The organism is Pseudomonas sp. GD03858 (assembly GCF_029840925.1).
Taxonomy (GTDB): Bacteria; Pseudomonadota; Gammaproteobacteria; order Pseudomonadales; family Pseudomonadaceae; genus Aquipseudomonas.
Window position 1 is genome coordinate 1 of the sequence record NZ_JAOCDM010000032.1, and the last position, 47065, is coordinate 47065.

A 47065-nucleotide genomic window follows, 5' to 3' on the forward strand; every position below is an offset into this window, starting at 1 on the left:
AGATGAGCTGCGCAATAGCCTTGTGATCTTCAACCTTTCAGGCATTTGAGCTCACTGAAATCCGCCCGCACCTTGATCAGCCGTTGTTGCAGGAACTGCCGTTGCGCCGCAGTGCTCTGCTTCATCAGGTCGACCATCAGGCTGCGTGCCTGTCGTTCGGTATTCTGGAACGCCTGACGGTACGCTGGCGTCCACAGGCTCTCCTTGCGTTGCAGCAGCTGCGCCAGGCGCGGCTCGAAGGCAGGGGTGTCGCGCTGGTTCATCGCCAGCACCAGTTGCTGCTGCCAGTGGGCGCGATTGGCGATCCACTGGCGATTCTGGTCGCCCAGGGCCTGCGACCAGCTCATCACGCGCAGGCGCTGCTCGGCGTTGAGCTCGCCCAGCCAGGGTTCGAGGCGCTTGCGCATGCGCGCGGCGCGGTTGTCGACCTGCTTGGCCAAGGGCGTGTCGACGTACTCCTTTTGACGTTTGTCGATATCCGCGCGAAAAGCCTGGCGCATCTCGTCGACCTGCCGGTCGCTCATGCCGCGTAGCAGCTCGGCGGCGGATGGGGTGATCGCCTCGGTGACCCGGCCAATGGCCAGGCGCGCCTCGGCGGTACGCTGTTGCAGGGCTTCGTCGGTTACCGCGTCATTGGCGACCATCAGCCGCACACGATCGAGCCAGTCGAGGTAGCCGGGCAGTTGGGTCCTGCAATGCCAGGCCAGGTGTGTCTTGAGCCGTTCGTCGAGCAGTTGCTTCTGCTCGCGGTTCATGTCCAGATAATCGTCCAGCGACCAGGGGACCAGGCGGTCGAGGTTGCGGTAGGCCAGGTCGATGCGGCTGCAGGCCGTCAGGGCCAGGGCTAAGCCGATGACGAGTAGCAGGGCGTGGGTCAGGCGTAGGGGCATGAGCGAATCCTTGCACGGGCTGGCCAGGCGGTGGACGCAAGGTGGGCCCGAGGGTTCCTGCGCATGCGCGCTCGGGCGGTCGGGCGGGTCAGGTGTTAGAATAGCCGCCTTGTCTTGAGGATCTTCGGAAATGGCTCTGCTTGGGCGTTACAACAGTTTGCAAATCGTTAAACACGTGGAATTCGGCCTGTACCTGGATGGCGGCGCCGACGGCGAGATCCTCCTGCCACGGCGTTACTTCCCCAAGGATGCCGAGCTCGAGCTGGACGACTGGCTCAACGTGTTCATCTACCTCGACAGCGAAGACCAGCTGATCGCCACCACCGAAAAACCGAAGATGCAGGTCGGCGAGTTCGCCAGCCTCAAGGTCAAGGACATCAACGGCGCGGGCATCTTCCTCGACTGGGGCCTGTCCAAGGACCTGTTGATGCCGTACTCGGAAGAGTCCCGCCCGCTGAAGATCGGCGACTACTGCGTGGTCCACGCCTACCTGGACAAACGCACCCGGCGCATCACCGCCACCGCCAAGCTCGATCGCTACCTGGACCGCACGCCGGTCGACTACCAGGTCGGTCAGCCCGTCGAGCTGCTGGTGGCCGGTGAGACGCCGATGGGCTTCAAGGCAATCATCAACAACCGCCACTGGGGCCTGATCCACAAGAACGAGGTGTTCAAGTTCCTGCGCTCGGGCATGCACGAGAAGGGTTTCATCAAGGAAGTGCGGGCCGACGGCAAGATCGCCCTGAGCCTGCAGCCGGTGGGACAGGCTCTGGCCGACGGCCTGCACGAGCAGATCATGCAGCGCCTGGAAGCCGCCGGTGGCGTGCTGCCGGTGTGCGACAAGAGCGATCCGGCGCTGATCAGCCAGATGTTCAATGTCAGCAAGGGCAATTTCAAGAAAGCCATCGGCGCACTGTTCAAGCAGGGCCGGATCGTCATCCATGACGATCGCATCGAGCGGGCCTGATCAGGCCTGCACGAAGCTGCGGAAATCCAGCTGCTCGCCGCCCGGGCGGGTGTCGCGCAGCAGCGAATCGCGATCGGCGCTCAGCGCCAGGCTGATGGTCGAGCGGCGCTTGCCGGCGTTGCGCACTTCCATCTGCTCCTGGTGCGCGCGCAGGAAGTTGGTCGGCACCTTCAGGTGCTGCAGTTCGTCGGTTTCCGGGGTGTGCAGCAACAGGTTGACCCAGTCGGGCTGGCCTTTGCGCAGCAGCGCCACCGGTACCTCGAACCACCACAGGTTGCGCTTCTTGTCGAGGATGGCGAAGAGGGTGTTGTCGCGGTCGAGCACCGGCCGGGTCAGCGCTTCGTTGCGCCGAGCAATGGCGGTGGGCTTGTCGAGTTTCATGCAGGTTCCTGCGGGTTGACGCTAGATTGGCCCGATATTGTGCGGGCGGGCCAATCGCGGGGCAAGCCCGCTCCCACGCAGGTGATCGTTATCACGGCGTTCGCTGCATGCCAGCGCAGCCCAAAGGGCAGGGCAAGCACCTGCCAGGCGCGCGCGAAGCCGTTGAGCTGGCGGCAGGCAAACCGATTGAAACTCCTGCCGATGGCCGTGGGTCGACTGGTTGTCGACACGATTTCCCGTGTCTTTCTCGCTAGGAGACATCCCATGAGCGGCACCAAGGATAAAGCGAAAGGCCTGGCCAACGAGGCCGTGGGCAACATCAAGCAGGGCGTCGGCAAGGTGACCGGCAACGACAAGCTGCGCGCCGAGGGCAAGGCCCAGGAGCTCAAGGGCGAGGCGCAGCAGGCGGTGGGCAAGGTCAAGGATGCCGTGAAGAAACCTTGACCTCAGTGGCATTTTCGCGGGGCCAGCCCGTTCCCAACCCAACCGGTGGGAGCGGGCTGGCCCCGCGATTGCATTGTGCGCCAGCGAACAGCACGTCCACCCTCTGGTCTATTAGACTTGTTGCATTGTCACCCCGATCAAGCGGCGAAAGGAGACGCTATGATTTTCCCCGACCTGCGCGGCCTGCCCCTGCACCGCGTGCTGGTGCGTACCGTCAAAGAGTTTCTCGACGACGAGATGTCCACCTATGCCTCCGCGCTGGCCTACCAGATGCTGTTCTCGTTGTTCCCCTTCCTGCTGTTCCTGATCGCCCTGATCGGTTTCCTGCACTTGCCCGACTTCTTTTCCTGGCTGCGCCTGCAGTCGGAGCTGGTATTGCCGCCCCAGGCGCTGGAACAGGTCAACCCGGTGATCGACCAGTTGCAGCAGTCCAAGGGTGGCTTGCTGTCGGTGGGTATCGTGATCGCCCTGTGGACGGCCTCGGCGGGCGTGCGCCTGATGATGAGCGCGATGAACGCGGCCTACGACGTAGCGGAAGGGCGTCCGGTGTGGAAGCGCTTTCCGCTGTCGATCATCTACACCGTCGGCATCGCCGGCATGTTGCTGGCGGCGGCGGCGCTGATGGTGCTCGGGCCGCAGGTCATGGAGTGGATCGCCGCCCAGGTGGGACTGCAGGAGGCGGTGGTCGTGGTCTGGACGGTACTGCGCTGGCCGGCGATCATCATCCTGATGATGGTGGCGGTGGCGCTGATCTACTACGTGATGCCCGATGTGAAGCAGAAATTCCGTTTCATCACCCCAGGCTCGGTGCTGGCGGTGGTGGTGTGGATCATCGCGTCGCTGGGCTTTGCCTACTACGTGAAGACCTTTGCCGACTACAACGCCATGTATGGCAGTATCGGGGCGATCATCGTGCTGTTGCTGTACTTCTACATCTCCGCTGCCGTGCTGCTGCTGGGGGCCGAGATGAACGCGGTGATCGAGCATATGTCCGCCGAGGGCAAGAACCCCGGCGAGAAGGAATTCGCCCAGGACAATCCGCAACAGACTGTCACCGTGCTAGGCCATGAGCACCCGGTGACTCCCGAACCCCAGACCCGCGAGCCGAATACCTGATGATCCGCGACATTCTCAAGATGGGCGACGAACGCCTGCTGCGCATCGCCCCGCCAGTGCCGGAGCACATGCTCGGCAGCCCCGAGCTCGAGCAACTGATCGACGACATGTTCGAGACCATGGCCCATGTCGGTGGTGTCGGCCTGGCCGCGCCGCAGATCGGCATCGACCTGCAGCTGGTGATCTTCGGCTTCGAGCGCAGTGAGCGCTACCCGGACGCCGAGCCGGTACCGCGGACCATCTTGCTCAACCCAGTGATCACGCCGCTGGCAAGCGAAGTCGAGGATGGCTGGGAGGGCTGCCTGTCGGTCCCGGGCCTGCGTGGCGTGGTGCCGCGCTACAAGCACATCAGCTACTCGGGCATCGACCCGCAGGGCAACCCGATCAACCGCTTTGCCGACGGCTTCCACGCCAGGGTGGTGCAGCATGAATGCGACCACCTGATCGGCCGGTTGTACCCCTCGCGCATCCAGGACTTCAGCAAGTTCGGCTACACCGAGGTGCTGTTCCCCGGGCTCGATGTGGCCGACGACTGATCCCGCACCAGTGCCACCAGGGGCTTGCTGCGCTGGTAACGGGCCAGGCGCGCGGCCAGGGCTTCGGGCAGCGTGGTGGCTGGGGTGAAGGCCAGGCGCTGGTAGAAGGGCGTCAGATCCGGATGGCAGAACAGCCAGGTTGCGCCGCTGCTTTCGGCAAGCGCGGCGTCCACCAACTGAGAGGCGATCTGCTGGCCACGCCATTGTGGGGCGACGAACAGGCCGGTCAGCCAGTAGCCGCCCGCTATGGGTGACAGGTTCAGCCCGCCAATGATTTCACCGCTGCGCGTCACCCACTGCTCGCCGTCGCCAGCGGCGCGCATGCGCGAACCATGCTGGCGATAGAACAGGTCCAGCAGGCGGCGCTGGATCAGGGGCAGGCGGGAGCAGGTCAGGGGCGGCATGTGTGGTTCATAGGGCAGTGCAAGTCGCTGTCGCGGGCCAGGCAGAAAAAATGACGGTGCTTTGTCGCAGATTGTTGCAAATCCGGCAAGGGTGAATATCCGACTCCGGGGTTCAACTATTCTGACTGCGGAGTAGACTTTCACTCATCCCCCCGGCAGTACGATAAAGCGGGATCGGTACTTCGTGTCATCTTCGCAGTCGATGACAACTTCTCCGCGCCATTGACGGCATCAGAAGTCACGCGATCAGCTTGATAGCCTTCAAGGTCGTTATCCATGAAAGCCTTACTGATTCTTGCATTGGTCGGTATGTCCTCGCTCGCCTTCGCGGACCAGGTCAAGACCGCAGATACCCAACCCGTGGTCGAGCAGTACGACTATTCCACCAACCTCGACATCAAGCGCGTGATCAGCCTGTCGACGATCCCCAACGTCTGTGAAGTGGTGCCCGCCACCATGACCTACGAGGACCATCAAGGACAGGTGCACACCCTTCAATACCGCGCCCTGGGTGAGGGCTGCCGGTTGAATTGAGCCTTGCAATAGAGCCGTGCGCAATCCCTGTGGGAGCGGTCTTGTGTCGCGAAAGGGCTGCGTAGCAGCCCCAGGTTCAGTGTTGGCTTAGAGATCGCCGGGGCCGCGTTGCGGCCCTTTCGCGACACAAGGCCGCTCCCACAGGGGCATGTGTATATCTTGAGCCCCCTGCAAGACTGTTGCCCCCACAAGCTCCAGCCCCTGCTTCAATTGCGCCCGGCTGTGCGCCGCCGACAGGCTGACCCGCACCGCCCGCACGCGCTCCGTGCCCACCGCGAACACGCTGGCTGGCACGATCTCCACCCCTTGCGCCCGACACCGGGCCACCACTGCCTCGGCTTCTCCAGGCGTGGCCAGCCAAGCATGGGGCGACGGCACGCCGGCGATCGGCAGTGCATCCCCCAGCAGTGCCCGCGCCAGACGCCAGCGCTCGCCGAGTTCCTCCCGCTGCCAGGCCAGGCGCCGGGCAGCGGTCCCATCGGAAATCCATTGGCAAGCGATATGCAAGTTCAGCGGCGACACCGACCAGTGGGTGGCCTGGGCATAAGGATCGATCTGCTCCAGCAACCCTGGCCGGGCCACGATCCAGCCCAGGCGCAGGCCGGCGGCCACGGTCTTGGACAAGCTGCTGATCAGCACGCCGCGGCCTTCGAGCAAAGGATAGAGTGGCGGGCTATCGGTCAACGCGCCATACACGTCATCTTCGATCACCAGCAACTCATGACGCCTGGCGACCTCGGCCAGCGCCTGGCGCCGAGTCTCGCCCATGCACGCCCCGGTCGGGTTGTGCAGGGTCGGGGTGCTCACCAGTACCCGCGCGCCACTGGCTCGCACGACGCGGTCCAGCTCGTCCGGGCGTAGTCCCTGTTCATCCAGGGCTACGCCCTGCACCGGCAGGCGCAGCTGGCGGCAGGCCGCCTTGATGCCAGGGGCGGTCAGTGCTTCGACCATCACCGGCTCGCCCGGCTGGCACAACGACTGCAACACCAGGGTCAGGGCCTGCTGGGCGCCAGCGCAGAGCTGCACTTCCTCGGGTCTCAGGTCCAGGCCGCGGTTGCCTAGCCAGCGCGCGCCCTGGATCCGCCCCAGCAGCAGTCGCTCCGGTCCCAGGTAATGGTCGAGCAGGGCGGTTTCTCGCTGTTCGAGCAGTCTTTGCAGGCTGTGCTCGAGATCGAGATTGCGCGGGTCGGCCACCGGCACGTTGGTCGACAAGTCGATCACCTGGTGCTGGCGGTTGGGTTGCTTGAGGCGAAACAGCGTCGCTTCCTTGCTGCTGGCCAGCACATAGGTGCCGCGGCCCACCTCCCCGGATACCAGGTGCCGCGCCGCGGCTTCGCGATAGGCTTGTTGCGTGGTGCTCGGATTCAGGCCCAACGCCCAGGCCAGGCGGCGCTGAGGCGGCAGGCGTTCACCGGCTTTGAGTTCACCTCGTTCGATGGCGCCGGCGATGGCCTCGACCAGCGCCAGGTAACGCGGCTGGTCGTTGTCTGGCAGGGATGGAGTCCACACGAAATTGCTACCCATGCAATATATATTTGGACCCATACAATGAGCGGCGTTTAGGATCGCATCAAGCCCTACCGATGAAGGAAGATCGCCATGTTCGACTTGCCCGCCCTACGTGAAGCCGCCGACTTTGTTCACCAGCACGTTCCGCCGACTCCGCAGCACGCCTGGCCGTTGCTGGCCGAGCGGCTGGGTTGCCAGTTGTGGGTCAAGCATGAGAACCATGCCCCCACCGGTGCCTTCAAGGTGCGTGGCGGGCTGGTCTATGTGCGTTCCCTGTTGGCCGGTGGCGACGTGCCCCGTGGGTTGGTCACCGCCACCCGAGGCAATCATGGCCAGAGCATGGCCCTGGCGGCGCGTCAGGCGCGGCTGCCGCTGGTGATCGTGGTGCCGCAAGGCAATTCGCGGGAGAAGAACGCGGCCATGCGCGCCCTGGGCGCGGAACTGGTGGAGCACGGCGTGGATTTCGACGTTGCCCGTGAGGAGGCGGCGCGCCTGGCCGATGAGCGCGGCTACGCGATGGTCCCGTCGTTCCACCCGGAACTGGTGCGCGGCGTGGCCACCTATGCGCTGGAACTGTTCGAGGCGGTGGCGGATCTGGATTGCGTGTACGTGCCGATCGGCATGGGCTCGGGCATTTGCGGGCTGATCCAAGCGCGCAACCTGCTGGGGCTGTCCACCGAGATCGTCGGCGTGGTGTCCTCTGCCGCGGACGCTTACGCCCGCAGCTTCGAGCTGGGCCGCATCGTCACCACCGCCAGCGCCGACACCTTCGCCGACGGCATGGCCTGTCGCGTGCCACACCCCGACGCCTTCGCTTTGGTCCGCGAGCATGCCGCACGTATCGTGCGAGTGAGCGACGACGAGATCGCCGAGGCCATGCGGCTCTATCACGAGACTACCCACAACACCGCCGAAGGGGCCGGCGCGGCCGCCCTGGCCGCATTGATGCAGGAGCGTGGGCGTCAGGCCGGCAAGCGTGTGGCGGTGGTGCTCAGTGGCGCCAACGTGGATCGCGGGCGCTATGCACAGGTGTTGATGGGGAATGAAAAATCCTGAATGAATGTTGGTGACGAGGATGCTATCTTTATTTGATAGCATTTTCCGATGAACACTCGATATCGCAAGATTCTGGACTGTATCTTCAGAACACCGACCACGCCTGCGCTGCCGTTCGCCGAGATCGAGGCCCTTGTGCTGCACCTTGGCGGCCAGGTGCTCGAGCGCCAGGGCTCCAGGGTCAAGATCCTGCTGGGCGAGCAATGCTGGCGGTGTCATCGTCCCCATCCTGGCAAGGAGGCCAGGCGATATCAGATAGAAGAAGCCCGCGAGTTCCTGTTGCGGGCGGGAGTCCGACCATGAGCTGCATGCGCTTCAAAGGCTACGCCGCCCGCATCGAGTACGACGAGCGCGACGATATCTTCGTCGGTCGTGTGCTGGGCATGCGTGACATCATCAGTTTCCACGCCAGTTCCGTCCCGGAACTGCACGAAGCGTTTCGCGAGGCGCTGGAGGACTATCTGGCCGATTGCGCCGAACAAGGCATCACCCCCGAGAAGCCGGCCTCAGGCAAGGTCATGCTGAGGATTCGTCCCGAAGTCCATGCCGCCGCGAGCATCGCCGCACGGGCGGCCGGAAAGAGCCTCAACCAGTGGGCCGACGAGGTATTCGAGCAGGCGGCGATGGCCTAGTGTGGTGTTTCACAAATAACGACCATAACTCGCGGCGCTTTTTGCAAAACACCACACTAGCGGGCGCAATTTTTTCCAATACGCACGTGGCCTGGCCACGGTTGAATGGCGTTTCCTTCCTCCTGTTCCGAGTGCTGCATGGCATTTTCCAATGGTTTTCTGCTTAGCCTTTCCCTATGCCTGGACATCGGCATGGCCAATATCGCGATGATCACCCTGGCCATGCAGCGCGGCTTTCTGCAGGGCTTCTGGCTGGGCCTGGGGACCTGTGTCGGCGACCTGGTCTATGCCATTGCCGCCTTGGCCGGGATGGCCGTGCTGCTGCAGTTCGAAGCCGTGCGCTGGACCCTTTGGCTAGGCGGTTCGGCGCTGCTGGTGTGGTTTGCCGTGAAGATGCTGCTGGCGGCCTGGCGTGGCGGGCATCTGGAGTCGCGGGGGCAGGTGGTGGTGGAGTCGGGCTGGCGCGAATTTCTGCGTGGGATCTTCCTGGCCATGTCCTCGCCCAGTGCGATCCTCTGGTTCGCTGCCGTGGGCGGGGTGCTGATTTCTCGTTCCGGAACTGGCGGCCCGCTTGAGGCCGGGCTGTTCCTGGCGGGGTTCTTCGCGGCCGGGTTGTTCTGGTGCGTGTCGCTGTGCGCTGCGGCCAGCCATGGCGGGCGGTTGCTCGGTGACCGGCTGCTGACCTGGTCCTATGTGCTGTCGGCGGCGATCTTCTGCTACTTCGCCGTCTACGTGATCGTTTCCGGCTATCGTGAGTTCATTCTCGCCAGCCCACCCCTGTAGCTCGCCGCATAGTGTTGCGGGGTGAAACCATGGGCGCGACGGAAGGCGGTGATGAAGTGGCTCTGGTCATAGAAGCCCAGGTCCAGCGCCACGTCCTGTGGATGCAGCCCCCGGCGCAGCCGATGGCGGGCCTCGATCAGGCGCAGTTGCATGTGGTACTGCAAGGGGCCCAGGCCCGTGGCCTTTTTGAAACAGCGGGCATAGTGGTACTTGCTCAGCCCGGCCAGTTCGGCCAGTTGCTCGAGATCGAGGCGCCCATTCAGGTTGGCCCGCATCGCAGCCTGGCTGCGGGCGATGGCGGCTGACTGCTCGCCCGGCGTTGCGCAGGGTTGCTCCAGCAGTTGCGCGAGCAGCAGCAACAAACCTTGTTCTCGCTCGTCGTCGCGGGCCTCGGCCAACTCGGTCAGCGCTGAGTAGAGCCCCTGGTGTGGCAGGACGCCCTGTTGAAAGGTCGGGGGCTGGTCAGTGGAGCGCAGGTTTTCGGCGCCGATCACCTGGCGCAGGGTGTCGGTCGGCAGGTGCAGGCTGATGTACTCCACGCCATCCGGGCCGAAGTTCGAACCCTGCACGGCCAATGGGTTGTACAGGGTGGCCTGACGGACCGGCACATCCATTTCCCGGCCATCCAGCCAGATCCGTTCGTGGCCGCACAGGTTGGCGCCCAGCACGTACTCGTCGTGGGTGTGCCGGGCAAAGCTGGCTGCGCCCTCGGCGCGGACCCAGGAAAGCTCCAGGTCGCTGCTGGTGTGCAGGGGGGCACAGGTCATCGGCATCGGTCGGCTCCCTCGGTCTGATCGGCGCTACGCTAGCGGAGGTCCAGGGCTGGGGTCAAAATTTTCCGTGGCTTGTCGATTTGCCGTTTTCCCGTTCGACCAGTGTTGAAAGCGTCACCACCAACGTTGATGAATCTACGGAGGAAACACCGATGAACACTGCAGCCGAGCGTGAACTGGAGCAACTGATCGAACGGTGGATGCAAGCCGTGCGCGAGCGTGACGTCGACCGCATCGTCGCCCCCTACGCCGACGACATTGTCGCCTTCGACGCTATCCAGGCCTTGCAGTTCAAGGGCAAGGCCGCCTACCGCGCACATTGGGAAATGTGCATGGGCATGTGCACCGGACCGATGGTGTTCGAGCTGGCGCAACTGACTGTGTACGCCGATGGCGACCTGGGCCTGGCCCACTGGCTCAACCGCTGTGGTCCGTCCGATGACGAGAGCCAGTGCGGGTTCATGCGGGCCACGGTCGGCTACCGGCGCAGCGGCGGCCAATGGCAGGTCATCCATGAACACTGGTCGGCACCGTTCGACATGGAAACGCAAAAAGCGTTGTTCGATCTCAAACCCTGAACGCCCATTGCCACTTCGCCCCGGAGACGATCATGAAATACCTGTGCCTGGTCTATTGTGATGAAGCACTGTTGCACAGCCTGCCCGATAGTCCGGAGGACGCCGAATGCATGGCCTACGCCGAATCCATCCAGACGTCCGGGCGCATGCTGGCCGCCGAGGCGCTCAAGCCGGTGCAGACCGCCACCACGGTGCGCGTGCGCGGTGGGCAGATGAGCCTCACCGATGGTCCGTTCGCCGAGACCAAGGAGCAACTGGCCGGCTTCTACCTGGTCGATGCCCGTGACCTGAACGAAGCGCTGAATATCGCCAGGGGCATTCCGGCGGCACGCGTGGGCAGCGTCGAGGTGCGGCCGGTGCGAGACCTGCAACCCTGACCCAGACGGAGAACAACAAGAATGACGCTGGTACAACCTGTGGTGGCGCAGCATGAACTGTCCATCAGCCGCCTGATCGATGCGCCACCGGCCAAGGTGTTCCGAGCCTGGACCGACCCCGAGTGGCTGAAGCAGTGGTGGGGACCGCACGGCATGACGACGCCTGAATGCGAGATGCAACTGTGGCCTGGTGGCCTGTTCCGCACGCTGATGCGAGCCCCCGACGGCAGCGAGTACCCTCATCAGGGGGTATTCCTGGAGATCCATGCGCCTGATCGCTTGGTGTTCACCGACGCCTTCCGCCCTGGCTGGGCGCCTTCGGACAAGGCGTTCATGACCGCGGTGGTGACCTTCGAACAGGAACAGGGCCGGACGCGCTACACCGCCCGCGCCTGGCACTGGAATGCCGCCGACCGCCGGGCCCACGAAGAAATGGGCTTTCACCAGGGCTGGGGAGAAAGCCTGGACCGCCTGGTGGAGGTGGTGACTCAGCGGATGCCGGACTGATGCTGGGCGATGCGCGCGCGCGCCAGGAAGTCGAGGCGGTCTATCGTCGCGACTCCCGGCGCATCCTGGCGACCCTGATTCGCCTGCTGGGGGACTTCGACCTGGCCGAGGAGGCCCTGCACGATGCCTTCTTCATCGCCGTCGAGCGCTGGCAGCGCGACGGCATTCCGGACAATCCGCGGGCCTGGCTGGTCTCCGCGGGCCGCTTCAAGGCCATCGACGCCTTGCGGCGCCGGGCCCGGTTCGATCGCTCCCAGGCGGACCTGATCATGCTGCTCGAAGGCCAGGCACACGACCCCGGCGATGAACAGCTGCTGGCCGATGATCGCCTGCGCCTGATCTTCACCTGTTGTCATCCGGCGCTGGCCTTCGACGCCCAGGTGCCGTTGACGTTGCGGGAAGTCTGCGACCTGACCACCGAGCAGATCGCCCGGGCGTTTTTGCAGAGCCCAGCGACCATCGCCCAGCGCATCGTGCGGGCCAAGGCCAAGATCCGCGACGCGCAGATTCCCTACCAGGTGCCGGAACTGGCCGAGTTGCCTGAGCGCCTGGAGAGCGTGCTGCGGGTGATCTACCTGGTATTCAACGAGGGGTATTCGGCGTCCTCGGGCGAGGACGTGATCACGCGAGAACTGACCGACGAAGCTATCCGCCTGGGCCGATTGCTGGCGCAGCTGCTGCCGGATGCCGAAGTGCTCGGGCTGCTGGCGCTGATGCTGTTGCAGGCTTCGCGCCAGCAGGCCCGCAGCGATGCCCACGGCGACCTGATCCTGCTCGACGAGCAGGATCGCAGCCTGTGGGATCGGGCGCAGATCGATGAGGGCTGCCAGCTGGTTCGGCGGGCGCTGCGCAGTCGGCAGTTCGGTCCCTACAGCGTGCAGGCGGCGATTGCCGCGCTGCATGCGCAGGCGCCCAGTGCCGAGGCCACCGACTGGGACGAGATCGTTGGCCTTTACGATGTGTTGCAGCACCACTGGCCGTCACCGGTGGTGGAGCTGAACCGGGCGGTGGCGCTGGCCAGACGTGACGGCGCCGCGGTGGGCTTGCAGGCGGTGGAGGCGATTCTCCAGCGCGGGGAGTTGGGCGAGTATCACCTGGCTTACGCGGCGCGGGCCGAACTGCATTGCCAGCTGGGCAATACCGCGCAGGCCCGCGAGGCCTGGCAACAGGCGCTGGCGCTGACCCGGCAAGGACCGGAGCGCCGGCACATCGAGCGGCGCCTGCGCGAGCTTGGCCGGCGATCATGAGCCGTGCCTGGCGGAGCGGGTAAACCCGCTCCCACAGGGGGCGATCAGCTAGCCACGAAGTTAGGCGGGCTCACCAGTTCGACGGTCTGTTGCTTGCGTGGCGCGAGGATCTCGGCGACACCTTCGACCACCAGCTCATCGTTCTGGTTGTAGACGTTGGTGGCGATGCGCACCTTGAACTTGGGCAGTTTCTCGAGGATTTCCAGGCGCACGGTCAGCTGGTCGCCGATCTTCACCGGCTTCTGGAAGCTCATTTGCTGGCCCAGGTAGATGGTGCCAGGGCCGGGCAGGGTGCAGGCCACCGCGGCGCTGATCAGCGCGCCACTGAACATGCCATGGGCGATGCGTTCGCGAAACATGCTCTTGGCGGCGAACTCGGCGTCCAGGTGCACCGGGTTGTGGTCGCCGGACATCGCGGCGAACAGCTGGATGTCGCGCTCTTGCACGGACTTCTTGTACTCGGCTTTCTGGCCGACTTCGAGGGCTTCGTAAGGCGTGTTGGTGACCTGGGTCATCAGGGCTTCCTAGTTGGGGACGAGGGCCTGTCACTCGCTGCGGGCGGGCCGGCCAAGGGCCAGCGCCTGCTCCAGCCAGGCGATGATGTCGGCGCTGACCTCGTCGCGATGGGTTTCGTTGAGCACTTCATGGCGCGCGCCGGGGTAGACGTGCAACTGTACATGACGGTTGCCGGTCGCGCGCAACGCATTGGCCAGATCGGTGAGACGCTTGCCGGCGCTCACCGGATCACATTCGCCGCCGGTAACCAGTATCGGCAGGTTCGGATCGATCTGCGCCAGGTGCCGCGCCTGGCTGATCTGCGCCAGGCCATGCAGCAGGTCGAGCCACAGCTGGTTGCTGCAGCGAAAGCCGCACAGCGGATCGGCGACATACTTGTCCACTTCGGCGTCATCCCGGCTGAGCCAGTCGAACGCGGTGCGATTGGGCCTGAACGCCTTGTTGAACGAGCCGAACGACAACCAGTCGATCAGCGCGCTCTTGCCCAGTGGCCCCTGGCGCCAGGTCTCGAACCGGGCGATCAGGCGTGCCGCGCGGTACAGCGTCGGCGACTGGAAGTTCGAGCCGCTGAGCACGGCGCCCTGCAAGCTGGCGCTGTGGTGCAGCAGGTAGGCCTGGGCGATGTAGCTGCCCATGCTGTGGCCGAACAGGAACAGTGGCGTGCCGGGGAATTGCTGGCCGATGTGCTGGGCGAGCAGGCCCAGGTCGTTGACCACGGCATTCCAGCCATTCTTCCGGGCGAACAGGCCCAGGCAGCCGAGCTCGGCGGTGCGGCCGTGACCGCGCAGGTCGGGCGCGAACAGGGCGTAGCCCGCCTCGTTGAGCGCATGCCCCAGGCGCTGGTAGCGCCCGGCATGCTCGGCCATGCCATGGGCCAGCAGCACCACGGCCTTGACCGGCGTGGCCGGCAGCCACTGGTGTACGTACAGGCTGCAATGCTCGCTGGCGGGTAGCCAGAAGGCGTCATAGGGCATGGCGGGTCCTTGCGCGCTGGGGTTGGTCAACAGTGTATGCGCAAAGCGCTGGATTGCAGGAAGGCCAGAAAAGAGATTCACAATGTTAATGGCGGTGCTTGGCGTATTTGCCACCTTCGACATTGCTGCTAACGTCGGCGCAACGCCTTTTTGCCATCAGGCGATCAGGTCAGGGATGCTCCCGGCAGAGGAACAACAATAAATGCAAGCCGATTTCTGGAATGACAAGCGCCCGGCGGGCGTGCCTTCCACCATTGACATGAATGCATACACATCCGTCGTCGACGTCTTCGAGCGCTCCTGCAAGCGCTTCGCCGACCGTCCGGCGTTCAGCAACCTGGGCGTAACCCTCAGCTATGCGGAACTGGAGCGCCATTCGGCAGCCTTCGCCGCCTGGTTGCAGCAGCATACCGACCTGCAGCCGGGAGATCGCATCGCGGTGCAGATGCCCAACGTTCTGCAGTATCCCATTGCCGTGTTCGGCGCGATGCGCGCCGGGCTGATCGTGGTCAACACCAACCCGCTGTACACCGAGCGCGAGATGCGCCACCAGTTCAAGGACTCCGGCGCGCGGGCCCTGGTCTACCTGAACATGTTCGGCAAGCGGGTGCAGGAGGTGCTGCCCGACACCGGCATCGAGTACCTGATCGAGGCGAAGATGGGCGACCTGTTGCCCAGTGCCAAGGGCTGGCTGGTCAACACCGTGGTCGACAAGCTGAAGAAGATGGTTCCGGCCTATCAGTTGCCCCAGGCCGTTTCATTCAAGCAGGTCCTGCGCCAGGGCCGCGAGCTGGGCCACAAGCCGGTTGTGCAGGCGCTGGGGGATGTCGCGGTGCTGCAGTACACCGGCGGCACCACGGGCCTGGCCAAGGGCGCCATGCTCACCCATGGCAACCTGGTCGCCAACATGCTCCAGGTGCTGGCCTGTTTCGCCCAGCACGGCCCCGATGGTCAGCCGCTGATCAAGGAAGGGCAGGAGGTGATGATCGCGCCGCTGCCGCTGTACCACATCTATGCCTTCACCGCGAACTGCATGTGCATGATGGTCACCGGCAACCACAACGTGCTCATCACCAATCCGCGCGATATCCCAGGCTTCATCAAGGAGCTGGGCAAGTGGCGCTTCTCGGCCCTGCTCGGGCTCAACACCCTGTTCGTCGCGCTGATGGACAACCCGGGCTTCAACTCCCTCGACTTCTCGGCGCTGAAGGTCACCAATTCCGGTGGCACCGCGCTGGTCAAGGCCACGGCCGAACGCTGGGAGGCGCTGACCGGTTGCCGTATCGTCGAGGGCTATGGCCTGACCGAAACCTCGCCGGTGGCCAGCACCAACCCCTATGGCCAGCTGGCGCGCCTGGGAACTGTCGGTATCCCGGTGCCCGGCACCGCGTTCAAGGTGGTCGATGATGAAGGTCTCGAGCAGCCTCTGGGCGAGCGCGGCGAGCTGTGCATCAAGGGGCCGCAGGTGATGAAGGGCTACTGGCAGCAGCCGGAAGCCACCGCGCAGGCGCTGGATGTCGATGGCTGGTTCAAGACCGGCGACATCGCGATCATCGATGCCGATGGCTACACCCGCATCGTCGACCGCAAGAAGGACATGATCATCGTCTCAGGCTTCAACGTGTATCCCAACGAGATCGAGGACGTGGTGATGAGCCATCCGCAGGTGGCCAGTTGCGCGGCGATCGGCGTGCCCGACGATCGCTCCGGCGAAGCGGTGAAGCTGTTCGTCGTGCCGCGGGCGGGCGGGGTAAGCGTCGATGAGCTCAAGGCCTTCTGCAAGGCCAACTTCACGGGCTACAAGGTGCCCAAGCACATCGTGTTGCGTGAGTCGTTGCCGATGACTCCGGTGGGCAAGATCCTGCGTCGCGAATTGCGTGACATCGCCTGAAACGATAAAGCGGCAGGGTCGAGCGGGTGAAACCTCTCTAACCTGCCGCTTTCGGCCTGAATTGCGACATTTTGTATAATTACTCTAAAAATGACTTGCATTGTTCATTGAGTCATTTTTGTGACCTGTCGGCCCATTTCGGCCTCTAGGCGACCCCTGGCAAAGCTGTTACTCTCGGCGCGCTTTTGGAGGATCCGGTTTGCAATGAACCGGCCTCTCATATCAATAATAAGCGCATCGACGCGTACCGAATTCGCTGTTGCTGAAGGAGCGGGCTTCCATGATCGAACATTTTTGGAAGGATAAGTACCCAGCCGGAATTACGGCGGACATCAATCCTGACGAATTCCCCAATATCCAGGCGGTACTCAAGCAATCCTGCCAACGCTTTGCCGACAAACCTGCCTTTAGCAACCTGGGCAAGACCATCACCTACGGCGAGCTCTATACCCTGTCCGGCGCTTTCGCCGCCTGGCTGCAGCAGCACACCGACCTGAAACCCGGTGACCGCATCGCCGTCCAGTTGCCCAACGTCCTGCAATACCCTGTCGCCGTGTTCGGCGCCATGCGTGCCGGATTGATCGTGGTCAACACCAACCCGCTGTACACCGCGCGCGAGATGGAGCACCAGTTCAACGACTCCGGCGCCAAGGCGCTGGTCTGCCTGGCCAACATGGCGCACCTGGCCGAGAAAGTCGTGCCCAAGACCCAGGTCAAGCACGTCATTGTCACCGAAGTGGCCGACCTGTTGCCACCGCTCAAGCGCCTGCTGATCAACAGCGTCATCAAGTACGTGAAGAAAATGGTGCCGGCCTACAGCCTGCCGGGCGCCGTGCGCTTCAATGATGCCCTGGCACTGGGCAAGGGCGGCGCGGTTACCGAGGCCAACCCGCAAGCCGGCGATGTCGCCGTGCTGCAGTATACCGGCGGCACCACCGGCGTGGCCAAGGGCGCCATGCTGACGCATCGCAATCTCGTCGCCAACATGCTGCAGTGCCGGGCGCTGATGGGCTCGAACCTGCACGAAGGCTGCGAAATCCTCATCACCCCGCTGCCGCTGTACCACATCTACGCCTTCACCTTCCATTGCATGGCCATGATGCTGATCGGCAACCATAACGTGCTGATCAGCAACCCGCGCGACCTGCCGGCCATGGTCAAGGAACTCGGCAAGTGGAAGTTCAGCGGCTTCGTCGGCCTGAACACCCTGTTCGTTGCCCTGTGCAACAACGAGGCGTTCCGCAGCCTGGACTTCTCGGCGCTGAAAATTACCTTGTCCGGCGGCATGGCCCTGCAACTGAGCGTGGCCGAGCGCTGGAAGGCCGTGACCGGCTGTGCCATCTGCGAAGGCTACGGCATGACCGAGACCAGCCCGGTGGCGGCGGTCAACCCGTCCGAGGCCAACCAGGTCGGCACCATCGGCATCCCGGTACCTTCCACCCTGTGCAAGATCATCGACGACAACGGCCAGGAACTGCCCCTGGGCGAAGTGGGTGAGCTGTGCGTGAAGGGCCCGCAGGTGATGAAGGGCTACTGGCAGCGCGAAGACGCTACCGCCGAGATCCTCGACGGCAATGGCTGGCTGAAGACCGGTGACATCGCGTTGATCCAGCCGGACGGCTACATGCGCATCGTCGACCGCAAGAAGGACATGATCCTGGTGTCGGGCTTCAACGTGTACCCCAACGAGCTCGAGGACGTGCTTGCCGCGTTGCCGGGCGTGTTGCAGTGCGCGGCCATCGGCATCCCGGACGAGAAGTCCGGCGAGGTGATCAAGGTGTTCATCGTGGTCAAGCCGGGCATGACGCTGACCAAGGAGCAGGTGATGGAGCACATGCGTGCCAACGTCACCGGCTACAAGGTGCCCAAGGCCATCGAGTTCCGCGATGCACTGCCGACCACCAACGTCGGCAAGATCCTGCGCCGCGAGTTGCGTGATGAAGAACTGAAGAAGCAGGGCCTGAAGAAGATCGCCTGACTCGCAGCCTATGCGATCGATGTAGGAGCGGCCTTGTGTCGCGAAAGGGGTGCGAAGCACCCCATCGATTGATGCTTTATCGTTGATACCCTGGGGCCGCTTCGCGACCCTTTCGCGACACAAGGCCGCTCCTACGGAGAGATTGCGCAGAGTTGCGGCTCAGCGCAGTTTTTCCAGCATCTGGTAGTACCACATCCCCGCCGCCAGCAGCGGATTGCCCAGCAGATCCCCCATCGGCACCTTGATGTGCTTGCACGCCGCGAAGGTGTCGAATTTCTCCAGCGTCCCGGTCAGCGCCTCGGCCATGATCTCGCCCATGATGTGGCTGGTGGCGATGCCGTGTCCGGAATACCCCTGGCAGTACCAGACGTTGTCCGACAGCTTGCCCAGCTGTGGGATGCGGTTGACCACGATACCCATGGCACAGCTCCACTGGAACTCGATCGGCACGCCCTTGAGCGCCGGGAAAGTGCGCTCGATGCACGGGCGCAGCTCGCCTTCGATGTCCCGTGAATCTCGCCCGGAGTAGTTGGCGCCACCACCGAACAGCAGGCGCTTGTCGGCCGTCAGACGGTAGTAGTCGAGCACGAAACGACAGTCGTAGACCGCCAGGTCTTGCGGATTGATCTGGTCGGCCAGCTCGCCCAGCGGCGCGGTGGTGACGATGCCGCCCATGGCCGGAAAGATCTTGCCCTTGAGCTGGCGTTTTTCCAGCTTGTGGTAGACGTCGCCGGCCAGCATCACCTGGCGCGCCTCGATCCGCCCCTGGGCGGTGACCACTGCCGGGCGCGGGCCGTGGACGATGTCGAGGACCTCGGAGTTCTCGAAGATCAGCGCGCCCAGTCCATGGGCGGCGCGGGCTTCGCCCAGACACAGGTTGAGTGGGTGCAGGTGCAGGTTGCGGCGGTTTTTCAGCGCGCCGAGGTACAGCGGGCTCTGCAGGTGGCTGGCCACCTCGGCGCGGTCGAGCAACTGCACCTGGTCGCCCATGCCGCGACGCTGGGCCTCGCTCTCGAAGGCGCGCAGCTCATTCATGTGCGAGGGCTTCATGGCGGCGTGCAAATGTCCGTGCTTGAGGTCGCACTGGATACCGTAGCGCTCGACGCGCTGCTCGATGACCTGGTGTCCGCGCCAGCGCAGGTGCCAGATGAAATCATCCACCTCGCTGCCCAGGCGCTGGCGCATCTGGGTGCGCATGGCTTCGTCACCCGACAGGCTGCCGGTGACCTGCCCGCCATTGCGCCCGCTGGCGCCCCAGCCGATGCGGTTGGTTTCGACGATGGCCACCTTCAGGCCGCGTTCGGCCAGTTCCACCGCGGTGGCCACGCCGGTGAAACCGCCGCCGATGATCGCCACGTCCACCTGCACCGTGCCCTCGAGCGTGGGGTATTCGCTGTGGTCGTTGAGGGTGGCGCTGTAATAGGACGGCGCGCGCTGGGCCGGTCCATTGCGGGTTGCTGCGTTCATGAGTGTTCCTTGTTGTAATGCATGTCTCAAGCCTGGTGCAGGTACCAGCGCCAGTCCTGTTCGCCGACTTCGGCCATGAACTGGCGGTACTCGGCGCGCTTGACCTTCAGGTAGACGCCGAGGAAAGCCTCGCCCAGTGCTTCCCGAGCCCAGTTCGAACGCTCCAGGGCATCGAGGGCGGTCAGCCAGTCGGTGGGCAGGTGTTCGCTAGCCTGGGCGTAGCCGTTGCCTTCTACCGGCGCACCGGGATCCAGCTGCTGGCGGATGCCCGCGTGGCTGGCGGCGAGAATCGCCGCCGCGGCCAGGTAGGGGTTGGCGTCGGCGCCACAGATGCGGTGTTCCACATGACGGCTGTTGGCCGGACCACCAGGGACCCGCAGGCTGACGGTACGGTTGTCTACCCCCCAGGTGGGTGCCAGCGGGGCATAGCTGTTGGCCTGGAAGCGGCGAAACGAGTTGGCGTTCGGGCAGAACAGCAGCAGCGACTCGTGCAGATGGCGCAGCATGCCGGCCACCGCCTGGCGCAGCAGCGGGGTGCCGGCCTTGTCCTCGCTGGCGAACAGATTGTTGCCGGCGGCGTCGGCCAGGCTCAGGTGCATGTGCATGCCGGTGCCGGCCAACCGAGCGAACGGCTTGGCCATGAAGCAGGCTTGCATGCCGTGGGCGTTGGCCACGCCTTTGACCAGGCGCTTGTAGCGCACCGCCTGGTCCATTGCGGCGAGGGCGTCGCCGTGCTCCAGGGTGATTTCCACCTGGCCCGGCGCGTACTCCGAGATAGCCGTGCGGGCCGGAATACCCTGGGCCTTGCAGGCGGCATAGAGATCGGCGAGGAACGGCTCGATCTGCTCCAGTTCGCGCAACCCATAGACCTGGGTGCCACGCGGGCGGCCACCGTCGCTGTCCAGCGCCGGCTGCGGATGGCCTTGTGCATCGCGCTGCTGGTCGAGCAGGTAGAACTCCAGTTCACAGGCCATCACCGGGTGGTAGCCGTCGGCCTTGAGTGCGTCGATGACCTTCAGCAGCACATGGCGTGGATCGGCCACACTGGCCGGCAGGCCCTCGCTGGGGTGCATGCTGACCTGCACCGCGGCGGTCGGCACCCGACGCCAGGGCAGGCGTACCAGGCTGTCGTCCAGAGGGTAGGCGCGGCAATCGATATCGCCGACATCCCAGACCAGGCCGGAGTTTTCCACGTCGTCGCCGTTGACGGTCAGGCCAAGGATGGTACTCGGCAGTGGTCGACCGCTCTCGTACACCGCCAACAGCTCGTCGCGGTGCAGCAGCTTGCCGCGTGGCACGCCGTTGGCGTCGAGGATGAACAGCTCGATCAGGTCGATATCGGGGTTGTCGGCCAGGAAACGCCTGGCGTGTTCTGCGGGGGCAAAATGCATGGTGGATTCGCTCTGGGGCACACTGGACCGCCGCGCACGCGAGCGGTCAGGCTGAGTCAATCGGCCAGAGGGTGGCCGAGTCGGGTCAGGAGTGCGTGAGCGAAGTGTCCGGTGGGCGCGCGTGACGGCAATGCCACAGCGCCCAGAACGCCAGGATGATATGGACCAGTGGATTTTCACCGGCACGGGCCCGGGCCTTCGGCAGCGAAGGGTGGGGCAGCGGGCGGGCGATCATCGGGTCGGGAAGCATCCCTGGATACTCACATGGCCTTTAAGGTTGATTAAAGCAGTGAATGGCGACGTTCATTCCGGTGGCAGCTAAACATTGGCAAGGTCTTTCCGCCGCGTCGCAGCAGCTTAGGAAGCTTCCCATGGTTTTATCGGACCCAGGCAAATTGGCAGGGCCGGGGCCAGAGGTGAAAGTCCCTATGTTTTGCCGGATAGGTAGGCGACAGGGACAGCCATGCAAGCGCAAAGGACTTATCAGGTAATCGCCCATCACGCGATCGTCTTCGATGTCAGCGAGTTCATCATCCAGCCAGGGGAATGTTGCCAAATCCGGCAAACGGGCCTGCCATGGGTACATGCCGGGCACTATCGGGTCGTTGAAAAAATGGCGGAGCTTTACGACCGGATGCTGGCAGGGCAGCGGCCTTGCCTGATGACGGTTGCGGTATCGCGGCCGTTAACTCGCCAGCAGGGGGACAGCCTCAATCAGCAGAGGTACAGGGTTTCGGGCATTTTCAGTACCGCAGCGGGTAAAGCGACGGCGGATGTTGCGATAGCAATGGCAGGTGGGCCTACGGGGGCGGTCGCAGGGATCGCTGTCACCGGAGCTGTGGCGTGGTTGATTCAGAATAAGATTCCTACTTTTCATGCTGGGGATGTACTGGCATCGCTATCAGCAACCGTGAAAGGCGGTATTGGTCCCCAATCCAGCAGCCTGATGTTGATTATCTGAAGGGGAGCGGATATGTGGGTGCTTTATGGTATTTGCTATGCCCTCGTGGTCGGCACGTTGGTCGACTGGGCATGCCGGTCAAGGTGCATCAGGTTTTTTCTCTATATCGTCTTTAACGTCACGGGGATGACCGCCTGTAATCAACTGGGTGAAGAGCAGTTCCTGCAACTTGATGGTATTGGCTGGTCAGCTTTTTTCGTGGCAATTGCTGCCCCGTTGTTGTTCAAGCGCTCCCGCTATTTCGAGCGTGATCGCGACTGAACGGCGGGCACAGGCAGCATCGATTTCGCAAATCTGCGACAATCCCGCCTCTTACGCCTGCCGATCATGAAAAAGCAGCACTCGCCTGCATCATTAAAAAGCCCCATGACAGACCACGCCATCGACCAACTGCTAAAGAACCTCGACCACGCCATGATCGCCGACCGCCATCGGTTGCGCCGGCAATTGCACGAGCTGCGCAAGCGCCCCGACGAGGGCAAGCTCGCGCAGTGGGTGGAAAAGGTCCAGGCCTCCTGCGCCCAGGTCACCGCGCGCCAGCAGAGCGTGCCGAGCATTCGCTACGACGACAGCCTGCCCATCGCGGCCAAGCGCGACGAGATCAAGAAGGCCCTGGCCGAGCACCAGGTGCTGGTGATCGCCGGCGAGACCGGCTCGGGCAAGACCACCCAGTTGCCGAAGATCTGCCTGGAGCTGGGGCGCGGCAGCCATGGCCTGATTGCCCATACCCAGCCCCGGCGGATCGCCGCGCGCAGCGTGGCGGCGCGGGTCGCGGAGGAACTGGGCACGCCGCTGGGGGCGCTGGTCGGCTACCAGGTGCGCTTCGAGGACCAGAGCGATTCGAACACCCTGGTCAAGCTGATGACCGACGGTATCCTGCTGGCCGAAACCCAGCACGACCGCTTTCTCGAGCGCTACGACACGATCATCGTCGACGAGGCCCACGAACGCAGCCTGAACATCGACTTCCTGCTCGGCTACCTCAAGACCCTGCTGCATCGCCGTCCGGACCTGAAGCTGATCATCACCTCGGCGACCATCGACCTGGAACGTTTCTCCAAGCACTTCGACGGCGCGCCGATCATCGAGGTGTCTGGCCGTACCTACCCGGTGGAAACCTGGTACCGGCCGCTGACCAGCGAGCACGACGAGGAGGGCAACCAGGTCGAGGAAGACCTTTCCGTGGACCAGGCGATCCTCGCCAGCCTCGACGAGATCGCCCAGTACGAGCGCAGTCAGGGCAAGGGGCCGGGCGATGTGCTGGTGTTCCTGCCCGGCGAGCGCGAGATCCGCGACGCCGCCGAGATCCTGCGCAAGGCGCAGTTGCGCCACACCGAGATCCTGCCGCTGTATGCGCGGCTGTCGCCGGCCGAGCAGCAGCGGATCTTCCAGTCCCACAGCGGTCGTCGCGTGGTCCTGGCCACCAACGTCGCCGAAACCTCGCTGACGGTGCCGGGCATCCGCTACGTGATCGACAGCGGCACCGCGCGCATCAGCCGTTACAGCTACCGGGCCAAGGTCCAGCGCCTGCCTATCGAGGCGGTGTCCCAGGCCAGCGCCAACCAGCGTAAAGGCCGTTGCGGCCGGGTCGAGCCGGGCATCTGCATTCGCCTGTACAGCGAGGACGATTTCAATGGCCGGCCGGCGTTCACCGACCCGGAGATCCTGCGCACCAACCTGGCTGCGGTGATCCTGCAGATGCTGCACCTGCGCCTGGGCGCGATCGATGCCTTCCCGTTCATCGAACCGCCGGATGGCAAGGCCATCAGCGACGGCTTCAACCTGTTGCAGGAACTCTCGGCGGTCAACCGCGAGAACCAGCTCACGCCGCTGGGCCGCCAGTTGGCGCGCCTGCCGATCGACCCGCGGCTGGGGCGCATGCTGCTCGAAGGCGCCCGCCAGGGCAGCCTGCAGGAGGTACTGATCGTCGCCAGTGCGCTGTCGGTGCAAGACCCACGCGAGCGTCCGCCGGAGCGCCAGCAGGCCGCCGATCAGGCCCATGCCCAGTGGAAGGATGTCGACTCCGACTTCGCCGCCCTGGTCAATCTGTGGCGCGTTTTCGAGGAGCAGCGCCAGGCGCTGACCGCCAACCCGCTGCGCAACTGGTGCCGCAAGAACTTCCTCAACTACCTGCGCCTTCGCGAGTGGCGCGACGCCCATCGCCAGCTGGCGCTGATCTGCCGTGACCTGCAATTGGCGGTGAACAAGGAGGCTTGTGACTATCAGCCCCTGCACAAGGCGATTCTCAGCGGCCTGCTCAGTCAGATCGGCCAGAAGACCGAGGAGGGCGACTACCAGGGCGCGCGTCAGCGGCGTTTCTGGATTCATCCCTCGTCGGGCATCGGTCGCAAGCGTCCGCAGTGGGTGATGGCTGCCGAGCTGGTGGAAACCACCAAGCTCTACGCGCGCATGGTGGCCAAGATCGAACCGGACTGGATCGAGCCGCTGGCCACCCACCTGATCAAGAAGAACCACTTCGAACCGCACTGGGAGAAGAAGCGCGGGCAGGTGGTGGCCTACGAGCAGATCACCTTGTACGGGTTGATCATTGTCGGCCGCAGGCCCGTGCACTTCGGCCCGATCGACCCGGCCACTTCGCGCGAACTGTTCATCCGCGAGGGCCTGGTAGGTGGCGAGATCCAGTCGCGGGCCAAGTGCCTGGCGGCCAACAAACGCCTGCTGGAGCAGCTCGACGAACTGGAGGCCAAGGCCCGTCGGCGCGACATTCTTGCTGACGAGGAGACGCTGTACGCCTTCTACGAGGCGCGCCTGCCCGAAGAGATCCACCAGACCGCGACCTTCGACAGCTGGTACCGGATGAACAGCCAGAAGGATCCGAACCTGCTGATCATGCGTGAAGAGGACGTGCTCGCCCGCGAGGCCAGCGAGGTCACCGCAGCGCAGTATCCCGACCACCTGCAGGTGGGTGAGCTGCGCCTGTCGCTGAGCTATCACTTCGAGCCGAACCATCCGCGTGACGGCGTGACCGTGCGGGTGCCGGCGCCATTGTTGCCGAACCTGCCGGGTGAGCGCCTGGAATGGCTGGTGCCCGGCCTGCTGGAGGCCAAGTGCATCGCCCTGGTGCGCAATTTGCCCAAGGCCCTGCGCAAGAACTTCGTGCCGGTGCCGGACTTCGTCAAGGCTGCCCTGTCGCGCATGGTGTTCGGCCAGGGTGCGTTGCCGCAGGCCCTGGGCCAGGAGTTGCTGCGCATGACCGGGGCGCGGGTGTCGGACGAGGCCTGGACTGAAGCGGCGGGGCTGGTGGAAGGGCACTTGCGCATGAACATCGAAGTGGTCGACGCCCAGGGCAAGTTCCTTGGCGAAGGCCGCGACCTGGCCGAGCTGACCGCGCGCTTCGCCGCCGCCAGCCAGGCCGCCTTGGCCCTGCCGCGCAACGAGAAGGCCGAGCAGCCGGTGCAGGCCAAGGCATTCTCGCAAGTGGCGCAGACCGCCCAGCAGAAGATCGCCGGGCTGTCGATGACCGTCTACCCGGCGCTGGTCGAGGACAACGGCACGGTGCGCGAGGGGAGGTTCTCGACCCAGGCCGAGGCCGAGTTCCAGCATCGTCGTGCCTTGCAGCGCCTGTTGCTGCAACAGCTGGCCGAGCCGGCCAAGTTCCTGCGCGGCAAGCTGCCGGGGCTGACCGAACTGGGGCTGCTGTACCGCGAGCTGGGCCGGGTCGAGGCGCTGGTCGAGGACATTCTGCTCGCCAGCCTCGACAGCTGTGTGCTGGAAGGCGAAGAGCCACTGCCGCGTGATGGTGCGGGCCTGGCCTCGCTGGCCGAACGCAAGCGCGGCAGCTGGACCGAGCATGCCGAACGCTTGGCCCGCCAGACCCTGGAGGTGCTGAAGCTATGGCACGGCCTGCAGAAGCGCTTCAAGGGCAAGATCGACCTGAGCCAGGCCGTGGCGCTCAACGACATCAAGCAACAGTTGGCCAATCTGGTGTACCCGGGCTTCGTGCGAGAGACGCCGGGCGCTTGGTTCAAGGAGTTGCCGCGTTATCTGAAGGCGGTGGAGCTGCGCCTGGAGAAGCTGGGTTCGCAGGTGCAGAAAGACCGGGTATGGAGCGGCGAGCTGGCCAATTGCTGGGCGCAGTACCAGGCCCGCGCCGACAAGCATGCCCAGGAGGGCAAGCGCGATGAGCAGTTGACCCTGTACCGCTGGCTGCTGGAGGAATACCGGGTGTCGTTGTTTGCCCAGCAACTGGGGACGAAGGTGCCGGTTTCCGACAAGCGACTGAGCAAACAGTGGAGTCAGGTGGAAGCCTAAGCGCCCCAAGTTGTGGCAAACTTGGTGGAATTTGGGCCGCTTTGCGGCCCATTCGCGGGCAAGCCCGCTCCCACAGGATTATCGTCGGTTCTGAAAATGGCGATGTCCTGTGGGAGCGGGTTTACCCGCGAACGAGGGCGAAGCCCTCGCCTACAAACTGGTACCAAGGTGCCAGTATCGACCTTTTTTCGGCCAGCGCCCGTTTGGCGATGGCCTCTGACAGAGGAACGACCGTGCACAACGTCGTGATCAGCGGCACCGGCCTGTACACCCCGGCTCAAAGCATTTCCAACGAAGAACTGGTGGAATCCTTCAACGCCTGGGCGCAGCGTTTCAACCGTGACAACGCCGTCGCCATCGAGCGTGGCGAGGTCGAGGCGGCGCCGCTGTCCGACGCCGCTTTCATCGAGAAGGCTTCGGGCATCAAGAGCCGCTTCGTCATGGACAAGGCCGGCATTCTCGACCCGCAGCGCATGAAGCCGCGCCTGCCGGAGCGTTCCAACGACGAGCAATCGATCCTCTGCGAGATGGGCGTGGCTGCCGCCCGCCAGGCCCTGGAGCGTGCCGGCCGCACCGCCGCCGATGTCGATGGCGTGATCGTCGCTTGTTCCAACCTGCAGCGCCCGTATCCGGCCATCGCCATCGAAGTGCAGCAGGCGCTGGGTATCCAGGGCTTCGCCTTCGACATGAACGTGGCCTGCTCGTCGGCTACCTTCGGTATCCAGACCGCGGCCAACAGCGTGCAACTGGGTCAGTCACGCGCGGTGCTGGTGGTCAACCCGGAAATTTGCACCGGCCACCTGAACTTCCGCGACCGCGACAGCCACTTCATCTTTGGCGACGCCGCCACTGCCGTGCTGATCGAGCGTGCCGACCTGGCTACCTCCGAACACCAGTTCGACATCGTCAGCACCAAGCTGCTGACCGCGTTTTCCAACAATATCCGCAACAACTTCGGCTTCCTCAACCGCGCGGCGGAAGAGGGCATCGGTGCCCGTGACAAGCTGTTCGTGCAGGAAGGCCGCAAGGTGTTCAAGGAAGTCTGCCCGATGGTCGCCGAGCTGATCGGCCAGCACCTGGCCGAGAACGACCTGCAGCCTTCGGACGTCAAGCGTTTCTGGCTGCACCAGGCGAACCTGAGCATGAACCACCTGATCGTCAAGAAGCTGTTGGGGCGTGAAGTGGCCGAGGAAGATGCGCCAGTGATCCTCGATCGCTATGGCAACACCAGTTCGGCGGGGTCGGTGATTGCCTTCCACCTGTATCAGGATGACCTGGCCAAGGGTTCGCTGGGAGTGCTGAGTTCGTTCGGTGCGGGGTATTCGATCGGCAGCGTGGTGCTGCGCAAGCGCTGATTTCCGGTTCAAGAATGCCGGGGCCGCTGTGCGGCCCTTTCGCGACACAAGGCCGCTCCTACAGGGAAATGCGATCCCCTGTAGGAGCGGCCTTGTGTCGCGAAAGGGCTGCAAAGCAGCCCCTGCTTTCTGGCAGGCGAAAAAAAAGCGGGAAACGCTGGATGGGGATCAGCATTTCCCGCCTCAGGGTGGAGCAAGGTCGCGTAGCGCTTAGAACTTGGCTTCCAGGTCGACCTGCAGGGTGTCGACGTCAGCATTGTTGTTCGGCAACTGCGACAGGTCGGTCTTGGCCATCAGGTAGGCCGCGCCCAGGGAGAAGTTCTTGTCGATCTCGTAGCCGACCTTGAACTTGTGACCACGCGAACCGGTGAAGCCGGCACCGAAGTCGGAGTCGGTGAACAGGCTGACCACGGCGTTGCGCTGCACGTCGCGGTAGTTGTAGTCCAGGCTCCAGGCGCCCAGCTTGGTCTTCAGGCCAGCCAGCCAGGCTTTGTCCTCGCCGTCGGTGCTGTCGGTGTTCTTGACGAACTGGCCATAGGCCGACAGCGGGATGGCGAAGCCGGTGAAGTCCACCTGGCCAAAGCCTTCGGCCAGGTTGAACTCGGTGGTGGTGTTGCCGAAGCTGCGCAGCACGGCCGACTTCTTGTCGTTGTCGAAGCCGTAGAGGCTGCCGCCGACGGTGACCTTGACGCTGTCGGCCAGGTTGAACTTGGTGCCCAGCTGGCCATGGTAGAGCTGGGCGTCGTGCTTGAACTGCACGCCGTCGCCGTCGACGTTGTCCTTGAGCGTGTAGTGACCGGCGCTGCCGAACACTTCGGCGCCGCCCAGGTTGGTCTTGTAGGTGACGGCCACGCCTTCAGGGTTGATGTCGCTGTCCCAGATGATGTCGCCCATGCTCACCCAGGGCTGCATCATCTTGCCGCCGATCAGGTGCAGGTTGGGCACGGCGGTCGGGTGCCAGTCGAGGTAGGCAAGGTCCACCCACAGCGATTTCTTGTCGAAGTAGTTGTCCAGGCTCTGGTTGGTCGAGCGAGCGTCCGAGCTGCTGCCGGTGGCCACGCGGATACCGGCGTCGACCTGCGGGTTGATCTCGCTGTAGAAGCCGACGCGGGCACGTACGCGCTCGCGGTCCTGGTTGCCGCTGCGGCTGTTGGGGTTGTCGACGTTGACGTCTTCGTAGCGCAGGCGCACATCGCCCTTGATCTGGGTCTTGGCGGCCCATGCCACTTTCTGTTCGAACGAGCTCAGACGCTCGGACTGGGCTTTCTGGTCGGCCTTTTCCTTGGTTTCCTTTGCCAGGTCGCCCTGCAGTTCGTTGTACTGCGCCTGGTTGATCGAGCCATTGGCGCGGAGCATTTCGAGCAGCTTGGCGTCGACAGCAGCACTGGCCGGAGTACTCAGAGCCAGCATCATGCCGGTGAGGCTCACCCCGGTAAGTGTAGAAACAAGACGCATAAGGTTCTCCCTGTTGGAAAAAGTGGGGAGGCTCAAGCGCCCGCCCCCAAGTTGGCATGTCTTCGGAAAGGGCCTGAATAGACAGGTTCTGGGGTTCCGGAAAACAGGCGCAAGTATTGCGGGGGCGAATGACAGAATAATGTCTAAACAGTGGCACTGTTGTTAAGTAAACGGCGCGTCATTTGAGTGTCACGACCGCTTTGGCAATACTGGCGCTCTGTTCCCAAGCGAGTCGGTATCGTGATCAGCCTTCACAGCCTTGCCCATCTGCGCGACCTGCCGGCAGCCACCTGGGATGCCCTGGTGCCAGCCGGCCAGCCGTTCCTGCGCCATGCCTTCCTCACGGCCATGGAGGACAGCGGCAGTGTCGTTCCTGCAACCGGTTGGGCCGCCGAGCATCTGGTGCTGGAGCGCGACGGCGAGGTACGAGCGCTGTTGCCGGCCTACCGCAAGTGGCATTCGTTCGGCGAGTACGTGTTCGATCATGGCTGGGCCGATGCCTGCGAGCGCGCGGGCATCGCCTACTACCCCAAGTTGCTCGGCGCCGTGCCGTTCAGCCCGGTGAGCGGGCCGCGGCTGCTGGCTGCCGACCAGGCCGATGGCATGCTGCTGTTGCAGGCGATCCCGGAGTACCTGGGCAAGGGCGGATTGTCCGGGGCGCATATCAACTTCACCGACCCGGCACTGGATGAAGCCATCGGCGGGCTGCCAGGCTGGATGGAGCGCCTGGGTTGCCAGTTCCACTGGCGCAATCCTGGCTACCGGGACTTCCAGGATTTTCTCGACACCCTCAGCTCGCGCAAGCGCAAGCAGATGCGCAAGGAGCGCGAGCAGGTGGCGGGGCAGGGGATCGACTTCGCCTGGTATCGCGGTGGTGAATTGAGCGAGGCGCAATGGGATTTCGTCTACCGCTGCTATGCCAACACCTATGTGGTACGGCGACGGACGCCGTACCTGACCCGTGAATTCTTCAGCCTGGTGGCCGAGCGCATGGCCGAGGCGATTCGCGTGGTGATCGCTCGACAACAAGGACGCGAGGTGGCCATGGCTTTCAGTCTGGTGGGTGGCGACAGCCTGTACGGACGTTACTGGGGTTGCCTGGACGAATTCGACCGCCTGCATTTCGAGACCTGTTTCTACCAGGGCATGGACTTTGCGATCGGCGAAGGCTTGCAGCGCTTCGATGCCGGTGCCCAGGGCGAGCACAAGCTGATTCGCGGGTTCGAGCCGGTGATCACGCGATCGTGGCATTACCTGCTGCACCCGGGGTTGCGCCGGGCGGTCGCGGACTTCCTGAGCCAGGAGCGCGAAGGGGTGATGGCCTACGCCGAGGAGGCGCGGGGGATGTTGCCGTATCGCCAGGTTTGACTGCCTTTGCGTAGGAGAGCGGGGGCGTGGGAGCGGGCTTGCCCCGCGATAGCGTACGTCCCGGTCATCGCCATCGCGGGGCAAGCCCGCTCCCACGAACACCCGCCCATCAAACCTGCGTCAATCGACGCCGACGAACCCACCGGTCTGGTGATGCCACAACCGCGCATACAACCCGCGCTGTGCCAGCAACTCACCGTGGCTGCCGCTCTCGACGATGTGCCCCTTGTCCAGCACGATCAGCCGATCCATCCGGGCGATGGTCGACAGGCGGTGGGCAATGGCGATCACTGTCTTGCCCTGCATCAGCGTCTCCAGGCTTTCCTGGATCGCCGCCTCGACCTCCGAGTCCAGTGCCGAGGTGGCCTCGTCCATGATCAGGATCGGCGCGTTCTTCAGCAGTACCCGGGCGATGGCGATGCGCTGGCGCTGGCCGCCGGAGAGCTTGACGCCGCGCTCGCCGACATGGGCGTCGAAGCCGGTACGGCCCTGGGCATCGGACAGCTGCGGGATGAACTCGTCGGCCCGGGCCCGGCGCACCGCCTCCCAGACCTCCTCGTCGCTGGCATCCGGCCGCCCGTACAGCAAGTTGTCGCGGATCGAGCGGTGCAGCAGCGAGGTGTCCTGGGTAATCATGCCGATCTGCGCGCGCAGGCTGGCCTGGTTGACCTCGGCGATATCCTGGCCGTCGATGAGGATGCGTCCGCTGTCGATGTCGTACAGACGCAGCAGCAGGTTGACCAGGGTCGACTTGCCGGCGCCGGACGGGCCGATCAGGCCGATCTTTTCACCAGGGCGAATGTCCAGGTTCAACGCATCGATGACCTTGCCGCCCTTGCCGTAGTGGAAGTCCACATGGTCGAAGCGCACCGCGCCGCGGCTGACCTTGAGCGCGGGGGCCGCGGGCTTGTCGCTGACGGTGACGGGTTGGGCGATGGTCTGCAGGCCATCCTGGACCATGCCGATGTTCTCGAAGATGCCGTTGACCACCCACATGATCCAGCCGGACATGTTGACGATGCGGATCACCAGGCCGGTGGCCAGGGCGATGGCGCCCACGCTGATCAACGACTGGCTCCACAGCCACAGGGCAAGGCCGGTGGTGGTGACCACCAGCAGGCCGTTCAGCGAGGTGATGACCACATCCATGCTGGTGATCACCCGCGAGGCCAGCTGGGTCTTCTCGGTCTGTTCGCTGATCGCTTCGCGCGCGTACTGCTGCTCGTAGTCGGTGTGGGCGAACAACTTGAGCGTGGCGATGTTGGTGTAGCCATCGACGATGCGCCCCATCAGCTTGGAACGGGCATCCGACGAGATCACCGAGCGCTCTTTGACCCTTGGCACGAAGTAGTACAGCGCGCCGATGTAGCAGGCGATCCACACCAGCAACGGCAGCATCAGCCGCCAGTCCGCCTCGGCGAACAGCACCAGTGAGCTGATGGCGTAGATCAGCACGTGCCAAAGGGCATCCACGGCTTGCACTGCCGAGTCGCGCAGGGAGTTGCCGGTCTGCATGATGCGTTGGGCGATGCGTCCGGCGAAGTCGCTCTGGAAGAAGTTCAGGCTCTGCTTGAGTACGTAGGTGTGGTTCTGCCAGCGGATCAGGCTGGTCATGCCCGGGCTGATGGTCTGGTGCACCAGCAGGTCGTGCAGGCCGAAGAACACCGGGCGCAGCACCAGCACCACCACCAGCATCCAGATCAGCTCGCCGCTGTGCTCGCTGAAGAAGTTGACGTTGGGCGTGCCCTGGGCCAGGTCGATGATCCGGCTCAGGTAGCTGAATAGCGCGACCTCGATCAGCGAGGCGACAAGCCCGACGATCAGCAGGGCGAGAAAGCTCGGCCAGACCTGGCGCAGGTAGTAGAGGTAGAACGGCCAGACCTTGCCGGGAGGCGCCTCGCTGGGCGCCTCGCGGAAAATATCGATCAACTGCTCGAAACGACGGTACAGCATGGGTGACGACACTCCTGTTCGACCCGACTCACATCCCTGTGCGAGGCGGGATCAGTCGATGCGTTTGGCCGACTTGATGTACACCGGGTCCGCCGGTACATCGCGCATGCCTTTCTTGACGGTGGTTGGCGAGTTGACGATCTGGTCGACCACCTCCATGCCCTTGGTGACCTTGCCGAACACCGCATAGCCACGGTCGCGGCCCGGGTTGAGGAAATCGTTGTCGGCGACGTTGATGAAGAACTGGCTGGTGGCCGAGTTCGGGTCGGAGGTGCGGGCCATGGACAGCGTGCCGCGGGTGTTCTGCAGGCCGTTGCTCGCCTCGTTGCGGATCGGGTCCTTGGTGCTCTTCTGCACCATCTGGTCGGTGAAGCCGCCGCCCTGGACCATGAAGCCCGGGATCACCCGATGGAAGATGGTGTTGTTGTAGAAGCCGCTGTCGACATATTCGAGGAAGTTCTTCGTGCTGATCGGGGCTTTTTCTGCGTTCAGCTCGATCTCGACCTGGCCGAAGCTGGTGTCCAGCAGCACGTGCGGGGTCTTGTCGGAAGCCATGACGCTGGTGGCGAAGGCGACCGAGCAGGCGGTGAGCAGAAGTTTTTTCAGCATGGGCTCAAAGATCCTTGAGAGGTGGAGGCGGCTGCGAGGAATTGCAGTAGCGTGAGGTTGAAGACCTCGGGTTGGTCAAGCGGCGTAGCGTGCCGCGAATCGTCGATGACCGCCAGCCTGGCATTGGGCATCATCGCAACATAACGCTCTTTCAGTTGTATCGGTGTGTAATCGTGGTCGGCGGCGATCACCAGCGTGGGACAACGGATCTGGCCGATGCGTTCCTGCACGCCCCAGTCGACGATGGCGTCGAAGCTCTTGAGGTAGGCACGTTTGTCGTTGCGCGCCCAGCGCTCGGCCATCTTGCGCCGCAGTTCGGCCTGCTCCGGCTTGGGGAATAGCCGTTCGGCCAGGCCCTTGCCGACCGTCTCGACGCTGAGCAGGCGCGCCAGGCCCCAGCGCTTGAGCCACCAGATCCAGTCGCTGCGGGTGCGGCGCTTGACCTCGGGGGCGCTGTTGACGATGCACAGGCTGCGCAGCCACTCGGGGTGGTCGACGGCGAACTGGAAACCGACCATGCCGCCCATGGACAGGCCGACGAAGTGCACCGGGCCGGTGTCCAGGTGCCTGAGCAGGGCCAGCAGGTCCTCGCTGAAGGTCTTTATCTGGTAGCCCGCGCGTGGCTTGGAAGACTGCCCATGGCCGCGGATATCCATGAGGATCACCCGATAGTGACGGCTGAGTTCGGGTACCTGCAGTTCCCAGTCCTGGCTGCTCGAACCCAGGCCATGCAGCAGTACCAGGGGCTGGCCCTGGCCGTGTTGCTCGTAATGCAGCAGGCATCCGTCATGTTCGAAACAGGCCATGGGCGCGGTCCTCTCAGGCTTGCGGGGGGGCTGCGAAGGGCACGTCCAGCGGTGCGGTGTCGAAATTGCGCAGCAGTTCGATGAGGATCTGCGTGGCCGGCCCCAGGGTCTTTTCCTTGCTGGAATAAAGGTAGAACAGCGGATGGCGGCTGCCACCCTGATCCAGCGGCAGCGGCTTGAGCACGCCGTCACGCAGCTCGCGCTCGATCATGTGCCGAGGTAGCCAGGCAAAGCCCAGGCCGCTGCTGACGAAGGTAGTGGCGGTGCCCAGGCTGCCGACGGTCCAGCGCTGTTCGGCGCCGAGCCAGCCGACATCGCGTGGCTGAGCCCGACCGGAGTCGCGAATCACCACCTGCAGCTGGCTTTCCAGGTCCTGGAAGGTGATCTCGCGCCCCATGCGGTGCAGGGCGTGTTCGGGGTGGGCGACAGCGACGAACTCCACCGGGCTGAGTTCGGTGCCCAGGTAGCCGCCGATGTTGAAGCTGCTGATGGCAAGGTCGGCGATGCCTTCGTGCAGCACTTCCTCGACGCCCGATAGCACCTCCTCGCGCAGGCGTACCCGGCAGCCGCGGCTCTGCGGCATGAATGCGCTCAGGGCTCGGACCAGGCGGGCGCTTGGGTAGGCGGCGTCGACCACCAGTCGCACCTCGGCCTCCCAACCTTGCTCCATGTGGTGGGCCAGGTCCTCGAGCTGGCTGGCCTGCTTGACCAGTTGTCGCGAACGGCGCAGCAGCACGCTGCCGGCCTCGGTGAGCACCGCCTTGCGCCCGTCGATGCGCAGCAGCGGCACACCCAGTTGCTCCTGCATGCGCGCCACCGTGTAGCTCACCGACGACTGCGAGCGGTGCAGGGCGTCGGCGGCCTGGGCGAACCCGCCGTGATCGACCACCGCCTGCAGGGTCCGCCACTGATCAAGAGTTACGCGCGGCGCTTTCATCCAAGGCTCCTGTTGTCCTAAGCTGCGCTCTTCTCAAGGAGAGCGCCCGTATGAAGAAATGTTGTGCGGCTTTGCTGCTGTGCCTGCCCCTTGGGGCGATGGCATACCCTATCGATGTGGAGAAGGAAATGACCGGGGTCAAGGTCGACTACACCGCCTACGACACGGCCTACGACATCGGCTCGATCAGCCTCAACAACTATGGGCAGGTCCCGGCCGCCTGCAAGGTCACGTTCCGCAATGGTCCCGAGGCGCCGCGCGTGCGTCGGGTCAATGTGCCGGCCGGCAGGAGCGTGGATGTCACCGCCAAGTTCAACCGGCAGATCATCAAACTGCGCATCGCCGTGGACTGCAAAGCGGAATAAACTGATAAATCGATAGATTGATCCCACTTTTTACGCTTTTTTATCGATAGGTCAACATTTAATCTCACCTCCATCGAATCGCCACCCCTTACCGCCGATGGAGGCACCCATGTCCCGCGTACTGATCATCGAAAGCAGCGCCCGTCAGCAGGATTCCGTTTCCCGTCAACTGACCCAGGATTTCATCCGGCAATGGCAGGCGGCTCACCCAGCCGACGAGATCACGGTGCGCGACTTGGCCGTGACCCCTGTGCCACACCTGGATGCCAACCTGCTCGGTGGCTGGATGAAGCCGGACGAGCAGCGCAGCGCCGCCGAGCGTGCAGCGTTGGAGCGTTCCAATGAACTGACCGACGAGCTGCTGGCTGCCGACGTGCTGGTGATGGCCGCGCCGATGTACAACTTCACCATCCCCAGCACCCTGAAAGCCTGGCTGGACCACGTGCTGCGCGCCGGCATCACCTTCAAGTACACCCCGACCGGGCCACAGGGCCTGCTCAACGGCAAGCGCGCCATCGTCCTCACCGCTCGCGGCGGCATCCATGCCGGGGCCAGCAGCGACCACCAGGAACCCTACCTGCGCCAGGTGATGGCCTTCATCGGCATTCACGAGGTGGAATTCATCCATGCCGAAGGTCTGAACATGAGCGCCGAGTTCCACGAGAAGGGGCTGAACCAGGCCAAGGCCAAAGTGGCGGCGGTGGCCTGAGGCGCGACGAATTCCCAACCTGACACCCTGTTGCTCCTTTGGGTGTGCCTGCCCGGCCAGTTCATGGCCGGGCTTTTTTTTGCTCGTAACAACGACGTGGGAGAACGGCGTGGGAGCGGGCTTGCCCCGCGATAGCGCCAGATCGGTCGATGATGTTTGCCGAGCCTGTGGCATCGCGGGGCAAGCCCGCTCCCACGCATATCCGCCAGGCGAGCGTGCAACCAAGGAGGGCGATGACCCCAAGCACCCGCACATTTCCCATGGTTGAACTGCCCGGACCCAACCCGCTAAGGTCGCCGCCTTGATCCTCGAGAGGCCACCATGGGCTACCTGATAATCGTCGCGCTGATCCAGGCGTACTCCTTCAACCTGATCGGCGAATACCTGGCCGGCCATGTCGACAGCTACTTCGCCGTGCTCGCCAGGGTGGTGCTGGCCGGGCTGGTGTTTCTGCCGCTGACCCGCTGGCGCCAGGTCGAGCCGCGCTTCCTGCGCTCGATGCTGCTGATCGGCGCGCTGCAATACGGCATCACCTATGTCTGCCTGTACCTCAGCTTCCGCGTGCTGACGGTGCCGGAGGTGCTGCTGTTCACCATCCTCACCCCATTGCACGTCACGCTGATCGAGGATGCGCTGAACCGGCGCTTCAATCCCTGGGCGCTGCTCGCCGCGCTGGTGGCGGTGGCCGGGGCGGCGGTGATTCGCTTCGATACCATCTCGGGCGAGTTCTTCATCGGCTTTTTGCTGCTGCAACTGGCCAACTTCACCTATGCCGCCGGCCAGGTGCTGTACCGACATCTGGTTGCCCGTCACCCCAGTGACCTGCCGCACTACCGCCGATTCGGCTACTTCTACCTGGGTGCCTTGATCGTGGTGCTGCCGGCCTTCCTGCTGTTCGGCAATGCCCAGCACCTGCCGAGCACCGATACCCAGTGGTTGGTGCTGCTGTTCCTTGGCCTGTGCCCGACGGCGCTGGGGTTGTACTGGTGGAACAAGGGCGCCTGCCTGGTCTCCGGCGGCACCCTGGCGGTAATGAACAACCTGCACGTGCCGGTGGGCTTGCTGCTCAACCTGCTGATCTGGAACCAGGACGAACCGCTCGGGCGTCTGGCCATTGGCGGTTCGGTGATCCTGGCGTCGGTGTGGTTGAGCCGCTTGGGTGGCCAGCGTGCGAGGGTGCCGGGAGCCGCCTGAGGGTCATTGCCGGCGCGGCAGGCCAGTGTGCACGGCCAGGCACAATGGCAGGGTCAGCAGCAGCGTGCCTGCCAGCGCCATCAATCCCTGTTCCACCCCGGTGTGGTCGGATATCGCGCCGATCAGCACCGGCGCCAGCGCGCCGCCACCGACGGTGCCGGTATAGAAGCAGGCGAACACCCGCTCGCGCTGTTCGCGGCCGGCGAAGTCCGGCACCAGCCCGGTCAGCACCGACGAGGTGCCGTTGAGTGCCACGCCGATCAGAGGCATCACCAGCATCAACGGCAGGTAGGGCAGCAGCAGCGCCACCAGGATCAATCCTGCGGTCAGCAGTTCGGTACAGATCACGGTGCGTACCGGCCCCAGCCGGGCGCCCAGGTAGCCACAGAACAGCTTGCCGAAGGCGCCGCCGATGAACAGCAATGTCAGGGCCAGGCCTATCTGCGCGGTCGTCGCGCCCTTGCTCTGCAGCAGGAACGGCAGGAAGGTCAGAAAACCCATGCGCACGCCACTGTCGAGGGTGCCGGTGGCGATCAGCGCGGCCAGCCCCGACCTTGAGCCAACCCGGTCCTGGCCCGTGGCCTTGCGCGTTGATCGCCCTGCGGGTGGCGCCTGGCGCAACAGCCACCACAGCGCCGCTGCCGCCCCCAGGCCGAGCAGGCCAAGCGCGGTGGCGTTGGCCTGCCATGACACATACACCAGCACCAGGCCGACCAGGCCCGGGATCAGCGCCTTGCCGATATCCCCGGCGAAGTTGTATTGGGCCAGGGCCTGCTTCACCTTGCCGCTGCCTTCGTAGGCATCGGCGACCAGCGCGCTGGCCAGCGGATGCTGGGTGCTGGCGCCGAGGCCGGCGAGCATCAGGGCGATCAGCAGAAGGCTCAGGTCACTGGCCTGGGCGGCCAGCAGGTAGGCCAGCCCGGCCAGCGCGGTGCCCCGGACCAACAGGGCTTCGCGGCCCCAGCGCCGGGCGCCTTTGCTGGCCAGCAGCTGGAAGCCCGCCATCATGCCGGCGTAGGCGCCGCGCAGCAGTCCGACCTGGGCGTAGCTGAGGCCGAAGGCGACCTGCCAGAGGGGCAGCAACACGTAGATGACATCGGTCAGGCCGTCATGCACGCCATGGGCGAGGCTGGCGGCGGCGAGGGCCTTGCGCCGAGGCGATGGCGGGGCGTCTTGCAGTGAAACGCTGGAAATGTCCTGGGGCATGGCTCGCTCACGAAGGCTGTGGCAGGCATCTGTCGAGCGTCAGGGATGGGCGTGGCGAGTGGGCCGTCGATCTTCCGTGATGACGTCGTCCTGGATGGCCCTAGGGTAGTGCGCCTTGGGGGCGCAATGCAAAGGGCGCCCGGTCGGGCGCCCCGGTTGCACGGTCAGGCCTCGCTTAGCGCGTCCAGGCTGCGTGGCTGGGGCTGAGGCTGCGGCCTGGCCGCCAGCCCCGCACGCATGTCGTTGCCGCTCGGCTGCTGGTACAGGCTCAGCCCGAACTCCGGCAGCACCGCCAGCAGGTAGTCGAAGATATCGCCCTGGATACGCTCGTACTCGGCCCACGCCGTGGTGGTGGTGAAGCAGTAGATCTCCAGCGGCACGCCTTCGGCGGTGGCCTGCATCTGGCGGACCATGCAGGTCATGTTCGCATGCACGTTGGGATGGTTCTTCAGATAGGCCAGGGCGAACGCGCGGAAGGTGCCGATATTGGTCAGTTTGCGCCGATTGGCCGCCAGTTCCGCCACCGGTCCCAGCGCTTCGTTCCAGCTGTGCAGCTCCTGGCGTTTCTGCGAGAGGTAATCGCCGAGCAGGCGGATCTGGCCCAGGCGCTGTTCTTCTTCCGCAGTGAGGAAGCGCACGCCGCCGGCATCGATGAACAGGCTGCGCTTGATCCGTCGCCCGCCCGACTGCTGCATGCCGCGGTAGTTGCGAAACGACTCGCTCATCAGGCGCCAGGTGGGGATCGAGACGATGGTCTTGTCGAAGTTCTGCACCTTGACCGTGTGCAGGGTGATGTCCACCACGTCGCCGTCGGCACCGGCCTGGGGCATCTCGATCCAGTCGCCGACGTGCAGCATGTCGTTGCTGGTCAGCTGCACACTGGCGACGAACGACAGCAGGGTGTCCTTGTACACCAACAGCAGCACCGCCGACATGGCGCCCAGACCCGACAGCAGCAACAGCGGCGAGCGGTCGATCAGGGTGGCGACGATGACGATGGCGGCGAAGATCCACAGCATCATCTTGGCCAGCTGCATGTAGCCCTTGATCGAGCGGGTGCGGGCGTGTTCGGTGCGTGCGTAGATATCCAGCAGGGCGTCGAGCAGGCAGGACAGGGCGCGGGTCATGAACAGCAGGGTCACGGCCAGGGCGAGGTTGCCGAGGAAGTGCTGGGCGGTGGCCGACAGCTCCGGCACCAGCTTCAGGCCGAACTGCACCACCAGTGACGGGGTGGTCTGCGCCAGGCGGTGGAACACCTTGTTGTGGCGCAGGTCGTCCAGCCATCTGAGCGCCTGCTGGCGGGCCAGCAGGCGGCTGGAGTGCAGCACCAGGAAGCGCGCCAGACGGCCGATCAGCAGTGAGACGAGCAGCAGCACGATCAGGCCGAGCGTGGCATGCAGCAGCGGGTGTTGGTCGAGGGTGCCCCAGAGGTCGAGGGCATCGCGCCAGAATCGTTGGATGTCCATAGGCGTATAAACAGTCTGTGTTGCGGTACGAAGCGGCATTAGAGCGTGGATCGGTGCAAAGTTGCCAAAAGAAATTCGGTTCTGGCCACGGAAAACGTTACCCTATGCAACTTGAATTTTTCGCACTTGCCCGAGGTTACCCCCGTGTTTTCCCAATTCGCCCTGCACGAACGCCTGCTCAAAGCCGTGGCCGAGCTGAAATTTGTCGAGCCGACGCCGGTGCAGGCAGCGGCCATTCCCCTGGCCCTGCAAGGGCGTGACCTGCGGGTGACGGCGCAGACCGGCAGTGGCAAGACCGCCGCGTTCGTGCTGCCGCTGCTCAACCGCCTGGTCGACCGCAGCGGCCCGAGCGTGGAGATTCGTGCGCTGATCCTGTTGCCGACCCGCGAGCTGGCCCAGCAGACCCTCAAGCAGGTGCAACTGTTCTCCCAGTTCACCTACATCAAGTCGGGCCTGGTCACCGGCGGTGAAGACTTCAAGGAACAGGCCGCCATGCTGCGCAAGGTGCCGGACGTGCTGATCGGCACCCCCGGTCGTCTGCTCGAGCAGCTCAATGCCGGCAACCTGGACCTGTCGCACGTGGAGGTGCTGATCCTCGACGAAGCCGATCGCATGCTCGACATGGGCTTTGCCGAAGACATGGAGCGCCTGTGCAAGGAGTGCGAGAACCGCAAGCAGACCCTGCTGTTCTCGGCTACCACGGGCGGTGCGGCCCTGCGCGATATCATCGGTAAAGTGCTCAAGGACCCTGAGCACCTGATGCTCAACAGTGTCTCGCAACTGGCCGAAGGCACCCGCCAGCAGATCATCACCGCCGACCACGACCAGCACAAAGAGCAGATCGTGCAGTGGCTGCTGGCCAACGAGACCTACCAGAAGGCAATCATTTTCACCAACACCCGTGCCCTGGCCGACCGTATCTACGGCCACCTGGTGGCCAAGGAGGTCAAGGCATTCGTTCTGCACGGCGAGAAGGACCAGAAGGACCGCAAGCTGGCCATCGACCGCTTCAAGGATGGCGGCTCCAAGGTCCTGGTGGCCACCGATGTCGCGGCCCGTGGCCTGGACATTGATGGCCTGGACCTGGTGATCAACTTCGACATGCCACGCAGCGGTGACGAGTACGTGCACCGTATCGGTCGCACCGGCCGTGCCGGCGGCGAAGGCCTGGCGATCTCGCTGATCACCCACAACGACTGGAACCTGATGTCGAGCATCGAGCGCTACCTCAAGCAGCAGTTCGAGCGCCGCGTCATCAAGGAGGTCAAGGGCACTTATAGCGGACCGAAGAAGGTCAAGGCCTCGGGCAAGGCGGCCGGCAGCAAGAAGAAAAAAGTCGAGAAGAAGGCCGGTGCCGACAAGAAGGGCGCGGCCAAGAAAAAGCCTACCGCCAAGCCGAAGGCCAATGCTCCTCTGGCCAGCTCCGACGGCCTGGCACCGCTGAAAAAGCGCAAGCCAGCGGCTGAGTAAGCTTTCGTGCTGCAAGCCCGCCACCGCAAGGGTGGCGGGTTGTTTCACCGTTTTCCCCAAGGCTCGTAGCCTGTTTCCCAAAGCGCGTTTTGCCCCGCGCATTTTGCCGCCCGCCCCCCACACTCCCTCTAGCGTGATTCACGAAGGAGGAGTAGCGTATGTACAGCTGTCAATACGAGGTGTCCCATGCGCTTTGAATGGGACGCGGAAAAGAACCTGCTCAACATTCGCAAGCACGGCGTCGATTTCAATGATGTGCCCGAGATGTTCCGGCACCCGATGCTGGCGTTACAGGACGAGCGGTTCGATTACGAGGAAGCGCGCTGGATCAGCATGGGATGGATCAATGCCTGGGTCAGCGTGGTTGCCTATACCGAACGGCAGGGTGAGGTGATCCGCATCATCTCTGCCAGAAGAGCTACCCGACGCGAGGTGATGCGCTATGTCGAAACCGTCCAGACACCCTGAGCAACAGACTGTCGATACGTCGGATATTCCCGAACTCGACGATGACTTCTTCCGTCGTGCCGAGCTGCGGGTACCCGCCAAGCAGGCGGTAACCATCCGCCTGGATGCCGATGTCCTCGAGTGGTTCAAGGGGCAGGGCGCCGGTTATCAGACCCGTATCAACCAGTTGCTGCGCCAGTACATGCTCGCCCAGCAGCGCCGCTGAACCTGAGCAGCTTCAGGTTTTTTTCTCCGCTTCCTTCAGCTCCTCGATTCGCTTGTCGATCAGCTGGCATTTGTCCGGCAGGTCCTTGCTGGCTGTCCCGAGCTGCATGTGCTGGAGCTCGTCGTTTATTTCCTTGGCCTTCTGTGGATTCTGCTCGGTCAGGCGGCTGACCAGCCCGGCCAATTCCTCTCTTTTCTGCGTGGCTTGCTCCGGTGTGCATGCCCAGGCGGGCAGGGCGCAGAGCAGGCTGGTCGCACAGATGATGGTCAGCAGTGGTTTCATGCTGTTTCCCTCCGGTGATGTGCCTGCCCGGTGGAGTGAGTCCGATGCCGGGAAGTTCAGTCGGTTGTCATCGAGTCGAGCACGCAGTGCCAACGGAAAAATTTAGGCTGGCATCGGCAACGCCGGGCACCCGATAATCTGGATCCATTTTCACTGCCGAGCCTTGCCCATGACATTCATCCAGCACAGGGGGCGCTCATGACCGCGGCCCGCAAGAACCCCGATGCGTTCGCGTTCCAGATCATGCTGGGGCTATGCCTGATCTGGGGTTGCCAGCAGGTATTGATCAAGTCGGCCGCGGTGGACATCGCGCCGGTGATGCAGGCGGCATTTCGCAATGGCATCGCCGCTGTGCTGGTGGGGCTGTTGATCTGCTGGCGAGGTGGCTGGGGCCAGGTGGGTAGCACCTGGCGTGCCGGGTTGCTGGCTGGCGGATTGTTCGGTGTGGAGTTCCTGTTCATCGCCGAGGGGCTGAAGCTGACCTCGGCGGCGCACATGTCGGTGTTTCTCTACACCGCGCCGATCTTCACCGCGTTGGGGCTGCATTTCATGATGCCCAGCGAGCGGCTGCGGTGGTTGCAGTGGCTGGGCATCCTGCTGGCGTTCGGCGGAATCGCCCTGGCCTTCGCTGGCGGCGTTTCGCTCGAGCATCTGGACGGGCGCATGTTGCTGGGCGATGCCCTGGCGATCCTGGCGGGCCTGGCCTGGGGGGCGACCACCGTGGTGGTGCGCGGCTCGCGACTGTCGGAGGCGCCGGCGACCCTGACCCTGTTCTACCAGCTTGCGGTGGGGTTTGCCGGGCTGGTGCTGATGGCCCTGGTGAGCGGGCAGATCGGCGACTTCTCGTTCACGCCGCTGGCGGTAGGCAGCGTGTTGTTCCAGGGCATCATGGTGTCGTTCGTCAGCTACCTGACCTGGTTCTGGCTGCTGCGCAAGTACCTGGCGTCCAATCTGGCGGTGTTTTCGTTCATCACGCCGTTGTTCGGCGTGACGTTTGGCGTGCTGTTGCTGGACGAACCATTGAGCCTGAACTTTGTGATCGGGGCAGTGATGGTGCTGCTTGGCGTGATCATGGTCAGTGCCGAAGCCTGGGTGCGTCAGCAATTGCGCAGGGTGCTGGGTTAAGCGTTCGGCCGACCCCATCAGCCTGCCTCAGGCTGGCGCAGGGTTGCGAGCGCGAGAAGCCTGCGACCAGCACGCCGGCCAGCCCCATCCCGGCTGCTGCCAGCAGCAACGCTGGCTGCAGCCCGCCACTGAAATGGCTGCTCGAGGCCGCCAGCAACGGCCCACTCAGCTGTCCAAGGGCGAAGCACGCGGTCAACAGCCCGGCATTGCGCTGCGTGGCATGGGGCGCCAGCTCTCGCGAGCGTTGCATCACCAGTTGCATGCAGGCCAGGAACGGCCCGCCGCACAACAACACCCCCAGTGCCAGGCCGGCGCCGCCACCCAGCAGGCAGGCCAGCACGCCCACCCCTTGCAGCCAGAGCGTCGCGGCGAGCCAGCGCGAGGTTTGCCCTGGCCGGCGCAGGCTGACGATCACCACTCCCAGCGCCGATGCCAGGCCGAACGCTGGCCAGAACAAGTCCGCCAGCCATTGTCCGTGAAAGTGCTGGCTGGCCATCTGCGACAGAAAGGTGGCTGGCAGGATGTAGCCGATCCCGTAGAGCCCATAGACCAGGCCCAGCCGACCGATGCCGTGGCCACGCCCCTGGTCGGCACCGGTAGCCACGCCGGCAGCAGGCTGCACGGCCCTTGGCAGCCATGGCAGCACGACCAGGAGCATCACCAGCGCCGCCACGCCGTAGACCAGCCACAGGGCCGCCGAATCCAGCTCCAGCAGATGTGCGCCCAGTGCCAGCACGCCGGTCACCGCGATACCGACGCCGGGCCCGGCGAACACCATGGCGCCCAGGCGCTGGTGGCCGTGGGCACTGGCCAGTTGCTGGCTGAGGCTGGCGATCATCACCAGGACCCAGGCACTGGCCACGCCGGTGCCAAAGCGCAGCAGCAAGTGGCCCCAGAACCCATTGGCCGCCCAGGACGCGAGGGTCAACAGCACGCATAGCCACAGGCCGCCATGCAGACGCAGGCGCACCTGGGCCGGCTGGCGAGCGTGCATGGCGTCGACGGCGCCGAGGAAGTAGCCCAGGTAGTTGGCGGCAGCGATCAGGCCGCCGGCGGTCAGGTCCAGCTGGCCCTCGGCAATCAGCCGGGGCAATTGCGGGGTGAGGGCGAAGCGGCCGATACCCATGGCCATCATCAGCGCCACGGCGCTGGCCAGCAGTTGCACGATGGGCGACATGGAAAGTCTCCTGTACGAAGGGATGCGATGGCTGGCAGGGTAGGGCGGATTGACTTTCAACAAAATTGAATAATGATGATCAAGTTATTCTGTTTTGGAGAACGATGTGGAATTCAGCCAGTTGCGTATCTTTCAGGCCGTTGCTGAGGAGGGCTCGGTGACCCGCGCCGCCGAGCGCCTGCATCGGGTGCCATCGAACCTGTCGACTCGTCTGCGCCAGCTCGAAGAACAGCTGGGCGTAGAGCTGTTCCTGCGCGAGCGTCAACGTTTGCAGCTATCGCCGGCCGGCAAGGTCCTGCTGGACTATGCCAATCGCCTGTCGGCCTTGCGCGACGAAGCCGTGGCGGCGGTGCAGGGCGGGCAACCGGCTGGCGATTTCGTGCTGGGCACCATGTACAGCACTGCGGCCATTCATTTGCCGCCCTTGCTGGCGCGCTACCATCAGGCTTACCCGGCGGTGAACCTGCAGGTCCAGGCGGCGCCCAGTCGGGACCTGCTCGAAGGTCTGCTCGGGCACAAGTTGGATGCAGCACTGGTGGACGGGCCATTGAGCCTGGCCGGCCTGGACGGCGTGCCCCTGTGCGAAGAGGAACTGGTGCTGATCACCAGTCCCGAGCATCCAGCCGTGCGCAGTGCCCGGGACGTCGCCGGCAAGGCCGTGTTCACCTTCCGCCAGGGGTGTTCGTATCGCATGCGTCTGGAAGCCTGGTATGCCCATGCCCATACGCCGATGGTGCGGGTGATGGAGATCGAGTCGTACCAGAGCATGCTGGCCTGCGTGATCGCCGGTGCCGGCGTGGCGATGATGGCGCAATCGATGCTCGACAGCTTGCCAGGGCGTGATCGGGTAATGGCGCACCGTTTGCAGGCACCGTTCGATCAGGCCACCACCTGGCTGATGTGGCGACAGGGCATGCGCGGGGCGAATCTGCAGGCGTGGATCGACCTGCAACAAAGCGAAACGATTAACCGGCCGTCGGAAGCTGCCGCCTCGGCTTGATCCGGGTCAAAATCGCCCCTATCTGTAAGAGCAGAGGCATGCGCAATACAGGACATCGGACTATGATCTGTATGACGCATCGCAGGATTGATTGACCGTGAGGCTGACCCGTCAAGGGGGCAATATGAACGAACGCATGTACAACTGGCTCCACGACCTAGCCGTCGCCTTGGGCTTGCTCCCGCCACCCCTACAGCCGGTGCCGATTCCTACCGACGAAGAACAGCGCAAGCGCCAGCCGCGTCGGCGCTGACAACCGACAAAAGGCCGCCGCATCTGCATGATGCGGCGGCCTTTTGCGTTTTGACGATCGCTGTAGGAGCGGCCTTGTGCCGCTCCTACAAGGTTTGGCGTGGGGCATCTGGCCTCAGGCCAGGTTCACCGCGCTGACCGGTTTGCGCGAGGCCAGGCTGACCACCACGAAGCTGACCAGGCCGATCGCCAGGCTGTAGTAGATCGGCGAGTTGGCGTCCAGGCCATCCTTGAACATGAAGAACAGTGCGGTGGCAAAGCCCAGGGACATGCTGGCGAGGGCGCCGGCGGTGGTTGCGCGCTTCCAGAAGATCGCACCGATCAGCGGGATCAGCATGCCGCCTACCAGCAGGTTGTAGGCCAGGGTCAGGGCACTGATCACATCGTTCACCGCCAGGGCGATGCCCAGCACCACCAGGCCGGTGATCAGGGTGAACAGGCGGTTGATGCCCAGGCTCGACTGCTTGCCGCCACGCAGCTTGGGCAGCAGGTCTTCGGTGAGCGTGGTCGAGGCGGCCAGCAGACCCGCGCTGGCGGTGGACATCATCGCGGCCAGGGCGGCGGCCATCAGCAGGCCGCGGATGCCTTCGGGCAGCTGCCCCTTGATCATCTCGGCGAAGGCGTTGTTCGGGTTCGCCAGGTCAGGCATCAGCACATGAGCGGCCATGCCGATCAGCGCGCAGGCCAGGCCATACAGCACGCAGTAGATACCGGCGGTGGTACCGGCGCGCTTGCAGACCTTCTCGTCACGAGCGGTGAACACCCGCTGCCAGATGTCCTGGCCGATCAGGATGCCGAAGAAGTAGATCAGGAAGTAGGTGATGATGGTGTCCCAGCCGATGGTGGTCCAGCTGAAGCTGGCCGCTGGCAACTTGGCCACCAGGGCATCCCAGCCACCGGCCTTGTACAGGCACACTGGCAGCAGGATGAACATCAGGCCCACGGTCTTGATGACGAACTGGACGATGTCGGTCAGGGTCAGTGACCACATGCCGCCGATGGTCGAGTACACCACTACCACGCCACCACCGAACAGCAGGGCCATCCAGAACGGCACGTCGAGCAGGACCTGCAGCACGGTGCCCATGGCCAGGGTCGAGGTGACCGCGATCATCAGGGCGTAGGCGAGCATGATCGCCGCGCTGGCCTGGCGGGCCATCGGGTTGTAGCGACGCTCCAGTACCTGGGTGACGGTGAAGATCTTCAGGCGCAGCAGCGGCTTGGCCAGGAACAGGTTCAGCGCGATGATGCCCAGGCCCAGCGCGGCGCACAGCCAGAAACCGGAGATGCCGTGAACGTAGCCCAGGCGCACGGTGCCGACGGTGGAGGCGCCGCCGAGCACGGTGGTGGCCATGGTGCCCATGTACAGGGTCGGGCCGAGGTTGCGCCCGGCCACCAGATAGTCTTCGTGGGTCTTCGCGCGCCGCATGCCGTACCAGCCAAGTCCGAGCATGCCGGCGGCATAGATCAGTACAACGA

General features: G+C 64.2%; 48 protein-coding genes. 29 read left to right on the top strand and 19 right to left on the bottom strand.

Annotation, left to right across the window (positions count from 1 at the left end):
- Window positions 1-29 precede the first annotated feature (29 nt).
- Window positions 30-890: a DUF6279 family lipoprotein gene (locus N5D48_RS11110; protein WP_279884064.1), complete on the bottom strand. Its 861-nt coding sequence runs from the start codon at window positions 888-890 to the stop codon at window positions 30-32.
- 130 nt (window positions 891-1020) lie between these two features.
- Here N5D48_RS11110 and N5D48_RS11115 point away from each other — a divergent pair, with 130 nt between their 5' ends.
- Entirely contained in the window at window positions 1021-1857 is an 837-nt protein-coding gene (locus N5D48_RS11115) for a S1-like domain-containing RNA-binding protein (protein ID WP_279884066.1), read from the top strand.
- On the opposite strand, the gene N5D48_RS11120 is transcribed toward N5D48_RS11115, so the two are convergent.
- Window positions 1858-2238 (bottom strand): hypothetical protein, encoded by a 381-nt coding sequence (locus N5D48_RS11120; RefSeq protein WP_279884068.1) that lies wholly within the window; start codon window positions 2236-2238, stop codon window positions 1858-1860. It abuts the gene before it with no gap.
- A gap of 264 nt (window positions 2239-2502) precedes the next feature.
- On the opposite strand from N5D48_RS11120, the gene N5D48_RS11125 reads away from it, so the two are divergent.
- The 3 genes from N5D48_RS11125 to def all read left to right on the top strand — a co-directional run bounded on the left by N5D48_RS11125 (window position 2503) and on the right by def (window position 4334).
- The gene (locus N5D48_RS11125; protein ID WP_186661155.1) at window positions 2503-2682 is read left to right on the top strand and encodes a CsbD family protein; all 180 of its coding nucleotides are present in this window, start codon (window positions 2503-2505) and stop codon (window positions 2680-2682) included.
- 159 nt (window positions 2683-2841) lie between these two features.
- Window positions 2842-3798, top strand: coding sequence for a YihY/virulence factor BrkB family protein (locus tag N5D48_RS11130; RefSeq protein ID WP_279884071.1), 957 nt, complete (start codon window positions 2842-2844; stop codon window positions 3796-3798).
- Window positions 3798-4334: a peptide deformylase gene (gene def, locus N5D48_RS11135; protein WP_279884073.1), complete on the top strand. Its 537-nt coding sequence runs from the start codon at window positions 3798-3800 to the stop codon at window positions 4332-4334. Before N5D48_RS11130 ends, def begins: the two co-directional genes overlap by 1 nt.
- On the opposite strand, the gene N5D48_RS11140 is transcribed toward def, so the two are convergent.
- Window positions 4289-4738, bottom strand: coding sequence for a GNAT family N-acetyltransferase (locus tag N5D48_RS11140; protein ID WP_279884075.1), 450 nt, complete (start codon window positions 4736-4738; stop codon window positions 4289-4291). The genes def and N5D48_RS11140 overlap by 46 nt on opposite strands.
- A gap of 276 nt (window positions 4739-5014) precedes the next feature.
- Between N5D48_RS11140 and N5D48_RS11145 the strand changes: the two genes are divergently transcribed.
- Window positions 5015-5272: a DUF2790 domain-containing protein gene (locus tag N5D48_RS11145; RefSeq protein WP_028693053.1), complete on the top strand. Its 258-nt coding sequence runs from the start codon at window positions 5015-5017 to the stop codon at window positions 5270-5272.
- Window positions 5273-5359: 87 nt separating this feature from the next.
- Here the strand turns inward: N5D48_RS11145 and N5D48_RS11150 are convergent, their stop codons facing one another.
- Entirely contained in the window at window positions 5360-6781 is a 1422-nt protein-coding gene (locus N5D48_RS11150) for a PLP-dependent aminotransferase family protein (RefSeq protein ID WP_279884077.1), read from the bottom strand.
- Between the two features lie 90 nt (window positions 6782-6871).
- Between N5D48_RS11150 and N5D48_RS11155 the strand changes: the two genes are divergently transcribed.
- The 4 genes from N5D48_RS11155 to N5D48_RS11170 all read left to right on the top strand — a co-directional run bounded on the left by N5D48_RS11155 (window position 6872) and on the right by N5D48_RS11170 (window position 9252).
- Window positions 6872-7837 carry a threonine dehydratase gene (locus N5D48_RS11155; protein WP_279884079.1) on the top strand — a complete coding sequence of 322 codons (966 nt, stop codon included), beginning with the start codon at window positions 6872-6874 and terminating at the stop codon, window positions 7835-7837.
- Window positions 7838-7885: 48 nt separating this feature from the next.
- Window positions 7886-8140 carry a type II toxin-antitoxin system HicA family toxin gene (locus N5D48_RS11160; RefSeq protein ID WP_279884081.1) on the top strand — a complete coding sequence of 85 codons (255 nt, stop codon included), beginning with the start codon at window positions 7886-7888 and terminating at the stop codon, window positions 8138-8140.
- The gene (locus N5D48_RS11165; protein ID WP_279884083.1) at window positions 8137-8469 is read left to right on the top strand and encodes a type II toxin-antitoxin system HicB family antitoxin; all 333 of its coding nucleotides are present in this window, start codon (window positions 8137-8139) and stop codon (window positions 8467-8469) included. The genes N5D48_RS11160 and N5D48_RS11165 overlap by 4 nt, the downstream gene beginning before the upstream one ends.
- Before the next feature lie 138 nt (window positions 8470-8607).
- The gene (locus N5D48_RS11170) at window positions 8608-9252 is read left to right on the top strand and encodes a LysE family transporter (protein ID WP_279884085.1); all 645 of its coding nucleotides are present in this window, start codon (window positions 8608-8610) and stop codon (window positions 9250-9252) included.
- On the opposite strand, the gene N5D48_RS11175 is transcribed toward N5D48_RS11170, so the two are convergent.
- Window positions 9216-10025 carry an AraC family transcriptional regulator gene (locus N5D48_RS11175; protein ID WP_279884087.1) on the bottom strand — a complete coding sequence of 270 codons (810 nt, stop codon included), beginning with the start codon at window positions 10023-10025 and terminating at the stop codon, window positions 9216-9218. The genes N5D48_RS11170 and N5D48_RS11175 overlap by 37 nt on opposite strands.
- Before the next feature lie 152 nt (window positions 10026-10177).
- Between N5D48_RS11175 and N5D48_RS11180 the strand changes: the two genes are divergently transcribed.
- Genes N5D48_RS11180 through N5D48_RS11195 form a run of 4 tightly spaced genes read left to right on the top strand, consistent with a single transcriptional unit; the run spans window position 10178 to window position 12734 of the window.
- Window positions 10178-10603 (top strand): nuclear transport factor 2 family protein, encoded by a 426-nt coding sequence (locus tag N5D48_RS11180; RefSeq protein ID WP_279884089.1) that lies wholly within the window; start codon window positions 10178-10180, stop codon window positions 10601-10603.
- A gap of 32 nt (window positions 10604-10635) precedes the next feature.
- On the top strand, window positions 10636-10980 hold the full coding sequence (locus tag N5D48_RS11185; protein ID WP_279884091.1) for a YciI family protein: 345 nt from the start codon (window positions 10636-10638) through the stop codon (window positions 10978-10980).
- 21 nt (window positions 10981-11001) lie between these two features.
- Window positions 11002-11487 (top strand): SRPBCC family protein, encoded by a 486-nt coding sequence (locus N5D48_RS11190; protein ID WP_279884092.1) that lies wholly within the window; start codon window positions 11002-11004, stop codon window positions 11485-11487.
- Window positions 11487-12734, top strand: coding sequence for an RNA polymerase sigma factor (locus N5D48_RS11195; protein ID WP_279884094.1), 1248 nt, complete (start codon window positions 11487-11489; stop codon window positions 12732-12734). Before N5D48_RS11190 ends, N5D48_RS11195 begins: the two co-directional genes overlap by 1 nt.
- A 44-nt stretch (window positions 12735-12778) precedes the next feature.
- Here N5D48_RS11195 and N5D48_RS11200 read toward each other — a convergent pair whose 3' ends face one another.
- A complete protein-coding gene (locus N5D48_RS11200) occupies window positions 12779-13249 on the bottom strand; it encodes a MaoC family dehydratase (RefSeq protein ID WP_279884096.1) in 471 nt (156 codons plus the stop codon).
- Window positions 13250-13279: 30 nt separating this feature from the next.
- Entirely contained in the window at window positions 13280-14224 is a 945-nt protein-coding gene (locus tag N5D48_RS11205; protein ID WP_279884098.1) for a lysophospholipase, read from the bottom strand.
- Window positions 14225-14426: 202 nt separating this feature from the next.
- On the opposite strand from N5D48_RS11205, the gene fadD2 reads away from it, so the two are divergent.
- Together fadD2 and fadD1 are read left to right on the top strand one after the other, a co-directional pair.
- Window positions 14427-16115 (top strand): long-chain-fatty-acid--CoA ligase FadD2, encoded by a 1689-nt coding sequence (gene fadD2 / locus N5D48_RS11210; protein WP_279884100.1) that lies wholly within the window; start codon window positions 14427-14429, stop codon window positions 16113-16115.
- Window positions 16116-16395: 280 nt separating this feature from the next.
- Window positions 16396-18093: a long-chain-fatty-acid--CoA ligase FadD1 gene (gene fadD1 / locus N5D48_RS11215; RefSeq protein WP_279884102.1), complete on the top strand. Its 1698-nt coding sequence runs from the start codon at window positions 16396-16398 to the stop codon at window positions 18091-18093.
- Window positions 18094-18252: 159 nt separating this feature from the next.
- Here the strand turns inward: fadD1 and N5D48_RS11220 are convergent, their stop codons facing one another.
- Both N5D48_RS11220 and N5D48_RS11225 read right to left on the bottom strand, forming a co-directional pair.
- Window positions 18253-19560, bottom strand: coding sequence for an FAD-binding oxidoreductase (locus N5D48_RS11220; protein WP_279884104.1), 1308 nt, complete (start codon window positions 19558-19560; stop codon window positions 18253-18255).
- Window positions 19561-19586: 26 nt separating this feature from the next.
- Entirely contained in the window at window positions 19587-20951 is a 1365-nt protein-coding gene (locus N5D48_RS11225; protein WP_279884106.1) for a glutamine synthetase family protein, read from the bottom strand.
- Between the two features lie 463 nt (window positions 20952-21414).
- Between N5D48_RS11225 and N5D48_RS11230 the strand changes: the two genes are divergently transcribed.
- From N5D48_RS11230 to N5D48_RS11245, 4 genes are all read left to right on the top strand, one after another.
- Window positions 21415-21912 carry a hypothetical protein gene (locus N5D48_RS11230; protein WP_279884108.1) on the top strand — a complete coding sequence of 166 codons (498 nt, stop codon included), beginning with the start codon at window positions 21415-21417 and terminating at the stop codon, window positions 21910-21912.
- A gap of 12 nt (window positions 21913-21924) precedes the next feature.
- The gene (locus tag N5D48_RS11235) at window positions 21925-22173 is read left to right on the top strand and encodes a hypothetical protein (protein WP_279884110.1); all 249 of its coding nucleotides are present in this window, start codon (window positions 21925-21927) and stop codon (window positions 22171-22173) included.
- A gap of 105 nt (window positions 22174-22278) precedes the next feature.
- Window positions 22279-26184 (top strand): ATP-dependent RNA helicase HrpA, encoded by a 3906-nt coding sequence (gene hrpA, locus N5D48_RS11240; protein ID WP_279884112.1) that lies wholly within the window; start codon window positions 22279-22281, stop codon window positions 26182-26184.
- A gap of 233 nt (window positions 26185-26417) precedes the next feature.
- Window positions 26418-27539 carry a beta-ketoacyl-ACP synthase III gene (locus tag N5D48_RS11245; protein ID WP_279884114.1) on the top strand — a complete coding sequence of 374 codons (1122 nt, stop codon included), beginning with the start codon at window positions 26418-26420 and terminating at the stop codon, window positions 27537-27539.
- 210 nt (window positions 27540-27749) lie between these two features.
- Here N5D48_RS11245 and N5D48_RS11250 read toward each other — a convergent pair whose 3' ends face one another.
- Entirely contained in the window at window positions 27750-28994 is a 1245-nt protein-coding gene (locus N5D48_RS11250) for a putative porin (protein WP_279884116.1), read from the bottom strand.
- Window positions 28995-29234: 240 nt separating this feature from the next.
- Here N5D48_RS11250 and N5D48_RS11255 point away from each other — a divergent pair, with 240 nt between their 5' ends.
- Window positions 29235-30362 (top strand): GNAT family N-acetyltransferase, encoded by a 1128-nt coding sequence (locus N5D48_RS11255; RefSeq protein WP_279884118.1) that lies wholly within the window; start codon window positions 29235-29237, stop codon window positions 30360-30362.
- 120 nt (window positions 30363-30482) lie between these two features.
- On the opposite strand, the gene N5D48_RS11260 is transcribed toward N5D48_RS11255, so the two are convergent.
- Genes N5D48_RS11260 through N5D48_RS11275 form a run of 4 tightly spaced genes read right to left on the bottom strand, consistent with a single transcriptional unit; the run spans window position 30483 to window position 34667 of the window.
- Window positions 30483-32315 carry an ABC transporter ATP-binding protein gene (locus N5D48_RS11260; protein ID WP_279884119.1) on the bottom strand — a complete coding sequence of 611 codons (1833 nt, stop codon included), beginning with the start codon at window positions 32313-32315 and terminating at the stop codon, window positions 30483-30485.
- Between the two features lie 51 nt (window positions 32316-32366).
- Window positions 32367-32924 (bottom strand): peptidylprolyl isomerase, encoded by a 558-nt coding sequence (locus N5D48_RS11265; RefSeq protein ID WP_252825359.1) that lies wholly within the window; start codon window positions 32922-32924, stop codon window positions 32367-32369.
- Window positions 32918-33730, bottom strand: a complete 813-nt coding sequence (locus N5D48_RS11270; RefSeq protein WP_279884123.1) for an alpha/beta hydrolase — start codon at window positions 33728-33730, stop codon at window positions 32918-32920. The genes N5D48_RS11265 and N5D48_RS11270 overlap by 7 nt, the downstream gene beginning before the upstream one ends.
- Window positions 33731-33743: 13 nt before the next feature.
- A complete protein-coding gene (locus N5D48_RS11275; protein ID WP_279884125.1) occupies window positions 33744-34667 on the bottom strand; it encodes a LysR family transcriptional regulator in 924 nt (307 codons plus the stop codon).
- Between the two features lie 50 nt (window positions 34668-34717).
- Here N5D48_RS11275 and N5D48_RS11280 point away from each other — a divergent pair, with 50 nt between their 5' ends.
- The 3 genes from N5D48_RS11280 to N5D48_RS11290 all read left to right on the top strand — a co-directional run bounded on the left by N5D48_RS11280 (window position 34718) and on the right by N5D48_RS11290 (window position 36935).
- Complete coding sequence (locus N5D48_RS11280) at window positions 34718-35032, top strand: 3-phosphoglycerate kinase (protein WP_279884127.1); 315 nt, start codon at window positions 34718-34720, stop codon at window positions 35030-35032.
- Window positions 35033-35141: 109 nt separating this feature from the next.
- Window positions 35142-35741, top strand: coding sequence for an FMN-dependent NADH-azoreductase (locus tag N5D48_RS11285; protein WP_279884129.1), 600 nt, complete (start codon window positions 35142-35144; stop codon window positions 35739-35741).
- A gap of 321 nt (window positions 35742-36062) precedes the next feature.
- Window positions 36063-36935 (top strand): carboxylate/amino acid/amine transporter, encoded by an 873-nt coding sequence (locus tag N5D48_RS11290; protein ID WP_279884131.1) that lies wholly within the window; start codon window positions 36063-36065, stop codon window positions 36933-36935.
- A 3-nt stretch (window positions 36936-36938) separates the two neighbouring features.
- Here the strand turns inward: N5D48_RS11290 and N5D48_RS11295 are convergent, their stop codons facing one another.
- Together N5D48_RS11295 and N5D48_RS11300 are read right to left on the bottom strand one after the other, a co-directional pair.
- On the bottom strand, window positions 36939-38141 hold the full coding sequence (locus N5D48_RS11295) for an MFS transporter (protein ID WP_279884133.1): 1203 nt from the start codon (window positions 38139-38141) through the stop codon (window positions 36939-36941).
- Between the two features lie 164 nt (window positions 38142-38305).
- Window positions 38306-39607: a mechanosensitive ion channel family protein gene (locus N5D48_RS11300; protein WP_279884135.1), complete on the bottom strand. Its 1302-nt coding sequence runs from the start codon at window positions 39605-39607 to the stop codon at window positions 38306-38308.
- A gap of 144 nt (window positions 39608-39751) precedes the next feature.
- Between N5D48_RS11300 and N5D48_RS11305 the strand changes: the two genes are divergently transcribed.
- The 3 genes from N5D48_RS11305 to N5D48_RS11315 all read left to right on the top strand — a co-directional run bounded on the left by N5D48_RS11305 (window position 39752) and on the right by N5D48_RS11315 (window position 41750).
- Window positions 39752-41077, top strand: coding sequence for a DEAD/DEAH box helicase (locus N5D48_RS11305; RefSeq protein ID WP_279884137.1), 1326 nt, complete (start codon window positions 39752-39754; stop codon window positions 41075-41077).
- A gap of 186 nt (window positions 41078-41263) precedes the next feature.
- Window positions 41264-41545: a BrnT family toxin gene (locus N5D48_RS11310; protein ID WP_279884139.1), complete on the top strand. Its 282-nt coding sequence runs from the start codon at window positions 41264-41266 to the stop codon at window positions 41543-41545.
- A complete protein-coding gene (locus N5D48_RS11315) occupies window positions 41520-41750 on the top strand; it encodes a BrnA antitoxin family protein (RefSeq protein WP_279884141.1) in 231 nt (76 codons plus the stop codon). The genes N5D48_RS11310 and N5D48_RS11315 overlap by 26 nt, the downstream gene beginning before the upstream one ends.
- Window positions 41751-41762: 12 nt before the next feature.
- Here N5D48_RS11315 and N5D48_RS11320 read toward each other — a convergent pair whose 3' ends face one another.
- Window positions 41763-42032, bottom strand: a complete 270-nt coding sequence (locus N5D48_RS11320; protein ID WP_279884143.1) for a hypothetical protein — start codon at window positions 42030-42032, stop codon at window positions 41763-41765.
- 198 nt (window positions 42033-42230) lie between these two features.
- Here N5D48_RS11320 and N5D48_RS11325 point away from each other — a divergent pair, with 198 nt between their 5' ends.
- Window positions 42231-43157, top strand: coding sequence for a DMT family transporter (locus tag N5D48_RS11325; RefSeq protein WP_279884145.1), 927 nt, complete (start codon window positions 42231-42233; stop codon window positions 43155-43157).
- Here the strand turns inward: N5D48_RS11325 and N5D48_RS11330 are convergent.
- On the bottom strand, window positions 43108-44334 hold the full coding sequence (locus N5D48_RS11330) for an MFS transporter (protein WP_279884147.1): 1227 nt from the start codon (window positions 44332-44334) through the stop codon (window positions 43108-43110). The two genes, N5D48_RS11325 and N5D48_RS11330, sit on opposite strands and share 50 nt — an antisense overlap.
- Before the next feature lie 106 nt (window positions 44335-44440).
- Between N5D48_RS11330 and N5D48_RS11335 the strand changes: the two genes are divergently transcribed.
- Both N5D48_RS11335 and N5D48_RS11340 read left to right on the top strand, forming a co-directional pair.
- On the top strand, window positions 44441-45334 hold the full coding sequence (locus tag N5D48_RS11335; protein ID WP_279884149.1) for a LysR family transcriptional regulator: 894 nt from the start codon (window positions 44441-44443) through the stop codon (window positions 45332-45334).
- Between the two features lie 124 nt (window positions 45335-45458).
- Window positions 45459-45587: a PA1414 family protein gene (locus N5D48_RS11340; protein ID WP_256206021.1), complete on the top strand. Its 129-nt coding sequence runs from the start codon at window positions 45459-45461 to the stop codon at window positions 45585-45587.
- Between the two features lie 114 nt (window positions 45588-45701).
- Here the strand turns inward: N5D48_RS11340 and N5D48_RS11345 are convergent.
- A partial coding sequence (locus N5D48_RS11345; RefSeq protein WP_279884151.1) for a sodium:solute symporter occupies window positions 45702-47065 on the bottom strand: 1364 nt, incomplete at its 5' end.

Bases quoted from the DNA above. Each gene is read 5' to 3' on its own strand.
- N5D48_RS11185 (WP_279884091.1), top strand. From the start codon at position 10,636: ATGAAATACCTGTGCCTGGTCTATTGTGATGAAGCACTGTTGCACAGC.
- N5D48_RS11295 (WP_279884133.1), bottom strand. From the start codon at position 38,141: ATGCCCCAGGACATTTCCAGCGTTTCACTGCAAGACGCCCCGCCATCG.
- N5D48_RS11170 (WP_279884085.1), top strand. From the start codon at position 8,608: ATGGCATTTTCCAATGGTTTTCTGCTTAGCCTTTCCCTATGCCTGGAC.
- N5D48_RS11155 (WP_279884079.1), top strand. From the start codon at position 6,872: ATGTTCGACTTGCCCGCCCTACGTGAAGCCGCCGACTTTGTTCACCAG.
- N5D48_RS11140 (WP_279884075.1), bottom strand. From the start codon at position 4,738: ATGCCGCCCCTGACCTGCTCCCGCCTGCCCCTGATCCAGCGCCGCCTG.
- N5D48_RS11325 (WP_279884145.1), top strand. From the start codon at position 42,231: ATGACCGCGGCCCGCAAGAACCCCGATGCGTTCGCGTTCCAGATCATG.
- N5D48_RS11275 (WP_279884125.1), bottom strand. From the start codon at position 34,667: ATGAAAGCGCCGCGCGTAACTCTTGATCAGTGGCGGACCCTGCAGGCG.
- N5D48_RS11195 (WP_279884094.1), top strand. From the start codon at position 11,487: ATGCTGGGCGATGCGCGCGCGCGCCAGGAAGTCGAGGCGGTCTATCGT.
- N5D48_RS11250 (WP_279884116.1), bottom strand. From the start codon at position 28,994: ATGCGTCTTGTTTCTACACTTACCGGGGTGAGCCTCACCGGCATGATG.
- N5D48_RS11130 (WP_279884071.1), top strand. From the start codon at position 2,842: ATGATTTTCCCCGACCTGCGCGGCCTGCCCCTGCACCGCGTGCTGGTG.
- N5D48_RS11265 (WP_252825359.1), bottom strand. From the start codon at position 32,924: ATGCTGAAAAAACTTCTGCTCACCGCCTGCTCGGTCGCCTTCGCCACC.
- N5D48_RS11330 (WP_279884147.1), bottom strand. From the start codon at position 44,334: ATGTCGCCCATCGTGCAACTGCTGGCCAGCGCCGTGGCGCTGATGATG.
- N5D48_RS11310 (WP_279884139.1), top strand. From the start codon at position 41,264: ATGCGCTTTGAATGGGACGCGGAAAAGAACCTGCTCAACATTCGCAAG.
- N5D48_RS11235 (WP_279884110.1), top strand. From the start codon at position 21,925: ATGTGGGTGCTTTATGGTATTTGCTATGCCCTCGTGGTCGGCACGTTG.
- N5D48_RS11285 (WP_279884129.1), top strand. From the start codon at position 35,142: ATGTCCCGCGTACTGATCATCGAAAGCAGCGCCCGTCAGCAGGATTCC.
- N5D48_RS11205 (WP_279884098.1), bottom strand. From the start codon at position 14,224: ATGCCCTATGACGCCTTCTGGCTACCCGCCAGCGAGCATTGCAGCCTG.
- fadD1 (WP_279884102.1), top strand. From the start codon at position 16,396: ATGATCGAACATTTTTGGAAGGATAAGTACCCAGCCGGAATTACGGCG.
- N5D48_RS11165 (WP_279884083.1), top strand. From the start codon at position 8,137: ATGAGCTGCATGCGCTTCAAAGGCTACGCCGCCCGCATCGAGTACGAC.
- N5D48_RS11225 (WP_279884106.1), bottom strand. From the start codon at position 20,951: ATGCATTTTGCCCCCGCAGAACACGCCAGGCGTTTCCTGGCCGACAAC.
- N5D48_RS11260 (WP_279884119.1), bottom strand. From the start codon at position 32,315: ATGCTGTACCGTCGTTTCGAGCAGTTGATCGATATTTTCCGCGAGGCG.
- N5D48_RS11315 (WP_279884141.1), top strand. From the start codon at position 41,520: ATGTCGAAACCGTCCAGACACCCTGAGCAACAGACTGTCGATACGTCG.
- N5D48_RS11300 (WP_279884135.1), bottom strand. From the start codon at position 39,607: ATGGACATCCAACGATTCTGGCGCGATGCCCTCGACCTCTGGGGCACC.
- N5D48_RS11145 (WP_028693053.1), top strand. From the start codon at position 5,015: ATGAAAGCCTTACTGATTCTTGCATTGGTCGGTATGTCCTCGCTCGCC.
- fadD2 (WP_279884100.1), top strand. From the start codon at position 14,427: ATGCAAGCCGATTTCTGGAATGACAAGCGCCCGGCGGGCGTGCCTTCC.
- N5D48_RS11270 (WP_279884123.1), bottom strand. From the start codon at position 33,730: ATGGCCTGTTTCGAACATGACGGATGCCTGCTGCATTACGAGCAACAC.
- N5D48_RS11340 (WP_256206021.1), top strand. From the start codon at position 45,459: ATGAACGAACGCATGTACAACTGGCTCCACGACCTAGCCGTCGCCTTG.
- N5D48_RS11175 (WP_279884087.1), bottom strand. From the start codon at position 10,025: ATGCCGATGACCTGTGCCCCCCTGCACACCAGCAGCGACCTGGAGCTT.
- N5D48_RS11125 (WP_186661155.1), top strand. From the start codon at position 2,503: ATGAGCGGCACCAAGGATAAAGCGAAAGGCCTGGCCAACGAGGCCGTG.
- def (WP_279884073.1), top strand. From the start codon at position 3,798: ATGATCCGCGACATTCTCAAGATGGGCGACGAACGCCTGCTGCGCATC.
- N5D48_RS11320 (WP_279884143.1), bottom strand. From the start codon at position 42,032: ATGAAACCACTGCTGACCATCATCTGTGCGACCAGCCTGCTCTGCGCC.
- N5D48_RS11200 (WP_279884096.1), bottom strand. From the start codon at position 13,249: ATGACCCAGGTCACCAACACGCCTTACGAAGCCCTCGAAGTCGGCCAG.
- hrpA (WP_279884112.1), top strand. From the start codon at position 22,279: ATGACAGACCACGCCATCGACCAACTGCTAAAGAACCTCGACCACGCC.
- N5D48_RS11180 (WP_279884089.1), top strand. From the start codon at position 10,178: ATGAACACTGCAGCCGAGCGTGAACTGGAGCAACTGATCGAACGGTGG.
- N5D48_RS11120 (WP_279884068.1), bottom strand. From the start codon at position 2,238: ATGAAACTCGACAAGCCCACCGCCATTGCTCGGCGCAACGAAGCGCTG.
- N5D48_RS11280 (WP_279884127.1), top strand. From the start codon at position 34,718: ATGAAGAAATGTTGTGCGGCTTTGCTGCTGTGCCTGCCCCTTGGGGCG.
- N5D48_RS11110 (WP_279884064.1), bottom strand. From the start codon at position 890: ATGCCCCTACGCCTGACCCACGCCCTGCTACTCGTCATCGGCTTAGCC.
- N5D48_RS11160 (WP_279884081.1), top strand. From the start codon at position 7,886: ATGAACACTCGATATCGCAAGATTCTGGACTGTATCTTCAGAACACCG.
- N5D48_RS11115 (WP_279884066.1), top strand. From the start codon at position 1,021: ATGGCTCTGCTTGGGCGTTACAACAGTTTGCAAATCGTTAAACACGTG.
- N5D48_RS11220 (WP_279884104.1), bottom strand. From the start codon at position 19,560: ATGAACGCAGCAACCCGCAATGGACCGGCCCAGCGCGCGCCGTCCTAT.
- N5D48_RS11230 (WP_279884108.1), top strand. From the start codon at position 21,415: ATGCAAGCGCAAAGGACTTATCAGGTAATCGCCCATCACGCGATCGTC.
- N5D48_RS11190 (WP_279884092.1), top strand. From the start codon at position 11,002: ATGACGCTGGTACAACCTGTGGTGGCGCAGCATGAACTGTCCATCAGC.
- N5D48_RS11290 (WP_279884131.1), top strand. From the start codon at position 36,063: ATGGGCTACCTGATAATCGTCGCGCTGATCCAGGCGTACTCCTTCAAC.